Source organism: Mesorhizobium sp. WSM3224 (assembly GCF_000427725.1).
Lineage (GTDB): Bacteria > Pseudomonadota > Alphaproteobacteria > Rhizobiales > Rhizobiaceae > Mesorhizobium.
The window spans coordinates 1-57,671 of sequence record NZ_ATYO01000008.1; the positions used below are offsets into that span (position 1 = coordinate 1).

The window sequence follows — 57,671 nt, forward strand, 5'->3', positions numbered from 1 at the left end:
TCCAGAGCGCGCCGTCAGTCCCGCCAAGGCAGGTCCCGGGCCAGGAGACGCAAAGCTACATCCCGCCACGTCCAGTGTGGCGCCGTGCTCAATCAGCGCAAGACCAAGCCGCTGCGCGGCGGCTGGACAGCCGGCCTTGCGCCGATCTGCGCGCGACGCTTTCGAGCGCCCTATGGTCGGGACGAACAGCTGCCCCACGATCAAACCAACAGCTAGCAGATCAACCTCTTGACCCAATGGCCCTCATGTGAGGGGAGAAGGGGAAACCGCACTACATCTTAACCCGTTCCGCCTTCGGATCGTACATCGGCTTCAGCGAGGCTTCCGCCGCAAAACGCTCGCCGGCGATCTCCACCTCGTAGGATGAAGCCAGCATATCCGCCTCGCTCTCGCCCTTGCAGGGCACATAGCCGAGGCCGATCGCGCCACCGAGATGGTGGCCGTAATTGCCTGATGTGACCGGACCGACAATCCTGCCGTCGCGCAGGATCGCTTCGTTGTGGAAGAGCAGCTGCTGTGGGTCCTTCAGGCGGAACTGCACCAGGCGGCGGCTCAAGCCCGCTTCCTTTTTTCTCAGCACCGCCTCGCGGCCGATGAAGTCGGCTTTGCTCGTCTTCACCGCAAAGCCAAGGCCCGCTTCCAGCACATTGTCCTCATCGGTGATGTCGTGGCCGAAATGACGGAAAGCCTTTTCGATGCGGCAGGAATCCAGTGTGTGCAAGCCACAGAGTTTCAATCCGACATTCGCGCCGGCATCGGTGATCGCCTCGAAGACATGGGCGGCCTGCTCGGTCGAGACATAGAGCTCCCAGCCAAGCTCGCCGACATAGGTGACGCGGTGGGCGCGGGCGAGGCCCATGCCGATCTCGATCTCCTGGAACGTACCGAACGGGTTGGCTTCGTTGGAGAAGTCGTTCGGGCTGATCTTCTGTATGAGCTTGCGCGAGTCAGGCCCCATCAGGCAGATGACCGCTTCGGCCGCCGTCACGTCGGTGATGACGACGAACTCGTCCGCGACATGGCGCCTTAGCCAGGCAAGGTCGCGCTGCAAGGTGGCACCGGGCACGACGAGGAAATAGGCCGTCTCCGAAAGCCGGGTCACGGTGAGATCGCTCTCGATACCGCCTTTTGCGTTGAGCATCTGCGTGTAGACGATCCTGCCCGGCGCGACGTCCATGTCGTTCGCGCAGAGCCGTTGCAGGAAGGCACAGGCATCGCGGCCTTCGACGCGGATCTTGCCGAAGGAGGTCATGTCGAACAGGCCAACGCCGTTGCGCACGGCGAGATGTTCTTCGCGCTGGTTGTCGAACCAATTCTGCCGCTTCCAGGAATAGCGGTATTCGCGCTCCTGGCCTTCGCGGGCAAACCAGTTGGCGCGCTCCCAGCCGGCGACCTCGCCGAAGACTGCGCCTCGCGCCTTCAGGTGCTCGTGCAAGGGCGAGCGGCGCACACCGCGCGAGGTCGCCATCTGGCGGTAAGGGAAATGGTCGGCATAGAGCAGGCCGAGCGTTTCGGACACGCGCTCCTTGAGGTAGCGGCGGTTCTTCTGGAAGGGCTGGGCACGGCGGATATCGACCTCCCAGAGGTCGAAGGGCGCCTCGCCGTCGTTGATCCACTGCGCCAGCGCCATGCCGGCGCCGCCGGAGGAGACGATGCCGATCGAATTGTAGCCGGTCGCCATCCAGTAGCCGGAAAGCTCCGGCGCCTCGCCGAGATAATAGCGGTCGTCCGGCGTGAAACTCTCAGGGCCGTTGAAGAAGGTATGGATGCCTGCGGTGCCCAGCATCGGCATGCGGTTGACGCCCATTTCGAGGATCGGCTCGAAATGGTCCATGTCCTCGGGCAGTTGGTCGAAGCAGAAATCCTCGCGGATGCCGTCCATGCCCCAGGGTTTCGCCACCGGCTCGAAGGCACCGAGCATCATCTTGCCCGCGTCCTCCTTGTAGTAAGCGCACTCGTCCGGAACGCGCAGCACCGGCAAGCGAGAGAGGCCGGGGATCGGTTCGGTGACGAGATAGAAATGCTCGCAGGCATGCAGGGGGATGGTCACGCCGTTCTGTCGCCCAAGCTCGCGCGCCCACATGCCGGCGCAGTTGACGACGATATCGGTCTCGATGGTGCCCTGATCCTCGCCCTGCGCCCAGGAGACACCGGAGACGCGGCCGTTCTTCGTGTCGACCTTGGTGACCTTGACGTTCTCGATGATTGTCGCACCGCGCTGCCGCGCGCCCTTGGCCAGCGCCATGGCGATGTTGGCCGGGTCGCACTGGCCGTCGAGCGGCAGATGCACCGCGCCGACCACGTCGGATACATTGAGATGCGGGTACATGTCCTTGACTTCGCTCGGCGAAATCTCGCGCACGTCGACATCGAAGGCGCGGGCCAAGGAGGCCTGCCGATAGATCTCGTGCTTGCGCTCCTCGGTCAGCGCCACGGTGATCGAGCCGACCTGGCGCATGCCGGTGCCGACATCGGTCTCGGCTTCGAGCTTGACGTAGAGGTCCGCGGAATATTTCGCCAGTCGCGTCATGTTCTGCGAGCCGCGCAACTGGCCGATCAGACCCGCCGCGTGCCAGGTCGTGCCGCAGGTGAGCTGCTTGCGCTCGAGAAGAACGATGTCGGTCCAGCCGAGCTTGGCCAGGTGATAGGCGACCGAGCAGCCGGAGACGCCGCCGCCGATGATCACCGCGCGGGCCTTGGTCGGGATGGTCTTGGTCATGCGGCCTCGCGGCGATAGTTCGAAGCGAAGCGGCGCACGCGAAGTGCCGCTTCCTTGAGGATAGGCTCGGACTGGCAGAGGCTGATGCGGATGTGGCCGGCGGCGGCCTCGCCGAAGCTCGAGCCGGGCATGACGCCGACCTTTTCCTTGTCGAGCAGCGCCCAGGCGAATTTCTCGTCGTCGGGCTCGATGGCGGAGATATCGAGCATGATGTACATGCCGCCCTCGGAGCCGCGCACGGTCACCTCATTGGCGCCGCGTATGGCATCGAGGAAGACGGTGCGGCGGCCAGCATAGCGTTCGGCGATGTCCTTCACGCCGTAGTGGTTCTCCAGGGCTTCGGCGCAGGCGATCGAGATGAAGGCGGGCAGCCCGTAGGTCGTCACCAGGTTGAGATCGGTCATCAGCGCGATCATCGCTTTCGGGCCGGTCAGCCAGCCCATGCGCCAGCCGGTCATGCCATGGCTCTTCGACATCGAATTGATGACCAGCGTGCGCTCGGCCATGCCGGGCAGCGAACGCGGCGAGATGTGCTCGCCGCCGCCGAGCGTCCAATAGACCTCGTCCGACAGCAGCCAGAGATCGCGCTCCTTGCAGATTTCGGCCAGTTGCTCGAGCCGTTCGCGCGAATAGACGGCGCCCGTCGGGTTGTTCGGCGTGTTGATCAGGATGGCGCGGGTGTTGGGCTTGAGCGCGGCGCGGATCATGTCGGCGCGTGGCTGAAAACCGTCCTCGGCCGGCGTCTCGACTACGGTGAAACTGGTGCCTGCGGCGCTGAATGTGTTGGGGTAAGTGGCGTAGTAGGGCGCGACGACGATGGCGTGATCGCCCGGGTCGAGCACGCCTTGCACGGCGGCAAAGAGCGCAGCCTGGCCGCCCGACGTGGCGATGACCTCGTCGGGTTCAGTCGGGACGCCGGTGCAGGCGGTCGCGGCGGCGGCCATCGCCTTGCGCAGGCGCGGCAGGCCGGGCAGCGGCGTATAGTGGTGGTTGCTGCCGCGTACCGCGTTGACGCAGGCTTCGATCGTTTGCGACGGCGTGTCGAAGTCGTGGTCGCCGACCGAGAGCACGATGATGTCGTCGCCGGCCTGCTTGCGGGTCCAGGCGGCGAAGTGAACTTCCCAGCCATCCTTGCCCGAAGGCACGATACCGGTAATGCGCTTTGATGGTTTCGGCATCAGGAGACTCCTGTAATCTGGTGGCCGGCCCGCGTGAGCTTGTCGCGCAGGGCGGCGATATGGGCGGGGCCGACCTCGCAACAGCCGCCGACAATGCCGGCGCCGACATCGACCCAGCCGGCGGCCTGGTCCGCATAGGCTTGCGGATCGAGATCATGGCGGGCGTGCAGCACATCCACCGTCCCGCCATGCTTCAATGCCTCCACCGAAGTGAAGCCATTGGCATAGGCACCCACCGGTCCGCCCAGGGCGACGAGTTCGGGCAAGGCGGCGGCGATGGCTTCGGGCCGGCAGCAGTTGAGCAGCCGAGCCGCGACCGGCAGGTCGCCGAGGGCGTTGGCCGCGGCAGCAATGGTTTCGCCGCCGCGCAGGCGCGGCGCGCCATGATCGGCGAGTGTCCAGGACACCCATACGGGCTTGCCGCTTTCCGAAGCCGCGGTGACCGCCGCGCGCGCCTCCTCGGCGGAAGCCATCGTTTCGCAGAGGAACAGATCGACGCCGTCGGTCTGCTCGGCGACGATGCGGCGATAGATATCGAGCGTGTCCTCGAAGGAGATGGTCAGCGCGGGCGCGTAGCTGCCGAATAGAGGCGACAGGCAACCGGCGATGGCAGCGTCGCCCGCCTCGTCGCGAGCCTGGCGCGCCAGTTCGATGCCGCGCTTCTGCAAGGGCTTGAACAGATCTTCTGCGCCCTCGCGCGCCAGGCGCTCCGGCGTTGCCGAATAGGTGTTGATGGTGATGACACGCGCGCCGGCACGGATGAATTCCGCATGCAGGTCGCGCACCAGTTCCGGCTCATCGATCAGCACCCTGGCCGACCACAACGGCGTCGGCTCGGACCTGCTGCGACGGACCAGTTCCTGGCCCATGCCGCCGTCAGTGAGGATGACGGAGGTCATGCTCGCAACCTCTCATTCTTCGGATCCCATAGCGGCTCGTCGTTCTGAACGACGGCTTTGAAACGATCGCCAAAAATCTCGACCTCGACGGCGATTCCGGGTTCAGCGAGATCGGTGCGCAGCATGCCGAGCGCGATCGACTTGCCGACGCGGTGGCCCCAGCCGCCCGACGTCGTCTCGCCGACGATCCCGCCGTCATGCCAGAGCGTCGACATGTAGGGCGCATCGCAGTCGCCGGGGTTCTCGATGACCAGCGTAACGAAGCGCTTCGTCACGCCCTGCTGCTTTTCGTTGAGCAAAGCCGCCTTGCCGCGGAAGTCGGGCTTGTCCCATTTGACGAAGCGCTCCAACCCGCCCTGCAGGATCGAATAATCGGTCGACAGGTCGCCCTTCCAGGTCCGGTAGCCTTTTTCGAGCCTGAGCGAATCCAGCGCATACATGCCGAAGGGCCTCAGGCCGTGCTTCTGGCCGGCGGCCCAGACTGAGTCGAAGACCGTCGCGGTGTCGGAGACTTTTGTGTGGATTTCCCAACCGAGCTCGCCGGCGAAGGAGACGCGCACCAGCTTTGCCCAGCGTCCGGCGATCGTGGTCTCCTGATGCGTCAGCCAGGGCAGCGTCAGGTCAGCGTCGCAGACCCCGGCCAGGATTTTTCGCGACTTCGGGCCGGCGAGGATCTGGGTCGAGTACTCCTCCGTCCGGTCGGTGAGCGTGAAGGCCGCGTCGGCGGGCATGCGCGATTTCAGCCATTCGAAATCGTGCCACTGCGCCACCGCCGCGGTGATCAGCGTCATCTGCTCCTCGCCATGGCGCACGATCGACATTTCAGTGACGATGCGGCCCTTGTCGTCGGCGAAATAGACGAGGCCGATGCGGCCGGGCTTGGGTACCAGACCGGTGACCTGCGGCGACAGCCAGTCGGCCGCGCCCGGACCTTCGAGATTGAAGCGCGAGAAGCCGGGCAGGTCGAGGATGCCGGCCGCGTCGCGCACGGCCAGGCATTCCTCGCGCACGCGCTTCTGCCACGGTCCGTCGCGGCGGAAGGTCAGCGTCGCTTGCTCGGACGTATCGTCGCCCGGCCCGGCATACCAGGTGGCGCGCTCCCAGCCATTATAGGCGTCGAACTGGCCGCCTAGCGCCGTGATGCGATCATGCAGCGGCGAAAGCTTGCGGTTGCGCCCCTCCGGCCAGGCATGACGCGGGAACTGGATGGCATATTCATTGCCATAGATTTCCATGCCCTTGGCGACGCAATAGTCGGGTGCCGAGGCAAAGGATGTAAAGCGGCGCGGATCGCAGGACCACATGTCCCATTCGGTCTGGCCTTCGGTCACCCATTCGGCCAACACCTTGCCGGCGCCGCCGCCTTGGGCGATTCCGAAGGTGAAGACGCAGGCCTCGAAGGCGTTCGGCACGCCCGGCATCGGCCCGATCAGCGGGTTGCCGTCCGGCGCGTAAGGGATCGGTCCGTTGATCACCTTGGACAGGCCGGCGGTGCCCAGGATCGGCACGCGGGCGACAGCGTCGGCGAGGTAGTGCTCGAGACGGTCGAGATCGTCGGGGAACAGCTGGAAGGAGAAATCCTCCGGCATCGGATCGTTGTGGGTCGCCCAATGCGCGCGGCAATTGCGCTCATAGGGGCCGAGATTCATGCCACTCTTTTCCTGGCGCAGGTAATAGGACGTGTCGACGTCGCGCAGCAGCGGCAGTTTGTGGCCCTGCTCCTTCGTCCAGGCGGCGAGCTCGGGGATTTCCTCGAACAGGATGTATTGATGGCTCATCACCATCATCGGCACTTGTCGGCCGAACATCTTGCCGACTTCGGCGGCGCGATAGCCGGCCGCGTTGACGACGATCTCGCAGCGGATCTCGCCTTGCGGCGTCGTGACTACCCATTCGCCGTTCTCGCGGCGCACCCCGGTGACCGGGCAGAAGCGGATGATCTTCGCCCCCATGTCGCGAGCGCCCTTGGCCAGCGCCTGCGTCAGCTGCGCCGGATCGATATCGCCATCGCTCGGATCGTAAAGCGCGCCCTTCAACTCATGCGTCTCGATGAAGGGATAGCAGCGCTTGATCTCGTCGAGGCCGACGATATCGATGTCCATGCCCTGATAGCGGCCCATGCCCTTGGCACGCTGGAATTCCTGCATGCGCTCCTTGGTGTGGGCAAGCCGGAGCGAGCCGGTGACATGGTAGTTCATCGGATAGTCGACGGCTTCCGCCAGGCCCCGGTAAAGCTCGGTCGAATAGCGCTGCATGTTCATCAGCGACCACGACGAGGAGAAGGTCGGCACGTTGCCGGCGGCATGCCAGGTCGAGCCGGAGGTCAGCTCATTCTTTTCCAGAAGCACGCAGTCGGTCCAGCCCGCCTTGCAAAGGTGGTAGAGCGAGGAGCAGCCGACGACACCGCCTCCGATGATCACCACGCGCGCCGTGGTCGGCAAACCGGCCATGTTTTTCCTCCCGAACTTCAAAGCGCGTCAGGATGCACTTTGATTCTTTGTTTCATGCATGCCGTCGTCCCAAAACCGCTGCACACTTTTGGGCGGCATGCACTGGCTCAATATACCGGCGGCGAAACCACCCAGATGACGACCGCCGGCTCGACGCCAGGATTGCGCCAGCGGAACGGCTTGCCTTCGAAGCGGAACGAGTCGCCTTCGCCGAGACGATGCCAGACGCCGCCGATCTCGATCTCGAAAGTGCCCGACGCGACATAGCCCGCTTCTTCCGTCGGACGGCGCGCTTCGGGTTTCAGTTCCGCGCCCGGCGCGAAGACCGAGCGCAGCATCTCGAAGCTACCGCCGAGATCGGGTGACAGAAGCTCTTCCACCAGACCGGATTCACTTGTGCCAAGCGAACGGCGGCTGCCGGCGCGCACGACCACGCCGCGCTCCTCTTCGACAGGCACATCATGGCTGAAGAACAGGCTGATCGGAACATCGAAGAGGCTGGCGAATGCCCTGAGGTCACCGAGCGAGGGGATAGAAAGACCGCGCTCGACCTGGCTGACCCAACCGACCGAACGGCCCAACTTGAGCGCAATTTCTGCGAGCGTGAGGCCGCGCGCCTTGCGGAGCGCACGGATGTCGCCGGCCAGCAGCCGGTCGCCATTGTCCTGCTCCGATTTGGTCGCGGTCGGGGTCAAAGGGTTGCTCGTGAAAAAATCTGGTTAAATTTCATGAGACGGTAAAATCATGAAAAAATCAAGAGGATTTTCATAGGCCACAAGATTTGCTTGCGCGTTTTCGGCGGTTGATGCAAAGGCTCGCGCACGAGCGGCGAGTGGGGCGCCCGGTCGGGGACCAGTTTAGCTTAGAGTCTGCGGATGGTCGTCAGGAAAACCGTGTTTGCGGTTTCCGGCCATGCGCAAAGGGACGGCCCATGCTTGAGAAGAACATCCGGATCGCATCGGAAGCGGCGATCGTCGACGAGGCGATCACGTCGCGCCGGTCGGTGCGCGCCTTCCTGCCCGATATGGTCGACGAGGATACGATCCGCGCCATACTGGCGGTCGCCGCGAGGGCGCCGTCCGGCACCAACATGCAGCCCTGGCGTGTCTATGTGACCAAGGGCGAGGTCAAGCAGCGCATCAGCGATGCCATCCTCAACTCAGGCATTCGCGCCGAAAAGGCCGAGTGGGACGAGTACCGCTATTATCCCGACCAGTTCTTCGAACCTTACCTCACGCGCCGCCGCGCCAACGGCTTCGGTCTTTATGGCGTGCTGGGCATCGGCCGGCGCGAGGTCGACAAGATGCGCGCGCAGCACGACCGCAACTTCGTCTTCTTCGACGCGCCGGTCGGCATGATCTTCACGATCGACCGGAGGCTGAACCAGGGTTCGTGGATCGACTACGGCATGTTCCTGCAGAACATCATGGTGGCGGCGCGGGGCAGGGGGCTGCATACCTGTCCGCAGGCGGCGTTCGCGCCCTATCACCGCCAGATCAGGCCGGTGCTCGATATTCCCGACGAGGAGATCGTCGTCTGCGGCATGGCGCTCGGCTACGAGGACACGTCGAAGCCCGAAAACGAGTTCCGCACTGACCGCGCGCCGCTCGAGGACTGGGTGACGTTCGCGGAATAATGGCGATGTGAGCTCTGTCGATATTCAGGTTAGACCGGCATCACCTGAATATCGACCTCAGTCGGTGCTCATATGCGCGCCGTGGCCGCTGACATGGGCGCCGTCCCGCGGCGTCAGCCTCAGATAGGCCGACAGCGCGCAAAGCGTGATCAACCCTTCGATGACGAACAGGATGCGGTAGTCGCTGACGCTGGCCTTGCCGCCGCCGGCAAGCAGCGACAGCAGCGCGGCCGCAAGGCCGACGCTGATCGCCACCGCAAGCTGCCACAGGATGTAATAGAGTGCACTGAAGCGCGCGAGCTGCTCGGGCGCGATGTCCGAATAGGAAAGATTGCCGGTCGAAGCCCACTGAACCGAGCGGAAGACGCCGAAGGCGAAGATATAGGCAAGCACGATCCAGGCCGGCAGGCTATCGTGCATCAGGCCAAAGCCCGCGACCAGCAAAGCGACGATCGGCGTGTTGGTGACCAGCACGCGCTTGAAGCCGAAGCGGTTCAGAAGCCGCGGCATGAAGAAGCGCATCATCAACGACCCGATCGCGGCGACGAAGGTCAGCGAGCCGGCCTGCACGGCGCTCATGCCGAAGCCGAGCTGGAACATCAGCGGCAGGAGGAAGACCACCGAGCTCAGGCCGATCGTATCGAGGGCGCCGCCGGTGAGGAAGGAGATGCGGAAGGTCCGAATGCGCAGCAGATTAAGGTCGAGCAGCGGGTTGCGCGCGCGCAGGCAGTAGAAGGCGGCAACCGCCAGGATGGCGATCGCCAGGCCAAGCTCGATGCCGATGAGGCTGCTCGCGGCATCCCTGGCGGCAAGCGAGTCCATGCCGAAGACCAAGAGGCCCATGCCGCTGCCGACGAGCAGGAAGCCAGGGAAATCGAACGGTGCGCGTACCGGCTTGGTCGTCGATGGAAACAGCGAGGCGGCAAGCAGCGCGGCCGTCAGCGCGATCGGAATGTTGATGTAGAAGATCCAGCGCCACGAGACATAAGTGGTCAGCGCGCCGCCCACCAGCGGTCCGACCAGCGGTCCGGATTGGCCGGCGAGCGAGATGTACATGTTGATCTTGAGCGTGCGGTCGCGCGGGAAGCTCGACAGGACGACGACCTGGCCGAGCGTGCCCATCAGCGCGCCGCCGCAACCCTGCAGGGCGCGCGAGCCGACCAGCATCCAGATGTTTTCCGAAAGGCCGCACAATGCCGAGGCGCCGGCGAAGACGAGCAGCGCGAAGCAATAGACGTTGCGCAAGCCGAAGCGGTCGGCCAGCCAGCCGCCGAGCGGCATGGTGACGATCAGGCTCGCGACATAAACGGTGATCAGCAGGCCAAGCTGGCTTGGTGGACGATCGAGGCTCTCGCCGATGCCGGGCAGCGCCGTGACCACGACGTTCTGGTCGAGGCTGGTCATGAACACGCCGCAAGCGACGGTTGCCGGCAGCAGCATCGACGGACCGTCCGCCGGAGCAAAGCGGGTCGTGGCCGTCGCCGAAGTCTCAACAGTCATGGAAGGGTATGGTCGAACTGGTTGCCTGAGCGGACGTTTGCCGGGCAAACGCCGATGATTCCTTATCTATCATCGCTGTTGGTCCAGCGCTCAAGCAGCAGTTGCAGCCGTCCATAGTGCCAGATGCCGGCGGGCTATTGCACCTCGTAGCCGACTTCTTCGCTGGCGTGGCACAAAGCTTTCCAGAACGAGCGCGCGAAGGAGCGGAAGACGTAGATATCGAACTGATCGGCGCCGCTGCGCTGGATCTGCGCGAAGATGTCGTGATGGTTGGTCGAGCGGCCGGCGCCGAGCGGGAAGGCCGGCAAGGCGAAGTCGATGGCGAAGAATTTCGCCATCACCCATTCGGCCTTCGGGCCGGCGATGCGGATCGCGGTACGGCCATGCGAAAGATCCGTCAGCGTGCCGATGGCCGGCGTGATGGCGCCGGCAAAGGCTTGAGCCAGCCCCTCGGCTTCGTCGACCACGGTGAATTTGCCCGGCGCGAAGCCGAAGGCGGCACGGGCACCGTTGCCCACACCGCCGCCGGCGCCGTCGGGCAAGGCAAGACCGGTGACCTTGCGGACAACCTCGATCAGCCGTTTCTCTTCACCCGCCCATGCGGCAAGCTGCAGGATCGAGCCCGGCCGCGTCTCGGACAGGATGACGTCGACGCCGTGCTCGAAATTGCCATGCGAGCCCGGATGATACTCCGGCTCGAGCGGCGATTGGCGTTCGGGCAATTGGTGCTCAGCCATGCATGCGGCTCCCGTCCGGATCGTAGAAATGGTTGGAGACGATCTCGATCGGCCCAAACCGGTTGCGCAGCGGATCCGAGACGAACGCGCGGGTCCCATGCCTTGCCTTGCCGTCCTTGACCAGCGCCAGGGCGATATATTTGCTGAGCGCCGGCGAATAGCAGCAGGCGGTGATGTGGCCGATCGAATCGTGGGGATTGGCCTCGTCCAATTCCTCGACGATATGCGCGCCGCCGTTGAACGGCCGGTTGTCGAGCGAGATGAGCCCGACCAGTTGCAGCCGGTCCGGTGAGATCAGGCCTTCCCGGTCCATCATGGCCGAGCCGATGAAGGGCTTCTTCTTCGACAGCATCCAGTCGAGATGGAGGTCGCGCGCTGTGGTGCGGCCGTCGATCTCGGCGCCGGTGACATGGCCCTTCTCGATGCGCATCGTGCCCAGGGCCTCGAGGCCGTAGGTGACCAGGCCGAAAGGCTTGCCGGCCTCGATCAAGGCTTCCCAGACGCGGGTGCCGTAGCCGGCGCCGGAATAAACCTCGAAAGCCATCTCGCCGGAGAAGGACAGCCGGCAGATCATCACCGGGACGCCGGCGATCCGGCCATGGACAATGCCCATGAAGGGCAGGGTGGCGTTGTCGACGGCGGTGCCGGTGACGCAGGAAAAAAGGATTGCTCGCGCCTTCGGTCCGCCGATCGCCGCGCCCGCCCATTCGTCGGTGACGGAGGTTACCGTTACTTTCAGCTCCGGCCAGATGACGTCGAGGAAATATTCCAGATTCTGCATCACCTTGCCGGCATTGGCGGTGGTGGTTGTCATCAGGAAGTCCTGTTCGCCGAGCCGCCAGGTGGTGCCGTCGTCGAAGGCAAGCCCATCCTCGCGCAGCATCAGGCCGTAACGGGCCTTGCCGACGGCCAGAGTCGAAAACATGTTGGTGTAGACGCGATCGAGGAACTCGGCCGCGTCCGGTCCCTGCACCGCGATCTTGCCCAGCGTCGAGACGTCGACGATGCCGGCGCTTTCGCGTGTCGCCCTGGCTTCGCGGACATAGGCCTGCTCGACCGTCTCGCCGGCAAGGCCGTAGATCATCGGGCGGTACCAGAGGCCGGCCGAATACATGGTCGCGCCATTGGCGATGTGCCAATCATGCATCGGCGTCAGCCGTTCCGGCTTGAGGTCGCCGAAGCGTTCGGCGGCGAGCGAGCCGATCGATACCGCCGTGTAAGGCGGGCGGAAACGTGTCGTGCCGACTTCGGGGATCGGCTTGCCGAGCGCCTCGGCCATGATGGCGAGACCTGGTACATTGGAGTTCTTGCCCTGGTCGGTCGCCATGCCGAGCGTGGTGTAGCGCTTCAGATGCTCGACCGAGACGAAGCCCTCGCGATGCGCCAGCCGCACGTCCTCGGCGGTCACATCGTGCTGGAAGTCGACAAAACTCTTGCCCTTGGCCTTGATCTCGAAGACCGGCGCCGGATCGGGATCGCCCGGGGTTGCTTCGACGATAGGCAGCGGAGCCGAGGATGCACTTCCGCCGGCTGCCTGAAGACCGGCGGCGCGGCCCTCGGCGATTGCTTCCGCGGTCGAAAAGCTGCCGGTGAACGCGCCGGCGCCAATCCAGCGCTGCGTCGGCCGCGGCGGCAGGAAGGCCTGCCGGGCCGGGTCCCATTCAGCCCTTGCGCCGGCCTGGCTGGCGAGATGGATGGTCGGCGACCAGCCGCCCGACATCAAAAGGCTGTCGGCATGGATGCTGCGATCGTCGCCGCTCAGCGCACCGTTCGTAGCATCGAAGCGCTGCACCTTGAGGCCGGTGAGCGCCCTGCCGCCCTCGGTCGCAACCACGGCATGGCCGGCAAGCAGCTCGGCTTCCGCTTCGCTCGCCAGCCTGCGCATCTCGTTCGAGACGTCGCCACGGACGTCGACGATGGCAACGACCGCGGCGCCGGCCTTCTTCAAGGCGACGGCCGAGCGGTAGGCGCTGTCATTGTTGGTGAAGAGCGCGATGCGCTGTCCCGGCAGCACGCCATATTCAACTGCGTAGCGCTCGGCCGCATGCGCCAGCATGACGCCGGGCCGGTCGTTGCCGGGGAATATCAGCGGCCGCTCGAAGGAGCCGGTGGCGAGTACCACCGTTCCGGCGCGGATCGCCCAGTAGCGCTGACGCGGTTCACCCTTGGCGGGCGTTTCCTTGTGGTCGGTCACCCGTTCCAGCGCGGCAAGCGTGTTGCCATCGTAATAGCCCCACACCGTCGTGCGCGGCAAAAGGCGGACATTGTCGTTGCCTTCGAGCTGGCCAACCGTGCGTTGAGCCCAGTCGGCGGCAGGCACGCCGTCGATGGTTTCGCCCGACCAGTGGGCGGAGCCGCCGAAGTGGGCTTCGAGATCGGCAAGGATCACGCGGGCGCCCTGGTCGGCGGCGGCCTTTGCCGCCATCAGGCCGGCCGGACCGGAGCCGACGACCAGCACGTCGCAAAAAGCGTTCATGCGCTCATAGCGGGCCGGGTCGGGCGCGGTGCCCGCTTTGCCGAGACCGGCGGCGCGGCGGATGAAATGCTCGCAGAACATCCAGAAGCGCGTGCCCTTCAGCGGGCCGATCACCGGGCCCATGAAGGTCTTGTAGTAGAAGCCGGCCGACAGGACCTTGCCGCCGAGCTGGTTGAGGGCGCCGATGTCCCAGGCGAGCGAAGGCGCGCGGTTCTGGCTGACCGCTACCAGCCCGTCATAGATCTCGACCATGGTGGCCGCGATGTTCGGTTCGCGCACTTCGCCGCGCAGCACCGTGACCAGTGCGTTCGGTTCCTCGACGCCAGCGGCGAGCAGGCCGCGCGGGCGATGGTATTTGAACGAGCGGCCGAACAGCGTGACGCCGTTGGCGAGCAGCGCCGAGGCCAGCGTGTCGCCGGCATGGCCGGTGTAGGGCGCGCCGTCGAAGGTGAAGCGGATGGTGCGCAGCCGGTCGATCCGGCCGCCGGTTTCGGTACGGCGGGGGCTCAAGACCGGCTCTCCGTCTTGTGTCCGCCGCGAGCGAAGGCAGTGCTCAGGACTTCATGCGTAAGCGTGTTGCGCACGACCCGCAGATGCGCGCGGCAACCGCCGGAATGCTGCCAGATCTCATTGTGGTCGCCGGCCGGGTTCAGCCGGTCGTAGACATAGGCGTTCCAGGCGTCGAGATTTTGCGAGGCTGGCTGCGGCCGCTCGCGGTTGCCGTCGCCCTGGTAGGTGAATTCGATGACGTCGCGCGGGCCGCAATAGGGACAGGTGATCAGCATTTTCAATCCAAACCCTAATGCAATCTGGGCGTCGCGCCCTGGCCTTTGTCGTCGATGACGAGGCCTCGATAGAAACGGTCGAGCGTGAAGGGCGCGTTGAACTCGTGCGGCTCGTCCTTGGCAATGGTGTGCGCAAAGCACCAGCCCGAGGCGGGCGTTGCCTTGAAGCCGCCGTAGCACCAGCCGCAATTGAGATACATGCCCGGCAGCGGCCCGGTGGTGATGATCGGCGAGCCGTCCATCGTCATGTCGCAAACTCCGCCCCAGGAGCGCAGCATGCGCACCCGTGCCAGGCCAGGGAACAGCGCGACCATCTCGCTCATCACCTCGTCGACGATCGGCAGGCTGCCGCGCTGGGCGTAGCTGTTGTAGCCGTCGAGGTCGCCGCCATAGACGAGGCCGCCCTTGTCGGACTGCGAAATGTAGAAATGGCCCATGCCGAAGGTCAGGATCGTGTCGATGATCGGCTTCAGCGATTCCGAGACGAAGGCCTGCAGCACGTGGCTTTCGATCGGCATATGCGAAATGCCGGCAAGCTGCATGACGCGACCGGTGCTGCCGGCTACGGCAAGCGCGACCTTCTTGGCGCGGATTTCGCCGCGTGTCGTCGATACCCCCGTGATGCGCCCGCCGTCGCGCAGGAAGCCGGTGACCTCGCAATTCTCGACGATGTCGACGCCGCGGCGGTCGGCGCCGCGCGCATAGCCCCAGGCGACGGCATCGTGACGGGCGCTGCCGGCGCGCCGCTGCATCAGCCCGCCAAGAACCGGGAAGCGCGCCGATCCCGACACGTCCAGCGCCGGCACGAGCCGCTTGATCTGATCGACGCTCATCAGGTCGGCATCGACGCCGAGATGGCGCATGGCGTTGCCGCGCCGTGCATAATCGTCAAGCTGGGCGGGCGTGTGCGCGAGGTTCAGGCAGCCGCGCTGCGAGAACATGACGTTGTAGTTGAGGTCGTGTGAAAGGTTCTCCCACAGCTTCATCGAATGTTCGTAGAAGCGGGTATTCTGCGGCAAGAGATAGTTGGAGCGCACCGCTGTGGTGTTGCGGCCGACATTGCCTGAGCCGAGCCAGCCTTTTTCCAGCACCGCGACATTGGTGATGCCGTGCTCCTTGGCAAGATAATAGGCGGTCGAAAGGCCGTGGCCGCCGCCGCCGATGACGATCACGTCATAGGAAGCCTTTGGGTCCGGCTTGCGCCAGGCGGGCTTCCAATCCTTGTTGCCGGTCAGCGCGTTCTTGAGCAGCGAAAAGGCTGAATATTCCGCCATTCTTCCTGTCGTCCTTATGATGCGAGGCGGCAGACTATAGAGCAGGCTGGAGGCGCAAAGCCAAGATTGCGCCATCGCTTTTCGACAGGCCGACGCCGCGACACGACCGGGACGGCTTGCCGCCCGATAGGGCGGTCTTTATCAAGGGCGGGAATTTCGGGGATTTTTCGACCGCGAGTCGCCAATAACGTCATGCTCCTCCGACTGCTACGCCTGGTTCTGGTCGTCATCGTTGCTGTCTTCGGGCAGCCGGCGCTCGACGCGTCGGCGCAGGCGATCGGCCACGGTTCGTCGCAGCTCATCGCCGACCAGACAAAGGTCATCCGGGACCTGACGGCCAGGACCGACGGCCTGGAGAAGAAACTGAGCGACCCTGACCAGGACGATGCGGGGCTCGTCGACATCCGGCTGCAGCTCGAGGATATTTCGCGGGCGGCGCTGAACGGCGCGCTGGCGTTCCGTTCACGCCTCAACGACATCAACAACCGCATCGAGGTGCTCGGCGCGCCGCCGGGACAGGGCCAGCCTCCCGAGCCGGTGATCGTCAGCAACGAGCGGAGCGCGCTCGCCTCGGAGAAGGCTGAGATCAACGCGGTCGTCGCCAGCGCGCAGAACCTGTCGATCCGCGTCAACGGACTGGTCGACGAGATCGCCGTCAAGCGCAGCGAACTTTTCCGCAGCGTCATCACCAAACACTATGATCTGACCGACGCGCTGAGTCCGCAGGCCCTTTCCGACGCGCATGACCAGATCACCGGTCTCTACAAGGCGGTGTCGTCCTGGCTGAGCTTCGCCGTCAAGTTCAAGTTCCAGGCAATCCTTGCCGCGACGCTTATGGCGCTGGCGCTGGCGGCCGTGCTGTTGATCGGCGGCAGGCGCCTGTTCGGCCGCATATTCGAGGCCGATCCGACCGTAGAGGATCCATCCTATCTCAGCCGCCTGTCGGTGGCCTTCTGGTCGACGCTGCTGCCGACTTTGGCGCTCGGCGTCTTTTTTGCCTCGGCCGTGTTCTTCTTCAATTACTACAATGTGCTGCGGGGCGATATCGGCACGTTCCTCAACGCCTTGCTGACCGTGATCGGCATGGTGTTCTGCGTCAACCGGCTGACCAATGCGGCGCTCGAACCGCGCCTGCCCAACTGGCGCCTGATCCCGGTCGCAACCGGTCCGGCGCGCTGGCTCGTCGGGCTGACGACCGCCATGGCGATCGTGCTCGGCTTCAATTACTTCCTGTCGGTCGTCAACGAGAAGATGGGTTCGCCGCTTTCGCTGACGATTGCCAGGAGCTTTGTCGCCACCATCATCATCGGCGTCATCCTCATCCTGATGAGCTTGCTGCGGCCGTTCAGGGCAACCGACGGCGCATGGCGTCCCTGGCCGGCCTGGCTTCGCTTCATTGCCATCGGGCTCGGCCTGTTCACCATCGCCGCGACACTGCTCGGCTATATCGGCCTGGCGCTTTTCGTCTCGTTCCAGGTGGTGGTGACCGGCACGGTCCTCGTGACTGCCTATATCGGCTTCCTGTCGGCACGCGCGATCGGGGAGGAAGGCGGCTTCGCCGATACGTCCGTAGGGCGGTGGCTCTCGACAAATTCCAGCTACGAGGACACAGCCCTCGATCAGCTCGGCCTTGTGGTCAGCATCGCCATCAACGTGATGATCGTGCTGGTGTTCCTGCCGCTCATCCTCTTGATGTGGGGCTTCCAGCCGGGCGATATCGAGGCCTGGGCCTATAAGCTGGCGACCGGCGTGACGATCGGTTCGGTGACCATCTCTTTCCTCGGCATTCTCAGCGGCATCGTCGTCTTCGCCATCGGCTATTTTCTGACGCGCTGGTTCCAGGGCTGGCTGGACGGCTCGGTGATGGCGCGCGGCAAGGTCGATGCGGGCGTGCGCAACTCGATCCGCCTGGGCGTCGGCTATGCCGGCGTGGCGGTTGCGGGCCTTGTCGGTATCTCGGCGGCCGGCATCGATCTTTCCAACCTGGCGCTGGTCGCCGGCGCGCTTTCACTGGGTATCGGCTTCGGCCTGCAGAATGTAGTCTCAAACTTCGTTTCGGGGCTCATCCTGCTTGCCGAGCGGCCGTTCAAGGTCGGCGACTGGATCGTCGCCGGCGACGTCAGCGGCACGGTGCGGAAGATCAGCGTGCGCGCCACCGAGATCGAGACCTTCCAGCGGCAGTCGGTGATCCTGCCCAACTCGAACCTCATCAACAATGCGGTGGGCAACTGGACACATCGCAACAAGCTCGGGCGCGTCGATATCAAAATCGGCGTCGCCTATGGCAGCGACGTCAAGCGCGTCCACGCCGTATTGACGGACATTGCGCGCGCCCACCCGATGGTGCTGAAGAATCCCGAGCCGTTTGTTCTCTTCGCCAATTTCGGGCCTGCCGCGCTCGAATTCGAAATCCGCGTGTTCGTGGCCGACATCATGAATGGCAGCGTCGTGCAGAACGATATCCGCTTCGCCATCTTCGATATCTTCGAGCAGGAGCACATCGAGATCCCTTCGACGCCGCGCGCCGTGGTCGAGACCAAGAAGCACGAAGCCTGGCCGATCGATGACGACAAGATCGAGGCCGAGTTCGCCGAGCGCCAGAAGCTTGAGGCGGAAGCCGCTGCCGAGCGGGAGCGGCTGGCCAAGATGAAGCGCAAGGGCCGCAAGCCCGACCCGGGTTAAGGCGCATCGATATTCGGGTGAGGCCGGTCTGCAAAAGGCGGTTTCCGGCGCCGAAACCGATTGTGGCATGAATGCGGCATTCAGTTGCGGTTCAGGTAACATCTCATATAAGCTTCGATGCAAAGGGCGAGAATGCCTTGCAAATTTGAACAGAGGCGGTGTTTGAAACACCGGAATTGCAATGTGGAAGTCTGTCGTTGCCGCCATCGCTTTGCTGGCCCTGGGCGGTTCGGCTTTCGCCGCCAGCGCGATCAACAGGGACGCTCAGACGCGGACCCTGGTCGTGACCGAAGGCGGAGCCAAGAGCGAACTGACGCTTGCCGCCGGTGAGACGGTGGAATTCTGCTCGAACGGCTGCTTCGTCACCCTGCCCAATGGTGACCTCGAAGCCCTGACCGGCTCGGAAACGGTCGAGATTTCGGGCGGCGCGGCCCGAATCAAGTAACCGCCGCCAAGGATTGGCGCGCAAGATTGGCAAAGGCCGGACCGTTGTCCGGCCTTTTATCGTTTCCGGTAGCCGGCGCTTAACGATGACGCCGAAAAACCGGTATGACTACGCGTTGCAACCGGGCGTTTTAACGTTCGCTGCGTCATCCCCGGCTATATCCGACCCGAGGACGCCGGCACACGGCGTGGGTTGAATTACGCGCGGTCCTTTCCGAGATCGGAGTTTCGGGATCTTGCGCTCGATCGGGGCAGGACAATGGACGCGAGGTCGGACAGGAACGCAATTCCGCTTGCGGTCGATCTCGACGGCACGCTGATTGCAACGGACCTTCTGTGGGAAGGCCTGTTCATCCTGCTCAAGAAAAATCCGCTCTATCTCTTTCTCCTGCCGCTCTGGCTGACCGGCGGGCCGGCCCGTGTGAAGCAGGAAATCGCCGGACGCGCCGACATAGATCCGGCCTCGCTGCCCTACCGGCAGGACTTGCTCGAGCGCTTGCGCACCGAGCATCGGGAGGGCCGCAAGATCGTGATGGCGACGGGAACGCCGCGCAAATTCGCGGAAGCGATCGCGGCGTATCTCGGCATTTTCGATCACGTGCTGGCGACCGACGGCCCGCACAACATGACTTCCGGCAGGAAGCGCGCGGCGCTGGTCGCCGCCTATGGCGATGCAGGCTTCGACTATGCCGGCAACAGCCGCCACGACCTCAAGGTTTTCGACGCCGCACGCAACGCGCTCGTGGTGGCGCCCGATCGCAGCGCCCGGGGCTGGCAGGCAGCGCACGGCGCCGAGGCCATGCCGGCGCCGAAGCCGACGCTGAGGACCTACGTCAAGATGCTGCGTATGCATCAGTGGCTGAAGAACTCGTTGATCACCATCCCGATGGTGCTGTCGCACGAATATTTCAACGCGAACATGATCTGGCAGTGCCTGCTGGCGTTCGTTTCGTTCAGCGCCGTGGCGTCCGCCATCTACATCCTCAACGATTTCTTCGATCTCGCGCTCGACCGCAAGCATCCGACAAAGCGCAACCGGCCTTTCGCCAGCGGCGCATTGTCCATTCCGTTCGGGCTGGGCGCGATTGTCGCGCTGCTCGCGATCGGCGTCGCCACCGGCCTGTTCCTTCCGATCGAATTCCTTGGCGTGCTTGCCGGCTATTTGGTGGTCACCACTGCCTATTCGCTGTCTTTCAAGCGCATGCTGCTCGTCGATGTGCTGACGCTTGCGGGTCTCTACACGATCCGCGTGCTGGCGGGTGCAGCCGCCACCGGCGTCGACGTCTCCTTCTGGCTGCTCGCCTTCTCGATCTTCTTCTTCCTGTCGCTGGCGCTGGTGAAGCGCTTCGTCGAGTTGCGCACCACGGCCATTCCACCGGGCGAGCGCATCGCCGGACGCGGCTATCGCACCGAGGACCAGGAAATCGTCGCCCAGGCCGGCATGGCGTCGGCTTTCTCCTCGGCTCTGGTCCTGGCGCTCTATATGGACAGCCCCGCCGTGCGCGAGCTCTATCCGCATCCATGGCTGATATGGCCGCTGGCGCCGATCGTGCTTTACCTGACGATGCGCGTCTGGATTCTCGCCCGGCGCGACGAGATGCATGACGATCCGGTCGTCTTCATCATCCGCGACTGGCGCAGCCAGATCGTCGTCGCCATCGGCGCGGTCTTCCTCGTCGCCGGAGGCTGGTGATGGGTATCGAGCGCTTCGGCAGCTTCGGACTGGCGACGCGGCCGGCGCGCAAGGCGATTCCGGCGGATGAGGCGATCGCGCTTTTGAACAGCCGCGCGGCCGGGCCGGGCTCGCTGATAGGCTATGGCAATGGCCGCTCCTACGGCGACAGTTGCCAGAACGATGCCGGCATGGTGGTCGACATGCGGCCGCTCGACCGCATCCGATCCTTCAACGTCGAGACCGGCGTGCTCGAAGCGGATGCCGGCGCGCTGCTTTGCGACATCATCGCTTATGCCGCACCCTGCGGCTTCTTTCCGGCCGCCGTCCCAGGCACGCAGTTCGTGACGCTCGGCGGCGCGATCGCCAACGACGTCCACGGCAAGAACCATCATCGGCGCGGCACCTTCGGCTGCCACGTCGAGGCCTTCACGCTGCTCAGGTCCGACGGCCGGACCTATCGCTGCTCGGCGACCAACAATGTCCGGCTGTTCAGGGCAACGATCGGCGGCATGGGGCTGACCGGGCTGATCCTTTCGGCATCGATCAAGCTGATGCGCGTGCCGTCGCTCGACATCATGGAGAGGACCACGCGGTTTCGCGACCTCGGCGAATTCTTCGATCTTGCCGAGGCCGCCGACCAGGCCAACGAATATGCCGTCGCCTGGATCGATCAGCTTGCCGACGGCCACGGGCGCGGGCGTGGCCTCTTGTTCACCGGCAATCATGCCGAGCACGGCTCGCACGCCGCCACCCGCGCCGGCAGCCGGCTTGCCGTGCCGGTGCAGCCGCCCTTCAATGTCCTCAACCGGCCTTTCCTCACTGTCTTCAACGCGGCCTACCGCTGGAAAAAGGGCAACTCTCCGGCCCCGCGCCAGGCGGGCTATCAGAGCTTCTTCTTTCCGCTCGACGGCGTCCGCGACTGGAACCGGCTCTACGGGCCGCGTGGACTTTTCCAGCACCAGAGCGTGGTGCCGGAGGCAAATGCGCGCTGCGTCGTGCCGACGCTGCTCGAGACCGCGCGGCGAGCGGGGCAGGGATCGTTCCTGACGGTGCTCAAGCGCTTCGGCGATGTCCGCTCGCCGGCGCTGCTGTCGTTCCCGCGGCCGGGCTACACGCTGACGCTGGATTTCCCCAACCAGGGCGAAAGGACGCTCAGCCTGCTCGCCGAGCTTGACCGCATCACGATCGAGGCGGGCGGGGCGGTCAACCCTTACAAGGACGCCCGGATGGGTCCTGAGGTTTTCGCCGCGTCGTTCCCGCAATGGCAGCGGCTGGAGGCGCTTCGCGACCCGGCTTTCATGTCGAGCTTCTGGATGCGAACGGCCAAAAGACTGGATGCGAGAAGAGGAGTCGCGGAAGCCGCAGAATAGGTAAGGTTTGAATAAATCATGGTAAATGAAGCGTTAAACCGTGATTTACTCAAAACACTCTTGTGACTTCACGAAATTTTTGCAGGTTTGTAATAGGACCGCTCAAGGGCGGGGTGGCAACAATGAAATACATAATCTTCATTCTCTTCACAGTCATGACCAATGCGGCAGCGCAACTGATGCTGAAGCAAGGCATGATGTCGATCGGGCCGATCTCCTTCGAAGGCGTCAATCCGCTCGTCAGGCTCTTGCAGATCGTGTTCAGCCCCTGGGTGTTCCTGGGCCTGTGCACCTTCGTCATCTCGATGGCGTCGCATCTTTATGTGCTGTCCAAGGTCGAGCTCAGCTTCGCCTATCCCTTCCTCAGCCTCGCCTATGTCGCCGTGGCGATCTTTGCCTATTTCGTCTTCCGCGAGGATCTCAACGGCTGGCGGATCGCCGGCATCGCCTGCATCTGCGTCGGCACGGTGCTGATTGCGCAAAGTGGGCGCGGGCACGAGGAGCAGACGGCATCCATCACTCCCGACAAGATCGGCACAAGCGAGATCGTTCGATGAGACATGTGATTTTTGGAGGCGACGGTTTCGTCGGCCGTCACCTTGCGCCCAAGCTCGTTGCGGACGGCGAGCAAGTCGTCGTCGCCGACATCGTCAAGAGCGACCTGCCGCATTACCGGTCGGTGCGCTTCATCACATGCGACGTCACCGATCCGGCCTCAGTGGCTACGGTCGGGCTCAAGGCCGACGACATGGTCTACAACCTCTCGGCCAAGATGCTGTCGCCGATCCAGGTACGCGCCAAGCGGCACGATTTCTTCTTCCCGGTGAATTTCCACGGCACCGAGAACATCATTCAGGCAATGGACAAGGCAGGGGCCTCGAAGCTCGTCCACTACACGACCGACATGATCTACGGCCACACGGTGGTGTTGCCGATGACCGAGGATCATCCGGTATCGCCGCTCGGCGAGTACGGCCTGTCGAAGCTCAAGACCGAGGAGCTCGCCGCCGAATGGCGCAAGCGCGGCATGTCGATCTCGCTGTTTCGGCCGCGCCTGATCATCGGGCCTGGACGCCTCGGCATCCTGGAAAAACTGTTCAAGCTGATCGACTGGAATTTTCCGGTGCCGATGATCGGCTCGGGCAAGAACCCCTATCAGTTCATCTCGGTGTTCGATTGCGCGGAAGCCGCCCGCGCCGCCTGGAAGGCCGGCGTGCCGAACGAGGCCTATAATCTCGGCTCGCTCAATCCGCCGCCGGTGCGCAGGTTGCTGGGCGACCTCATCCGCCATGCCGGTTCGAAGTCGATCCTGCTGCCGACGCCCGGCTGGGCGGTCAAGCGCACGCTCGACCTGCTCGACCTGATGAACATGCCGATCATGGATCCGGAACAGTATCTGATCGCCGACGAGGAATGCGTGCTCGACGTGTCCAAGGCCGAGCGCCAGCTCGGCTGGGTGCCGCAATATCGCGACGAGGACATGCTGATCGCCGCCTACAGCGAGTACCGCGCCAAGAAGGACGGCCACGCCGTCGCCACCAAACACGTGCCTGCCGAATAAGGCGGTGAAGGGGAGATTTTTCAGATGACCGTCATGGCCAAGCCTGAACACACGGGCGCGCGCACGCTGGTCGATGCGCCGACGCTTTCACCCACGGCAATAGCCAAGCCCGACCTGATCAGCGTCGAGCAGGCCAAGGCGATGGACGTGGCCCGGATCACCGACCTGTTCAAGGCGCATCTCAACCCTGGACAGCTGCATTTCATGAAGCTGCTCGGCTTCCACAAGGTCAAGATCGAACGCGCCGAGGGCATGTTCTACATCGACCAGAACGGCCGTAAGATCCTCGACTTCTTCGGCGGTTTCGGTTCGCTGGCCTTCGGCCACAACCATCCGCGCATCCTTGAAGCTCGCCGCAAGTTTCAGGAGGAAAAGCGCCAGGAGATAGCCATCGCCTTCATGTCGCAATATGCGGCCGCACTTGCCCACAACATCGCCAAATGCTCGCCCGGCGAGCTCGACATGGTGTTCCTGGGCTCGTCCGGTTCGGAGGCCATGGAAGCGGCGGTGAAGCTTGCCGAGCGCGCCGCCGGTCCAAAGCGGCCGAAGGTCGTCTATGCCGAGAATTCCTTCCACGGCAAAACCAAGGGCGTGCTGGCGATCACCGACGGCCAGCTCTACCGCGCCGAGTTCAAGGTGGCCGACAATGTCGTGCGCGTGCCGTTCGCCGACATCGATGCCGTCGAGCGCCTGTTCCGCAACGATCCCGAGATCGGCGTCATCGTGCTCGAAACCATCCAGGGCGGCGGCGGCATCATCCAGGCGCCGGCGGAATACTGGCAGAAGCTGCGCGCGCTTTGCGATCGGCATGGCGTGCTGTGGGTGGCCGACGAAGTGCAGTGCGGCTATGGCCGCTCCGGCCGCTTCTATGCCTTCGAGCATTACGGTGTGGTGCCGGACGTGACGGCGCTGGCGAAATCGCTCGGCGCTGGCAAGGCGGCGGTCGGCGCGATGATCGCCAAGCGCAATGTCTATATGAAGGCCTATGGCACGCCGAAGACGGCGATGATCCACGCCATGGCGACCTTCGGCGGCATGGGCGAGGCCTGCGTCACCGCGATCGAGGGCATCAACGTGCTCTATGACGACGGGCTGATCGACAACGCCGCCTCGACCGGCGAGTACCTGCTGCAGCGGCTGCGGGCGATCAAGGAAAAATATCCGAAGATCATCAAGGACGTGCGCGGCAAGGGTTTTATGATCGGGCTCGAGTTCCACGATTTCTCGCAGACCCTGCCGATGGTGATGCGTCCGGTTGTCAGCATCCTCGACGACAAGCTGAAGGGCTCGCTGTCGGGCTTCGTCGGCTCGCTGCTGCTGCGCGACTACGACGTGCTAGTCGCCTTCACCGAATACAACCGCAACGTCATCCGGCTCGAGCCGCCGCTGATCTGCCAGCCCGAGCATGTCGACCGCTTCGTCGATGCCTTCGACAGCCTGCTGTCGCGCGGCATCGTGGCGATCGTGAAGGATTTCGTGAAAAGCCAGGTCGGTAAATAGAGGCTGCGGAGGCGAACGATGCTGACCCGCCCGCCAACAACCCGGACGCTCGACCGACTGACCGGCGCCGGTCTGGCTTGGGGCGAGGGGACCTATGCGCGATGGGCCGCGCCGATCGGCGCGATTGCCTTCTCGCTCTATATACTGCTCACTGCGGCGACCGCGTGGTTCATGCCCGACGCCAACTGGGACATGCTGCCTTACCTGGCGATCGCCGAGGAAGGCACCTATCCCGATCCGCAGGCCTTGCATGATTATGCCTACAGCACGGTCGAGGCGGGCGTATCGACCGCCGACTACAAGACGCTGACGGACGATGGCGGCGGCTTTCGCAGCCACATGGCGCAGAATGCCGCCGACTTCCATTCGCTGCTCGGCATGTACCGGATCAAGTTCCTCTACGCGGAAATCCTGTCAGGCCTTAGCCAAGTCGTCTCGCCGGTCGAGGCGATGCGGCTGGTGCAGGTGCTTTCCGTGCTTCTGTTCGGCGCCATCACGCTCGCCTGGCTGCGCGCGGAAGGCGCGCTGGCGCTGGCGCCGATCGTTGGCGCGATCCTGATCATGGCCGATTTCGGTGATGCGGCCCGTGCTTCGACACCCGATCTCTTGTGTTCGGCGTTGTTCATGGGTGGATTGTTCGCCTATATGCGCAAGCGTGAGGCGGCGACGGCCATCCTGCTTTTCCTCGCCTTCATGGCCAGACCTGACAACATCGTCTTCCTCGCCATCTTCGCCGTCCTGCTCGTCGCTTACCGCCAAAAGGCATGGGGCGCGCTGGCCGGCTTTGCGGCGTCCTTCGTCGCCTATTTCGCCATCTCGCACTGGGCGCAGCATCCGGGCTGGTGGCCGCATCTGTGGTTTTCCAGCATCGAGCAGCATTACAATATGGACGGGTTCGAACCGCCGTTTTCGGTGGCGGCCTATCTGAAGGCCTTTGCGGCATCGGTGGTACGCGCCATCAGCATCAACAGCTGGGTCGGTGTTTCGGTGTTGGCGCTGGCCGGCTGGTACGGGCTCGATCGCGCCGGCTTCCGGCTCGACCGCCGCGCCGGCATCCTGCTTGCGGCGCTCGTGCTTGGCGTGCTGGCAAAGTTTACGGTCTTCCCGATCCACGATACCCGCATCTATTTCCCCAACCTTCTGCCGCCTTTCCTGCTGCTCGTTGCGCCGCTGATGGCGTTGTGGGCAGCGGCGAGCCATGGCGGCCGCCGCGCCGCGCCGCAGGTCATTCCCGGAGACAAATCATGAGCTCGCTTTCCAGCCTCGCGCGCGTGCTTTTGTCGCTCGGCTTACCTGTCGGCGTGCTCGATCGCGGGCCGGCGCTGCACGGCACGAAGTTCCTCGCCAAGGCGGCGCTGAAGGCGCGCTTCGGCAACAGCCGGCCGTTCCAGATGGTCAATGTCGGCGCCTGCGACGGCGCGCTGTTCGACGACGTGACGCCCTGGCTGCATCGCATCCCGGGAGCAAAGGCAATGCTGGTCGAGCCGATCCCCTATAATCAGAAGCGGCTTCGCGCCAACTATCCCGATGCGGAGCGCTTCGTCATCGAGCCGGTGGCGGTGACCAGGACCAAAGGAACCATCACCGTCCATACCTTCGACGCCGCAGCACTCGAGGCGGGCACGCTGCCCATCGAGTTCATCGGCTGCTCGTCGGTCACGGACACCAATCTGATGTCGGGCAAGAACGCCTGGGGCGAGGCGGACGCCAACTTCAACAACTTCGCGCCGCATCTGAAGGACATCGAGGTGCCGTCGGAGACCTTGCAGGCGCTGCTCGACCGCAACGGCGTCACCGATATCGACGCGTTCCTGGTCGACTGCGAAGGTGCCGACTGGATGGTGTTCGAGCAGCTCGATCTCCAGCGCTACCGTCCGGGCATGATCAAGGTCGAGGTCGGCGCGCTGCCGGCTGCCGAGATCGGCCAGGTTGTGGTTAAGCTGAAGACCGCCGGCTACCAGGTCGGCTTCCAGGCAGAGGACATCTGGGCCTTCGCCTGATCGATATGATCTCGATGCACGGTCGGCGTGCGGGGTCGCGACGCATCTGCGGCGTGTCGCAAACAGGCGGTAGCTCTATCCGTGTCCTCTGCATATTGTGCGCCATTCGAACGGGCGCCAGCAAGCCCGCTTTACTACTTTGGAGTCGCGGGCCATGGCAGAGTTTCCGAAAAAGGCGAAGGTCGTCATCGTCGGCCTGGGCGGTATCGTCGGCGCATCGGTCGCCCATCACCTGATCGAGCGCGGCTGGGACGACATTGTCGGCATCGACAAGTCGGGCATCCCGACCGATATCGGTTCGACGGCGCACGCTTCGGACTTCTGCTACACGACCAGCCACGATTTTCTGTCCTGCTGGACGACGCTCTATTCCATCGATTTCTATGAGAAGATGGGCCACTACGCGCGCGTCGGCGGCATCGAGGTCGCCCGTGTCGGCGACGACGCCCGCATGGAAGAGATCAAGCGCAAGATCGCCTCGGCCAAGTCTTTCGGCACCCGCGCGCGCCTGATCGAGCCGGCAGAGATCAAGCAGAAGTTCCCGCTGATCGAGGAGCACCTTGTGCAGGGCGGCCTGTGGGATCCCGACGCCGGCCTCGTCATTCCGCGCTCGCAGACGGTCGCCGGCAAGCTGGTCGACCAGGGTGTCGCCGCCGGCAAGCTCCAGGCTTTTGCCAACACCTCGGCCAAGGATCTGGTCGTCGAGAACGGCCGCATCAAGGGCGTGGTGACCGAGCGCGGCACGATCGAGGCCGACTATGTGGTTGTCTGCACCGGCATCTGGGGCCGGCTCACAGCGGCGCTGGTCGGCGAAGACCTGCCGGTCATGCCGATCGATCACCCGCTCACCTTCTTCGGCCCCTATAACGAGTTCGCCGGCACCGGCAAGGAGATCGGCTGGCCGCTGCTGCGCGACCAGGGCAACTCGGCCTATATGCGCGACACCGGCGATCCCAAGACCGCCGAAGGCGGGCAGATCGAGTGGGGTTATTACGAAGAGACCAACCCGCGACTCTGCCACCCCCGCGATCTCCTGGAGAAGGACCAGGCGCGGCTGTCGCCGTCGCAGCGCGATCTCGATATGGAGCAGATCATGGCGCCGCTGGAGCGTGCCATGGAGCTGGCGCCGATCCTTGGCGAACTCGGCTACAATGAAGGCCATTCCTTCAACGGCCTACTGCAGGTGACCGCCGATGGCGGACCGTCGATGGGCGAGAGCCAGAAGGTGAGGGGCCTGTGGTACGCCGTCGCCATCTGGGTCAAGGACGGCCCCGGCATGGGCAAGCTCATCGCCGACTGGATGACGGATGGCCGCACGGCGATCGACCACCATGCCATCGACTATTCGCGCTTCTACCCGCACCAGACGCAGGAACAGTTCATCTGGGATCGCTGCACCGAGACGGCGATGAAGGTCTACAATCCGGCGGTCCATCCGCGCGAGCCCTTCTCCAAGGGCCGCAACATCCGCCGCTCACCGTTCTGGGAACGCGAAAAGGAGCTCGGCGGCTATTTCATGGAACTGGGCGGCTGGGAGCGCGCCCATGGCTATGCCGCCAACGAGCATCTGCTGGAGAAATACGGCAACCGCGTGCCAGTGCGCGAGAACGAATGGGACAACCGCCATTTCTGGCGCGTCTCCAATGCCGAGCATCTGGCGATGAGCGAGGATTGCGGCATCGTCAACCTGTCGCATTTCTCGATGTATGACGTCGAAGGGCCCGACCATGTCGCGCTGCTGGAATGGCTGTGCGCGGCCAAGATCGGCGGCGACAACAATATCGGCAAGGGCATCTACACCCACTTCCTCGACGAGGAAGGCATGGTGCGCGCCGATTTCACCGTCATCCGCATGGCCGATCGCTGCCGCGTGATCGACGGCGCCGATGCCGGCCCGCGCGACTTCCGCTATATGCAGCGCACCGCGCAGGACAAGGGTTTTGACGCTACCATCACCGACGTGACCGAGAAATACGTCACCATCGGCATCTGGGGTCCGAATGCCCGCACCACCCTGCAGAAGGTGGTCGAGGACCCGAACGGGCTGACGCCGGAGAATTTCCCGTTCGCGGCGATCAAGCCGGTCAAGATCGGCGGCAAGGACGTCACCGCCTTCCGCATCTCCTATGTCGGCGAGCAGGGCTGGGAACTGCATATGCGCTACGAGGACGGCCTCGCCGTCTGGGACGCATTGCGCTCCACCGGCGTCATGCCGTTCGGCGTCGAGACCTATGCCAACACGCGCCGGATGGAAAAGAGCCTGCGGCTGCAGAACGCCGATCTCTTGACCGAGTATAATCTGCTGGAGGCCGACCTTGCCCGCCCGAAGGTCAAGGAGAACGACTTCTGCGGCAAGGCCAAGCATCTGGAATATCGCGCTCGCGAGCACCAGCCGGCAATGCTGTGCACGCTGGTCATGACCGACAACAAGGATGCCAAGGGCGTCGCCCGCTATCCGGTCGGCATCATGCCAGTGATGGATCCAGCCACCGGCGCGACGCTGGTCGACGAGCTTGGCCGCCGTTCCTTCACCACCTCGGTCGCCTACGGTCCGACGATCGGCAAGAACATCGCGCTTGCCTATCTGCCATGGGCCTATGCCCAGGAGGGCCGCAAGCTCAACGTGGAGTATTTCGGCGAGACCTATCCGGTCGAGGTCGCGGGCGTCGGCTACAAGCCGCTCTACGATCCGGAGAACCTCAAGCCGAGGAGCTGAGATCGCGGACGCAGAAAGATGCAAGGCCCGGCTTAGGCCGGGCTTTTGCTTTTGTGCGGGCCGAGATTCTCGCGTAGCGTTGCGACAGGCGGAGTGGGTAGCTTGCAACGGTTCGGCTGGGACAGGAAGAACGACGCGTTCGTCTTCAGGATGAAAGGGAACATCCCCGTTCATGTCAGCTGGACCTTTGCCGTCCCCGCCATGCTGCCGTTCGTGCATGAATGGTCGCGGCATCCCAGGAGCGCCCTGACCCATACGGTCATCCTTGCCGCGCTTTTGTTCTTGTCGGTGTTCCTGCATGAGCTTGCCCATGTGTGGGCGGCGCGCCGGCAGGGCATCGGTACTGAAAGGATAGAACTCTATCTCTTCGGTGGAATTGCGTGGTTCAAGCGCGGCGCGGCCTCGCCGTATGGCTGGGCATGGATCGCCTTCGCCGGACCTTTGGTAAACATCGTCCTGGCGGCGGGCTTTGCCGCTTCCTTTTGCCTTTTGGCCCGGCCCTTATTGGCTGTCGGGCCGAGGCCGGACGCATTTCTGGAGTGGACGCTTTGGCTCGGCGCCTTGGTGAATGCGGTTTTGGCCATTCTCAACCTCCTTCCGGCCTATCCGCTCGATGGCGGAGCGATCGCCAGGCATCTGCTTGCGCCGCGCTTCGGCGCGGACACCGCCGCACGGATCGTCGGCTTCTGCGGCGTCGTGCTATCGATCTTGCGCTTCGCGGTCATTGTGCCTGCGGCAACAGCCGGAATTCTGTTGTGGATCCCGCCGTCCTTCAAACCGAACTGGCGGGCGTTTCGCGCTACCGGCAGTAAGAAGCCCGTCCCGCAGCATCCGGCTTGATGTGCGCGAGGCCAACAGCTTATGTGGCCCCATCAGAAGCCCCGCAAGAGCAAACACGCCTTATGCGCATCCTGTCCGACGCCTTCATTCCCGAACTCCCCAATCGCTACAATGGCAAGGTGCGCGAAAATTACGACCTGCCGGACGGGCGGCGCATCATCATCGCCACCGATCGTCTAAGCGCATTCGACACCATCCTGGCCTCGATACCTTTCAAGGGACAGGTCCTCACCCAGACTGCTCGTTACTGGTTCGAGGAGACCGCCGACATCTGTACCAACCATGTGCTGGAATATCCCGACCCCAATGTTGTCGTCGGCACGCGGCTCGACATGTTGCCGGTCGAGATCGTGGTGCGCGGCTATCTGGCGGGGACCACCAGCACCTCGATCCTGACCAAGTACAGGAAAGGCGAACGGAGCTTTTACGGACACACCTTTCCGGATGGATTGCGCGACAATGAAAAGCTGCCCTCGGCGATCATCACTCCAACCAGCAAGGCCGCCAGCGGCGGCCATGACGAGCCGCTGTCGGAGGCGGAGATCATCGACCAGCGGCTGCTCACGCAGGCGCAGTGGGACACCGTATCGCGCTATGCGCTGCAACTGTTCGCCCGCGGCCAGCAGCGCGCAGCCGAGCGCGGCCTGATCCTTGCCGACACCAAATATGAATTCGGCACCGCGCCGGACGGCGCCATCGTGCTGGCGGATGAAATCCACACACCCGACAGCAGCCGCTACTGGATCGCGCAGAGCTACGACGAGGCGTTCCAAAGCGGCGGGCGGCCGCAGAGTTTCGACAAGGATTTCGTCCGCTCATGGGTGTCGGCGCGGTGCGATCCCTACAAGGATCCGATCCCAAAGATACCCGACGAGATCATCAACCAGGCCTCGGCGGTTTATATCCAGGCCTACGAGGCGATCACCGGCGCGAAGTTCGTTCCTGACGTCTCCGGAGAGACCGTGCTGGAACGCATCCGTTCGAATCTCGCGCGATATTTTTAAGAAGGTTCCCGCGCCGGCGGAAATCCGACGCTCAGGAAATTCCCGGCTTTTGCGCGGGACGATTTTCGCTTAACCTTCCTCCATGTCCGCTTATGCCCGTGCAAGGCATATTGTCTGCGGCAGTGCCGCCCTGGCGCTGGCGTTTTGGCTGACGTCGGCAGCGTCTCCCGCCGAACCCGTCGATGTCGAATTGGTGCTGGCGGTCGATGTTTCGCTCTCGATGTCGCCGGCCGAGCTGGAGATCCAGCGTCATGGTTACGCGGCGGCGCTCACGCATGACAATGTGCTGAAGGCGATCGCCGACGGCGCCTATGGCAAGATCGCCGTCACCTATGTCGAATGGGCGGGCACGACCTGGCAGCGCGTCATCGTGCCGTGGACGGTGATCGCCAACCGCGCCGATGCCGAGAAGGTTGTGGCGCAGCTCAACGCCCGCCCGCCGGACAGCGCCCGGCGGACCTCGATCTCCGGCGCGCTGAGCTTCGGCAGCGACCTGTTCGCCGAGAGCGGTTTCCAAGGCACCAAGCGCGTCATCGACGTTTCGGGCGACGGGCCCAACAACCAGGGGGCGCCGGTCAATCTCACCCGCGACGAGGTGGTCAAGCAAGGCATCACCATCAACGGGTTGCCATTGATGACGCGCGGCGGTTTCAGCAGCGCCTTCGATGTCGCCAATCTCGACCGCTACTACAGCGACTGCGTCATCGGCGGACCGGGCGCCTTCATGATCCCGGTCAATGACTGGACGCAGTTTCCGGAAGCGATCCGCCGCAAGCTGGTGCTCGAACTTGCCGGTCCCGCTTCGCCGCGCTGGGCGGCGGAAGAGGCCGCGCATCTGCCGGTCGTACTCGCCGACGACAAGCAGGCCACCGACTGCCTGGCCGGCGAGAAGATGTGGCGCAGCCGCGGCTGGGGTCTGGACAGCCGCTGAAACGCGAAGCCGGCTTGGACCATCGTCCAGTGCGGCGCCTGCTTCATTGACAAGCCTTTTGGCGTCTGTGAGACAATTTGCGCTCACCACATAAAAAAGGGGAACTACAATGAACAGGACCACCATTTTCGCGGCGGCGCTGACGGCGGCCGCTGTGCTCGGCGCGCCGGCGATGGCCGCCACGTCGCTGACCATCGGCATCAGCGGCTGGACCGGTTTTGCGCCGCTGACTTTAGCCAAGCAGGCCGGGCTCTTCGAAAAGCACGGGCTCGACGTCACGCTGAAGAAGGTGCCGCAGGCGAGCCGCCCGCTGGCCATCGCCAGCGGCGACCTGCAATGCGCGGCGACCACGGTCGAGACCTGGATGGTGTGGAATGCCAGCGGCGTCACCACCAAGCAGATTTTCCAGCTCGACAAATCCTATGGCGCCGACGGCATCGTCGTGCGCAACGACATCAAGACCGTCGCCGACCTCAAGGGCAAGAATGTCGCCTCGTCCGCGCCCGGGACCTCGCCCTATTTCCTGCTCGCCTGGGTGCTCAACAAGAACGGTATGTCGACCAAGGACGTCACCGTCGTCAATCTGGAGCCGGATGCAGCGGCGCAAGCCTTTCTGGCCGGCCAGAACGATGCCGCCGTCACCTACGAACCCTTTATTTCTGCCGTCCGCGACAAGTCCGACCAGGGCCATATCCTGGCCACCACGCTCGATTATCCGATGGTGCTGGATACCGTCGGCTGCACGCCGGACTTCCTCAAGGCCAATCCCGATGCCGCCAAGGCGCTCGCCGACAGCTATTTCGACGCGCTCGACATGATCAAGAAGGACCCGCAGAAATCCTATGAGATCATGGGCGCCGACGTGAAGCAGTCGGCCAAGGAGTTCGAGGACTCGGCCAAATACCTGAAATGGGCCGACAAGGCGGAGAACCAGCAGTTCTTCACCAAGGACTTCCAGGATTTTTCCAAGACCGCGGCCGAGTTGCTGCTGCAGATGGGGCTGATCAAGGAAGTGCCCGATGTGACGACGCTCGCCGACACCAGCGCGGTCGCCAACTGATCGCGTATCCGTCTATGGGCGGCGGCGATCAGCCGCCGTCATCTCACTTGGCGCGGTTCTTCGCAATTCTGGACGGAAAACCGCGTCACACTTTTCCTGGAATTGCTCTAAAGGACAGGGCCTGATGCTGCGTCCCTTGTATCCCGTTCGCCCGGGTACGCGAACCGTGCTCGGTGTCGCCTTCTTCGTGCTGTTCGTGGCGTTCTGGGCGTGGATCACGCTCGGCGGCCATGTGAACCGGATCTTTCTCGCCGACCCGCTGTCGATGCTCAAGGATGGCTGGCGGCTGCTGGTCGAAGATCGTTTCTGGCTCGATATCCTGATCACCATCTGGCGCGTCTTCGGCGGCTTCATGCTGGCTTCGGTCGTCGCGGTGCCGATCGGCATCGCCATGGGCGCCTGGAAGCCGGTCGAAGCCTTCCTCGAGCCGTTCGTGTCCTTCGCGCGCTACTTGCCGGCGTCCGCCTTCATCCCTCTGCTCATCCTGTGGGCCGGCATCGGCGAGCTGGAAAAGCTGCTGGTGATCTTCGTCGGCTCCGTGTTCCAAATCATCTTGATCATCGCGGTCAAGGTCGGCAGCACGCGGCGCGACCTGGTCGAGGCCGCCTATACGCTCGGCGCCACCGACAACGGCATCGTCAAGCGCGTCATCATGCCGGCCAACGCGCCGGAAATAGCAGAAACGCTGCGGCTGGTTCTGGGCTGGGCGTGGACCTATGTGATCGTCGCCGAGCTGATCGGCTCGTCCTCCGGCATCGGCTACATGATCATCAACAGCCAGTCGCGGCTGGCGACCGGGCAGATCATCTTCGGCATCATCGTCATCGGGCTGATCGGGCTTTTGTCCGACTTCGCCTTCAAGGCGCTCAACCGCTGGCTCTATCCATGGAGCCTGGCATGAGCAAGCTTCTCATCGAAGGCGTTTCGCGGACCTTTGCCGGGGTCGGGGGCGGACAGCCGGTGCAGGCGCTGCAGCCGGTTGACCTCGCCGTCGCGGCGAATGACTTCATCACCATCCTTGGACCGTCCGGCTGCGGCAAGTCGACATTGCTGAGAATCGTCGCCGGACTGGAGGCGCCGAGCACCGGCCGTGTGCTGCTCGACGGCAAGGCGGTTGCCCGGCCGGGACCGGACCGCGGCATGGTGTTCCAGTCCTACACGCTGTTTCCCTGGCTGACGGTCGCGCAAAACATCGGCTTCGGCCTGCGTGAACGCGGCATGCCGGAGCGCGAGCGCAGCGACATCGTCGCTTCTTACGTCGATCTGGTCGGGCTCAACGGGTTCGAGAACCATTGGCCGAAGCAGCTGTCGGGCGGCATGCAGCAGCGCACGGCGATCGCGCGGGCGCTTGCCAACGATCCCGAAATCCTGCTGCTCGACGAGCCGTTCGGGGCGCTGGACAACCAGACGCGCGGGCTGATGCAGGAATTGCTGCTCGGCATCTGGGAGCGGCGCAAGAAGACGGTGCTGTTCGTCACCCACGACATCGAGGAAGCGATCTTCATGGCTTCGCGGGTAATCGTGATGAGTGCGCGGCCTGGCCGCATCAAGTCGGACGTGCCGGTCGACCTGCCGCATCCGCGCCACTACACGCTGAAGACCAGCCCGGAATTTTCCACCTTGAAAGCGCAGCTCACCGAGGACATCCGCATCGAGGCGATGCGGACGGCACAAACCCAATCGGCGTAAAGGTTTCTGCCTGCTCAGGCCGCCAGCAACTGCTTGCGGTCGACGCGTTCCTGCTGCGGCGAGCGGGCATAAAGCTCGCGGTAGCATTTGGAGAAGTGCGAGGCGGAGACGAAGCCGCAGGCCACGGCCACTTCGACCACGGGCATCGACGACTGGATCAGCAGGTGTCTGGCGCGGTCGAGGCGGATCTCCAGATAGTAGCGGGCAGGGGAGCGGCCCATCTCGGTGCGGAACAGGCGTTCGATCTGCCGGCGGGAAAGATCGACATGATCGGCGATCTCGATCAGCGACAGCGGCTCGGAAAGGTTTGCCTCCATCAATTCGATGATGGTGAGCACCTTGGAGTTCTGCACGCCGAGGCGGGCGCGCAGCGGCAGGCGCTGGCGATCGGTCGGACTGCGCACGCGGTCGGTCAGCACCTGCTCGCAGACGCGGTTGACGAGGCTGTCGTCGAAATCGTCGCCGATCAGCTTCAGCATCATGTCAAGCGCGGCGGTGCCGCCAGCGCAGGTGTAGACGTTCTGATCGACCTCGAAGAGATCGGCAAAGACATTGGCTTTCGGGAAGGCCTCGGAGAAGCCCGGCAGGTTCTCCCAATGGATGGCGCAGCGCTTGTTGGAGAGGAGGCCGGCGGCGGCCAGGACATGCGCGCCGGTGCAAAGGCCACCCACCGCGACGCCGCGATTATACTCCTCGCGCAGCCATGCGAAGGCCGATTTGTTGTGGTAGCGCTCGACGTTGATGCCGCTGCAGACGATCGCCATGTTCGGCCTGTCCGGCCCGGCCATCTTCTTGCGCTCTTCCTCGAGCGAGGTGTTGACGGCGCATTCGACGCCGTTCGAGGCGCGCACCGGCTTGCCGTCGATGCTAGCCAGACGCCAGCGATAAGCCTCGTAGCCGAGCATCCGGTTCGCGGAGCGCAGCGGATCGAGCGCCGTCGCAAAGGCGATCATGGTAAAATCGGGAATGAGGAAGAATACAAACGATCTTTTGATCGGATGCTTTACGGCATTCACGGGGAAACCTCACGCAGCCATGACGCGAACAGGATGTCGCGAACAGCATAGCGACATCAGGAAAAACCATTCCTGTCAATCGGGTAGGCGGCTAAGTGAAGATTAAATTTGCGACACGGGTCGCAAATGGGCAATCAGCGCCAGCTCAAGGCGTCGCCCGGCTGGCCGATGAATGTCGGCGCAAACGAAAACGCCGCCTCGGTGAAACCGGGCGGCGTTGAATTCAGCTTTGGATGCCGATTGCCTCAGGCGACGAAGCCGAGGCGGGCGGCATTCATGGCGCCGGTCTGGCCGGGCATGGTGTTGGCAAGGCGCTGACGTTCGAGGGCAGTCGTCAGGTTCATTTCGCGGCGGGCGAAGAGGCGGGCAAAAAGCTTCATGATCATCTCCAATCGGTTGCTCAGACGGGTCGCCTTCGCTTGATGGAGTGGGGCAGCTCGTTTGCTGGCGTGGATATAGGCTCACTTCAGCAGAAACTAAATCGCAAATGCGAAGCACTTGATATGAAAAGCGACATGATTTGCGACATTGTTGGGCGACGTGCCCAAAATTTTCTCTTATTTACAATGGCTTAATTTGAAAATTAACCCGCTATGCGAGTGGTTCATATGCGTCATGCAGCCGCCGCATGGCTTGAAAAGTCGTTTGAGTGCAAACGAAAGGCCTAAAACAAACAAAAAGGCCTGCCGAGCTGACGCGGCAGGCCTTCAGAACTCCATACACACTTGATTACTTTGCTCCGGCCCAGCTTCCCACGCCGAAGCGCGAACTGGTCCTAGCATCGGCGGCTTCCGGCCAGCCGATATCCTTCTGCAGTTCGATCGGCAGCGCATGGATGGCGCGTTCGGTCTGGTAGCGGGCACGGGCCGCGCTGAATTCGGTCGCAAGCCGACCGATGGACGACAGGATAGACATTTCTTTCTCCTCTATGCGGGCAGGGAGGGCGCCCGTCACTGCGTTAAGTCAGGTCTGTTTCAGCTTCATTTCATGTCGATTGCAGGATTGTGTCATGGTCGTTTGATGGCTGCTTTTGGCAGCATCCTGCATCGATCAAGTTGACTATGCGCCTGGAGTGATGTTCAATCAAACGAAATGGAATGATCGATTGCATCAGAAAAATTGAAGGCAAGCTCCCATGAACGCCCCGCTCAATCATCCTTTGCCGCTGCTTGATCTCGATGTGCTGCGCACCTTCGTGGCGATTGCCGAGACGGGCAGCTTCACCACCGCCGCCAATGCGGTGTACCGCACGCCGTCGGCCGTCTCCATGCAGATCAAGAAGTTGGAGGACATCCTCGGCCGTTCCGTCTTCGCGCGCGATGCGCGTTCGGTGACGCTGACCACGGACGGCGAGATGCTGCTCGGCTATGCCCGCCGGCTTCTGTCGATCAATCGCGAGGTGGTGTCGAAGTTCATCATCCCCGACATCGTCGGCGTGGTACGCCTGGGTTCCCCTGACGACTATGGCGAGCGCGTGCTGCCGCATGTGCTGAAGCGTTTTGCGCAGTCGCATCCCTCGATCGCCGTCGACGTCACCATCGACCAGAGCATCAATTTGCGCCGCCGCATGGACGACCGCGCGCTCGACATCACGCTGCTCACCAATTCCTACAAGACCAGCGCGATCGGCGCCGAGGTGCTTTTGACCGAACCGATCGTGTGGGCCGGCGCCAAGGGCGGCTGCGCGCATTTGCGCGAGCCGCTTCCGGTGTCGCTATGGGAAGAGGGCTGCGCGTGGCGGGCAGGGGCGCTGGAAGCGCTTGGCCGCGAGGGCCGCAATTACCGCATCGCCTACATGAGCGCCCACACGGCCGGCCAGCGCGCCGCGATCATGGCCGATCTTGCGGTGGCGCCGCTGCCGAAGTCGTTCCTTGGCGACGAGATGGTGTCCTTGGGCGCCAAGGACGGCATGCCGGACATCGGCACCTACAATCTCGCCATGGTGGTGGCACCCGATGCGAGCGCGCCGGTGAAGGCCGTCGCAGACCATATCCGGGCGACGTTCGAACTGTTCCGCGAAACCGGCAAGTTCTGAGCTATTCGGCCGCAGGTGCCGAGCGGGCTGCGAAAGCTGCCTTTGTCCTGCGTCGGGCGCGAACTCGGGCCGGCGCCGGAACGCTGAGGAAATCGACGATGGAGTCGCGAGCGCGGCGCGCTTCCGGCATCTCGATCAGCGGCCAGGCGTGGAACATGCCTTCCTCGTAGACCACCTCCACCTCCACGCCGGCGGCGCGCGCCCTTTCGGCGAAGATAAGATTATCCGGTGTCAGCATATCACGCGAACCGGTCAGCAGCAGCGTCTTAGGCAGCACCGAGAGGTCGCCATAAAGCGGGCTGATGTGCCAGTCGTTGCGGTCGAAGCCGGCGCTATAGAGCCGCACCGCTTCCAGCCCGCCCGGGATACCCAGCCACGGGTCCTGCCGCTCTGCCTCGAAGACTTCGGGATTGGCAAGCGAAACGTCGAGGCCGGGCGAGATCAGCACATGGCGTGATGGCAAGGGCAGGCCCTCCTCGGCCGCCATCATGGTCAGCACGACGGCCATGTTGCCGCCGGCGGAATCGCCCATGAAGACGATGTCCTCGGCGTCGGTCTCTTCGAGCATGCGCCGGTAGAGGTTGCCAACCATGCCGAACATGTCATGGAAATCGTGCTCCGGCGCGATGGGGTAGATCGGCACGGTAACGCCGAAGCCGAGACGCTCGGCCATCTCGGCGATCAGTCCCCAATGGTAGGACGTGATCTGAAAGACATAGGCGCCGCCATGCATGTAAAGGATGCGCCGGCGTTCGCCCGCTTTCGGGGCTACCTCGTAGACCGGAAAGCCGTCGATTTCGGTCTCGGTGATGTCCAGCCGTGCCTTGAGCAAGGCCGGCGGACGATAGTCCTCGGTCTTGCGGGCGTAGGCAATCCATCGCTGCAGGTTCTCGGGACTGGAAAACGCCTTCTTGCGGCTGTGCCTGAGAACGAACGAAACGAGATGGCTTTTCAAACTGGGCATGCGGGTACACGGATTTCGGCAGAGCCGACTAAGAGAATTCCCCCTCGCTCTGAAAATTGTACCTCAGTTAAAAATGTCAAGGATTCACGCTGGCACATCGGCGTGATCGGATGGTGCCAGTGTCAACGCCGCTTCGGTAGCAGGGCTACGCGCAATTTGTTGTCGGCCGTCGCCGAGGCCGTGTTCGGGCCCCGGCGCTTGCCGAGCAGCTTGCATTTGTCGGCGAAAGTCATCAGCGCGGCGTGCCAAGGAGCAGCGCATGAAGGGCTGCCTGCGGGTCGCTCGGCGGCGAAGCCGGCCAACCGATATCCTTCTGGACATGCGCCGGCAGATCGTTGAGCGCGCGGATCGCCTTGTTCCTGGCATGAGCCTGCCTGATGGTCACACCGAAGCGGCCGAGATTTCCGAACATCGACATTTTTCGTCTCCCTTGAAGAGCGGCCAAGGACCATTGCGTGCATGTGGCTCCCCCAAAACCGCGAAGCAGTTTGGGCGACATGCACCGTTCTTCGGCCGCCGTTGCGATGTCCGTTAAATGCGTCACGTATGTATCGGATCGATTTCACGAAAACAGCGTTTCGGTTTCCGGATCGCGCCAATTAGGAAACATTTGCATACAAACGAATTGAGCAGACCGGCGTGCTGGTTTTTATCCGGAGAGCCATCATCAGCGGTTGACAGCGGTGGCCGGCTGCATTGTTATTGTGCAATGCGATGTCGAATGTGTGCGCCGCAGCATGGCGCGATCTGGACTGGAGCATCGTGACGAGCATCCACAGCATCCAATATCTGCGGGGCCTCGCCGCGTGCGCGGTGATTTGCTTTCACGTCAGCGAGCAGTTCGGTGGCCCGTTCGACGTCGGAGCAGCCGGCGTAGACATCTTTTTTGTCATCAGCGGCTTCATCATGTGGGTGACGACGGCTGGCAGGCCGGCCGATCCCTGGCGCTTCATGGGGCGCCGCATCACCCGCATCGTGCCTCTGTACTGGATCGTCACGCTGCTGACCGCGGCGGGCATCCTGATCAAGCCGCAGTTCTTCTACGGCCATTTCTTCAGTGTCCAGAATTTCGTGGGTTCACTGTTCTTCCTGCCGGTACTGCAGGAGAACGCGCTGCATCCCATCGTCATACAGGGTTGGACGCTTTGCTATGAAATGATGTTCTATCTCGTTTTCACCCTGGTCCTGTTCCTTGGTGAGCGCTGGCGGTTCGGCGTTCTTACCGGCGCCCTCGTGGCCATCGTGGCGCTGCATTTCGTCTTCCCCGCAGGATACGCACGTGCCTTCACCGATCCTGTCGTGCTCGAATTCGCTGCCGGCGTGGTCGTGGCGCGCTTGTGGCTCCGGGGCGCCAGGCTCCCGCTCGGAACGGCTGTGGCGACGGTTGGCGTAGGATTTCTTCTCCTCGCGGCCAGCCCGCTGTTCGATGCCGACATGCCTCGCGCCTTGCGCTGGGGACTTCCGGCAGCACTGATCGTGGCGGGCGCGGTTTTTGCCGAGCGGGCCCGGCCGTTCAAGCCCGCTGTCCTGCCCAGCTTTCTCGGCGATGCGTCCTATTCGATCTATCTATGGCATGTCGTGGTCGGCGTCCTGGCGACCGGCGTCGTCTTGAGGATCGGAATCCCGGCGGCGTTACAGCCGGCAACGATCCTTGTCGTCACGCTTGCGTTCTCGGCATTGCTCTATCTGATCGTCGAAAAGCCATTGATCGGGCTGCTGCACCCGCAGCGTGTCAAAGGCGTCGTGAAGGCACCCGGCGCCGCGACGGCAGGCGCCGCGGAGTGAGGCCGAAAATCTGGAGTTGCTCCAGCTAGTCGCGGCCGCGCCGCGCCGCACGCTCCTCGCGCGAGCGCCGGCGCGGGGTGGCGTCGCCAGCGATGCCGTCCGCGCTCACCGTCTTGCGCGGCGGCAGCTTTACCGCGGCCGCCAGCTTCGGGAAGGGGTCGACCTTGTTCGGCAGCGCCATGGCGTAGACGAAGTGCTCCTGGAATTTCGGCTCGAGCGCCGTCTCGATCTTCTCGATCCTGCTCACCGTCTCTTCGATCTCGCGACGATAGCCGCGATTGAGCAGCGCCATGCGCGCGCCGGCACCGGCGGCATTGCCGACAGCCGAGACCTTGTCGAGGTCACAGTCGGGGATCAGGCCCAGCACCATGGCGTATTTCGGATCGATGAAAGAGCCGAAAGCGCCGGCGAAATGGATGCGGTCGACATGGTCGGTGTGCTGCTTTTCCATCAACAGCTTGGTGCCGGCATAAAGCGCTGCCTTGGCAAGCTGGATGGCGCGCACGTCGGTCTGGGTGATGGTGATCTTCGGCTCGCCTTCCTTCAGCACATAGGAGAAGGTGCGGCCATTGGCGACGACGCGCGGCGAGCGCGCAGCAAGTGAACCGTCGACGACGCCATCCTCTGAAATGATGCCGGCGAGATACATCTCGGCCACGATCTCGATGATGCCGGAACCGCAGATGCCGGTGACGCCGGTCGCCTGCACGCTGTCGAGGAAACCCGGGTCGTCGGACCACAGTTCCGAGCCGATGACGCGGTATTTCGGCTCCAGCGTGTCGGGATCGATGCGCACGCGCTCGATGGCGCCGGGCGCCGCACGCTGGCCGCCGGAGATTTCGGCGCCCTCGAAGGCCGGGCCGGTGGGCGAGGAAGCCGCGACCACGCGCGTCGAGTTGCCGAGCACGATCTCGGCATTGGTGCCGACATCGACGATCAGCATCATCTCGTCCTGGCGATGCGGGCCTTCCGACAAGGTGACGGCGGCGGCATCGGCGCCGACATGGCCGGCGATGCAAGGCAGCATGTAAAGCCGCGCGCCCTGGTTGAGCTTCAGCCCGATATCGGAGGCCTTGATGCGCACGGCACCGGAGACCGCAAGCGCAAACGGCGCGCCGCCGAGCTCGGTCGGATCGATGCCGAGGAAGAGGTGATGCATGATCGGATTGCCGACGAAGACGGAATCCAGGATGTCGTTGCGCTGGACGTTGCCTTCCGCGCAGACCTTATCGACGAGGCCGGATATGGCCTCGCGCACGGCAACCGTCATGCCTTCGCGGCCGTCCGGATTCATCATCACGTAGGAGACGCGGCTCATCAGATCCTCGCCGAAGCGGATCTGCGGGTTGGAGGTGCCTGAGGAGGCAGCGACGCGCCCCGAGAGCAGCGACACCAGATGCATGGCAATCGTGGTCGAGCCGATGTCGCAGGCGAGACCGTAGGCTTCGTTCTTCAGGCCAGGCCATAGCGCGATGACGCGCGCGATGTCGCTGTCGGCATCCTTGTGGATGGCGGCGGTGGCGGTCCAGTTGCCCTTGCGCAGGATGCCCTGCACCTGTGGCATAAGGTAGAAGTCGAATTCGAGGTTCTTGAAGCCCCAGTCCTTCATCAAGGCGATCTTGAGCCGGTCGAGATCGCCGAGCGGCTTGTGCATGTCGGGCTCTTCGATCTCGACATAGCACATGCGGATCGCCGTATCGCGGGCGATGACCCTGGTGTCGGCATCCTTGCGGATGGTCTGGGCGTTGATGACCGTATCCTGCGGCACGTCGATGACGAGGTCGCCGAGGATCTGCGCCGAGCAGGACAGGCGGCGGCGCTCGGGCAGGCCGCGCACGCGCTCGTAGCGCTCTTCCTTGGCGCCCTTGGGCGAGATGTGGTCGTTGGACGAGATGATCTTGTGCTTGGCGAAATTGCCTTCCTGCACTTCGATCTGGCAGCGCCCGCACGTGGCGCGGCCGCCGCACACGCTTTCGACATAGACGCCAAGCTGGCGCGCCGCATCGAGCACCGGCGTTCCAACGGGAAACCGGCCGCGCTTGCCTGACGGCATGAACAGGACGAGCGGATCGGTGATGTTGGGGGGAGGATTCATGCTGGCACGCGTCTCGATGGCAATTGCCGATGCCGTTTAACGGATCGTTCTACTATTGGGCGGAGTGTCCGTTGGTCCAGGGGCGAACCATGTCGGATCTGCTGCTCTCCGCGGTCTTCACCGCTTTCACTATGGTGCGCGTGATCAAGGGCTCTTGGCTGCGCAATCCACAGTACCTTGCCACCGGGATTCTCGGCGCGATCGTCGGTGCGCTGCTGCTCCACGCGTTCTGGCCCGCCTATGACGATGATTTCATCGTAGGCGGCGTCACCGGCATCTTCGGATCGTGGGCGGGAATGGCGTTGTTCGACGCCATATTGGGCATGGCTTGACCGCAAAGCAGACCTGTCCGACGGCACCCGGGGTGCGATCGGACGAGCATTGTTTGCGGCGCGGATCACGATTGCACGCTTATCCCCTGGCCATGCGGGCTTCACGGCCGCCGCGACGACGGCCGCCATTGGCCCCGCCTTCGCCCGGCGCATTGACCGCCGTGGGAGCCGCGACCGCCTGGCCGCCTTCGGCGGGCTTATAGTCCTTGTAGGTGCGGATCCAGTTGGTGCAGTTCTCATCGGTGCCGTTGAGCACATTGGCGCCGCGCACGGCTTCCATTTCCTGCGGGCGCACCGGGTTCATGATGGCGCTGGTCATACCGGCGCCGATCACCATCGGGATGAAGGCGGCGTTGATGCCGTGGCGGTGCGGCAGGCCGAAGGAGATGTTAGAGAGGCCGCAGGTGGTGTTGACCTTGAGCTCCTCGCGCAGCCTGCGCAGCAGCGCGAATACCTGGCGGCCGGCGTCGCCCAGCGCGCCGATCGGCATGACCAGCGGATCGACGACGACGTCATGGGCGGGAATGCCGAAATCGGCGCAGCGCTGCACGATCTTCTTGGCGACGGCGAAGCGCACGTCCGGATCCATCGAAATGCCGGTCTCGTCGTTGGAGATGGCGACGACCGGGACGTTGTATTTCTTGACCAGCGGCAGGATGGCTTCGAGCTTTTCTTCCTCGCCGGTCACGGAGTTGACGAGCGGCCGGCCCTTGGCGACTTTCAGCGCCGCTTCGATCGCGGCGGTGACGGAGCTGTCGATCGACAGCGGCAGATCGACCAGTCCCTGCACGATCTCCAGCGTCTGAACCAGCAGGCCCGGCTCCGTCTCATTCGGGTTGACCGAGGTGACGCCGGCATTGACGTCGAGCATGGTGGCGCCGCAGGCCGCCTGTTCCAGCGCATCCTTGATGACGGTCTCGAAATTGCCGGCAATCATCTCGGCGGCGAGCTTCTTGCGGCCGGTCGGGTTGATGCGTTCGCCGATCACGCAGAAGGGCTGATCGAAGCCGATGACTATTTCTCGGGTCGCCGAGGCGACGATGGTGCGGGTCATGAAATCTCTCCGTCGGGATATAAAGAGTTCTTTATATCGTTATCTGATTTCGATCAAGCGAATGGTGGTTCTCCGCGCTGGTCAATGCGCGGTCTTCACCATGTCCACCTGCGTTTCGGTAATCTCGTCATGCAATATGCGGTCGAGCCGGTCGGCGACCATCTGGTCGTCGTGACGGATTTCCCGTTTCCACGGCTGGCGGCCTTTCAGCACGCCCGATTCATCGACGATCTCAGCGACATATTCCTCCTGGCGATAGGCCATCACATGGACGCCGGAGACGCCCGGGATTTCCTTCACCTCGTTGATGATGTCGATGCAGAGCTGCTTGCCTTCCTTCTTCTGGTCCTGTGCGCCTTCCAGCCGCTTCACCACCGCATCGGGGATGTGGACGCCCGGCACGTTGGAGCGGATCCATTTCGCCGTCTTGGCGGAAGCGAGCGGTCCGACGCCGCAGAGCACGAAGACCTTTTCGGTATGGCCGAGATCGCGGGCCTTCTGCATGAAGGTTTTGAACATCGGCACGTCGAAGCAGTACTGCGTCTGCACGAATTGCGCGCCGGCGGCGATCTTCTTGCCGAGATGGATTGGGCGGAAGTCGTAGGGCGGCGCAAAAGGATTGACGGCAGCACCCAGGAAAACCTGCGGCGGCGTCGTCAGCTTGCGGCCGGACAGGAACTTGCCGTTGTCGCGCATGATGCGGATGGTTTCGAGCAGCGACATGGAATCGAGGTCGAACACCGGCTTGGCGCCCGGCTGGTCGCCGGCCTGCACGCCGTCGCCGGTGAGGCACAGCATATTGGCGACACCCATCGCGGCGCCGCCCAGAACATCGCCCTGGATGGCGATGCGGTTCTTGTCGCGGCAGGCGATCTGCATGATCGGCGCATAGCCCATACGGGTGAGCAGCGCACAGATGCCGACCGACGACATGTGACAGTTGGCGCCCGAGGCATCGACCGCGTTGATGGCGTCGACCCAGCCATCGAAGATCCTGGCGCGGTTGTAGACATCTTCCGGATCGGCGCTGTCGGGCGGGTTGAGCTCGGTCGTCACCGCGAACTCGCCGCGACGCAGCACGCGCTCCAGCCGGCCACGCGACGTGTGGCCAGGCAGGGGATCGAGCGGCAGGTGGATGCCGGCCGGGTTCTCGTCGCGCTGGCGGCCGGTCATGCCGAAGCTCCGGGGTTCTTTGTCGTCTCACGCGTGGCGGCGGCCTGCGCGGTCACCCGGAGCCAGGCCGAGGTCTCGCGCAGCGACTGATCGACCGGTTTCTGCACGGTGAGGATCTTGTCGCCATGCACCATGTTGCGCGAGCCTTCCCAAGCCTTGACCCAGACGCAAGGCATGTCCGGCTCGACCTCGCAATTGCCGTTGGCGCGCACGCCGCCGCAGGGGCCGTTGCGCAACTGCTTGGGGCAATTCATCGGGCACGACATGCCGGTGGAGGAGAGCACGCACTGGCCGCACATGCGGCAGTCGAACATGAAGCCCTTGACGCGCTTTTCGACGAACTTCACCGGGGCTTCGACGCGGCCGTAGCCGATGCCCTTCCACAGAGGATGCAGGAGCAGGAAAACATCGGCGAACCTGCTGTAGAACCATTCGAGCAGTCGCGAATGCCGGACGGACCACAGTCTCACGGCGAAAGTGCGCTGGACGCGCCGCTGCGGCGACACATCGGCAGGCTTGTAGTCGGATTTCGGCGCTGCCTTCTTGACCAAAGTGGCCTGGGTAACCGCCGGCCCGTTTTTGGCAGGAGTCGTTTCAGACATTTTCTTTCCCACCTGCCTTGACGAGGGCGACCAGCCGCTCACGGTCATATTTCGTGTCGAGTTCCTGGTAGGCCTTTTCGACTTCCGCCTCGAGATCGTCGCTGACCGGGACCGGGTCGGCTTTGCGCCACTCGGCCAGATAATCGTCGGTGCCGCCGGCGCCGGTGCGCATAGCGCACATGTCGATCGCCTCGGTGAAGCGCAGCGGCAATTCGCGCTTGGCGTTTTGCCGGCCCTTCCTGACGATGACCTGGGCAGGGATGTCGCGCCAATAGACGACGATCAGATCGGCCATGAATTCTCACTCCTCGAAGTCATGGAGCATTGCCGCAAGCGCTGTTGGGCTGCTTGTTATGGGACGACGCGCGCGCCTTCAAAAGCGACGCTGTCGATGACGCAAAGCGAATGCTGGAATCCGCCGCCGCCTGATTACCAGACGCGCTTGGTCAAGCCGGTCCAGAGATAGAACCAGATCGTGGGATGAAACCACTGCTTCGACGGCAGGCCGGGATCGATCGTCGTAAGTTTGCCCGCCAGCGCATCTTTCACCGCCTGGACGCAGATATCGCGCGAGAATGCCGCCTGGCGCAGCGCATAGCTGGCGATGGTGTCGCCCGCCTTAGGTTTGCCTCGTGCCTGCTTGAGCACACCGCCGGTGTCGACACCGGCATCGACCAGATGCACGGTCGTGCCGAAGTTCTGCGCGTCACCGGACGCAAGCGCCCAGTAGCCGCCGTTCATGCCGCGATATTTTGGCGCGATGCCGGCATGGTAGTTGAGCACCGGGCAGGGCATCTTCGCCAGTGTGTCCTTCGACAGCAGCCGGCAACCGGCAAGCAGCACGACGCCGGGATTGATCTTCGTGACGGCCTCGAGACATTCCGGACCGTTGGCGGAAGGCACATGAATGATCGTCTGACCTTGCCGCGGCTCGGTGTCGAGCTTCTCCTCGGCGATCAGTCGCTCGGTATGACCAGCCAGGAACCGCTTGCCCAACCTGGTCAACACCATGGTGCCGAGCTGGCCGATGGCCGAGATCCAGCCCTGGCGCCGCGCGCGGCCGAGCAGCAAACGCTTTTTGGATTCAGGGGCTTCGAGGACTACGCTAACAGGGCCGATGCGGTCGGCGATCGCGTTGACGATGGCCCAGATATGCGGGCCACCTTCGGTGACGACCACGATCGGTGGCGTATTCGATTCCGACGCTGCCATGGCAAGCACCCGCTCTGTAGACCGGGCGCATGCTATGCGGGGCGGGTTAATCCTTGGTGTGCCGGAGGCCTTTCAGCGACGCGTCAAAGGCTTCAAATCAAGGAGACAGAGCATGATGTCGTCCGAAAACCGCTGCACACTTTTCGGCATCGTGCTCTAAAGCGTGTCGCGCTGAAACGGATTCAGGCGACACGCTTTAAGTCTTTGTTTTTATGCATGTCGTTGTCCCAGAACCGCTGCACACTTCTAGGCGACATGCACTAGGCTCAACGCTTGAATTCCATGATGTCGAGCTTCGATTCATAATAGGGCGCGGGGAATTCGATGCGCCATTCGGCGGCACTGTTGCGGAAGGCGTAGCCGACCTGGTCGCTTTCGGGGCCGCTGCCGTAGGGCTTGGCCTTGTCGTCGTTGACCGTGAACGAGCCGAGATAGATGGCGCGCTTCTCGCCGTCGTCGAAGAAGCGGCCGGCGGTGCGCTGCGAGCCGCTGATCTTCGCAAGCCTCCAGCCCGAGCCGTCGTCGGTGACCTTGCACTTGAACCAGCCATAGATGACGAGCGGGCTTAAGCCGCCCGCCTTGATGGTGCGGCACTTCCAGTTGCCGGTCAGGTCCTTGTCGGAGAAGGCGACGAGAGGTTTGGCGAGCAGTTCGTCCAGTTGCTTGACCTCGGACGGATCGCCGGCCTTGGCCTCGTCGAGGGCTGCCTTGCGCGTTTCGCCATACTTATCCAGTCGCGCCTTGTCGGCGGCCGTGATCAGCTTCTGTACTTCGCCGTCGGCTCGGACCGGCAAAGTGAGGGCGACAAGGCCGAAGGCGGCAAGGAGCAGGCGACGGATCATGAAATGTGTTTCCTCAAATCAGTGGCTGGAACAGTTTCTTTCTATCGCTGGCGCACAACTTACCGGTTCGCGATCGTCTGTCATCCGTGCTTAACAGCGGCGGCTCGGAAAAAAGGTGGTTGGGTCTATGCGGATCTTGCTCACAGGATCGTCCGGTTGGCTGGGCAGCGCGCTTGCGCCAAGGCTCGAAGCGCTCGGCCATGGGGTCATCGGACTTGATCCGGTCGCTTCGGCGCGCACGCAAATCGTCGGCTCGATCGCGGATCGCGATCTTGTGCTGAAGACTGTCCGGGAGAATCGCGTCGAGGCCATCATTCACAGCGGCGCATTGCACAAGCCGAACATCGAGCAATATGAGAACACGGCCTTCGTCACGACAAATGTGCAAGGGACGCTCAACCTGCTCGATGCGGCCGTGGCCTGCGGCGTCCAGCGCTTCGTCTTCACCTCGACGACGTCGCTGATGATCTCGCAGGCGATCCGCGCCGGCTTCCAGGGCGGCGCGCGCAAGGCGGCCTGGCTGACGGAAGAGATGTCGCCGGAGCCCCGCAACATCTATGGCGTGACGAAACTTTCAGCCGAGCATCTGTGCAGTCTCTATCATATCGACCATGGGCTGCCGGTGGTGGTGCTGCGCACGGCGCGCTTCTTTCCCGAAGCCGACGACATGGCGCATGCGATCGAACAGTCCGATGCCAACACCAAGGCAAACGAGTTGCTGTTCCGTCGGCTAACGGTGGAGGATGCGGCCGAGGCCCATGTCGCGGCCCTGGAGAAAGCCCCGCAGCTCGGTTTCGATACCTTTATCATTTCGGCGCCGACGCCATTCCGGCCGCAGGATTGCGCGGAATTGATCGCCGACGCGCCGGCCGTCGTCGCGCGCTATTTCCCGGATTATCCGAGGCTCTATGCCAGGAAGGGCTGGACGATGTTCTCCTCGATCGGCCGCGTCTACGATCCGTCGGGGGCGAGGGAGCGGCTCGGCTTTGTTTGCAAGACCAGCTTCGCCGATGTGCTTGCCGCGCTGGCGGTCGAGTAGGAGCGCGGCTATCGTCATGAAGGTTTCCGCGGGAGGCGCGTATGGGGGTCACGATTCATTTTGAGGGACAGCTGCCCGGCGAGGAGGAATATGTCGCGCTGTTGCGGGAAGTCGAAGCGTTCGCCGTCACCCGAGGATGGCCGGTTCGCAAAATAGAAGAGGCTGAAATAGCTCTCAGTCGAGTCATCGACGAGCGCAGTGTGGATTATCTTGGCCCGGTCATAGGAATAAAAGTTCTGCCCCACCCCAGGTCGGACCCGCTACCGTTCGAATTCGACCGGCATCTCTTTATGCAGCAGTATTGCAAGACCCAGTTTGCCGGGTCTGACGTGCATATCGAAGTTATCGAGTTGCTTCGCAAAGTTGCGCCCCTTTTCCGCGAGCTCGACGTTTTCGATGAAGGCGGGTACTGGGAATCCGGTGATCGTTCAGTTCTGCAGGGCAACCTCGACATTGTCGAAGCCATGATTGCCGATGCTATACGCAAGGATCCAACCGCAAGGGGGCCACTCCGGCTTGAAAGCGGCCGTGTTGTCGACCTCGTCTCGGATAGGCAGTCGGAGAGTCGGAACGACGGAGCCTAACGGACTTCCGCCGAATGTGCGGATGCCCGTGCCAGTTCCACAGTCAGGTCGCCATAGCCGGTCGGGCGGCGCTCATAGACGAGCCCGAGCATGGCCGCGGCTTTCTCGGCGACCTTGTCGAGCTCGGGATCGTCGGTCTGGGCGAGATAGATCAGCTTCTCGTAGTTCCCAAAATAATCCTTGATCAGCTCGGGATGCCTGTCGAGGCCAAGCGGCTTGATGAAGAAAGACTCGAACTGGCGGCAAAGGAAGTCGGTCATGTAGAACGACATCATGTCGTCCTCGGCGACCTTCGCGTAGGCGTCCATGCCCTGGTAGAAGGCAAAGCAATGCGGCCCTGCCATGCGCTCGACGCCATGCTTCTCGATCACGCCGTCGAGCAGGCCGCCGGTGCCACAATCGGCATAGCCGACGAAGATGTGCCGGTAGCCTTCCGACTTGGCCTTTTCGATCGCCTTATCCATGGCCGGCGCGATGCGGTCCGGATAGAAATGGAACTCGGCCGGCAGGCAGGTCAGCTCGAGATGGTCGAGCTTTAGCTGTTGCTTGACGGCCAAAACTTCGCGCGCAATCATCCCGCAGGCGATGACGAGCAGCCTGTCTGTTTGATTCGGTTCCGTTTTTTGCGTTTTGACCAAGTCGGGCCGGCTTTCGCTACGGGGCTTAATATCTGTCGAGGGAGACACCGTCCATGAAACTGCTACGCATCGCGCCGATGGCGATCCTTGCCTGCGCGCTTGCACTCACGGCCTGCGCCAATACCATTCGAGGCGTCGGCAAGGACGTCAAATCGACGGCAAGGGCGGTCAAAGACACTGTCAACTGATCGGCAGCCTAATCTACCATCTGGGAACAAAAAAGCCGCGCTGCAAGGCGCGGCTTTTCTTATCGATCCATCCTGATGCCTTGGATCAGGCGGAAGCGCGAACGTTGTGCTTGCGCTTCATATAGTCCTTGGCGGTCTCGACCGCCACCGCCGCATCGCGGCAATAGGCGTCGGCGCCGACGGCCTTGCCGAATTCCTCGTTGAGCGGTGCGCCGCCGACCAGCACGACATAGTCGTCGCGGATGCCCTTTTCCTTCATCGTGTCGATGACGACCTTCATATACGGCATGGTGGTGGTGAGCAGCGCCGACATGCCGATGATGTCGGGCTGGTGCTGCTCGATCGCATCGAGATATTTTTCGACCGCATTGTTGATGCCGAGGTCGATGACATCGAAGCCGGCGCCTTCCATCATCATGCCGACGAGGTTCTTGCCGATGTCGTGGATGTCGCCCTTGACGGTGCCGATGACCATCTTGCCCTGCTTCGGCGCGCCGGTGGCGGCAAGCAGCGGGCGCAGGATGAACATGCCTGCCTTCATCGCATTGGCGGACAGCAGCACTTCCGGCACGAACAGGATACCGTCGCGGAAATCCTCGCCGACGATGCGCATGCCTTCGACCAGCGCCTCGGTCAGCACCTTGTAGGGAGCCCAGTTGCGCTCGAGCAGGATTCGAGTGCCTTCCTCGATCTCTTCCTTCAGACCGTCATAGAGGTCATCATGCATCTGCTGCACGAGTTCGTCGTCGGAAAGCTCGGAAAGGATGATCTCGTCGTCGGACATTTTCTCGGGCTCCTTGCTGCTCGGAATGACTGCGGCAGCCTAAAAAACGATGCGCCAATACCTAACCCGCGAGGGCAACGTAGCCATAGCTGATTTGCGACTTCCCGCAAAAGGAAAGCGACTGAAAATCTATTGGTTTTCTTGTCGATTTTGCGACAGGCGTTGGCGCTGGCTGGCCGTTTCGAATAGGGTGCATGGCTACGATCCGGCGAGAAACCGCAGTGTGCGGCCGCAACCCATTCAGGCCAGAACAAAATTCAGGGAAGAACGATCATGAGCGAGAACGCGCCAGTCGACCAGGAAGCGTCAAACGCACGGCGCGGACGCGGCGCCAGCGGCGGCGCGGCTGCGCGCCGGGCGGCCCGTTCGGGCGGCGGTCCGGGCACGCAGCTCACCTACATCAAGCGCAGGATCAACGTCTATGAGGTCTTCAACGAGGAAGGCCTGGCGCTGATCGAGAAGAACACCGACACGGTGCTCGAGGAAATCGGCATCATTTTCCGAGACGACGCCGAAGCGCTGGCGCTGTGGAAGGAAGCGGGCGCCGATGTGAAAGGCGAGCGCGTGCATTTCCCGAAAGGGCTCTGCCGCTCACTGCTCAAGACCGCTCCCTCGATCTACACCCAGCATGCGCGCAATCCCGAACGTTCGGTGCAGATCGGGGGCAATGCTACGGTGTTCGCGCCGGTCTACGGCCCGCCCTTCGTGCGCGATCTCGACGGCAACCGCCGCTACGCGACGATCGAGGATTTTCAGAATTTCGTGAAGCTCGCCTATATGGCGCCGTCGATCCATCATTCGGGCGGCACGGTGTGCGAGCCGGTGGACGTGCCGGTCAACAAGCGCCATCTCGACATGGTCTACAGCCACATCAAATATTCCGACAAGCCGTTCATGGGCTCGGTCACCGCGCCGGAGCGGGCCGAGGACACGGTGGCGATGGCCAAGCTCGTTTTCGGCGACGACTTCGTCGAGAACAACACAGTGCTGACCAGCCTGATCAACGCCAACTCGCCGATGGTGTTCGACGAGACCATGCTCGGCGCGCTGAAGGTCTATTCTCGCCACAACCAGGCCTGCATCGTCACGCCGTTCATCCTGGCCGGCGCGATGAGCCCGGTGACCGTCGCCGGCACGCTGACGCAGGTGCTCGCCGAGGTGCTCGCCGGCGCTTCGTTCACGCAGCTGATCAAGCCCGGCGCGCCGGTGCTGTTCGGCACCTTCGCGTCGTCGATCTCGATGCAGTCGGGCGCGCCGACCTTCGGCACGCCGGAGCCGTCGCTGGTCTCCTATGGCGCCGCCCAGCTTGCCCGCCGGCTCGGCCTGCCGTTCCGCACCGGCGGCTCGCTCTGCGCCTCGAAGGTCCCCGATGCGCAGGCAGCCTATGAAAGCGCCAACACGCTGAACTCTACGATCCTTGCCGGCACCAACTTTGTCCTCCACTCGGCCGGTTGGCTCGAGGGCGGGCTGGCCTCCTGCTATGAAAAATTCATGATGGACATCGACCAGCTCGGCATGACGCAGAAGTTTTCCGAGGGCGTCGACCTGTCGGAGAACGGTCAGGCGATGGACGCCATCCGCCAAGTCGGTCCTGGCAGCCACTATCTCGGCTGCGACCACACCCAGGCCAATTTCCAGACGGCCTTCTACCGTTCCAACATCGCCGACAACAATTCCTACGAGCAGTGGCTGGCCGAAGGCCAAAAGACCGCGCCGCAACGCGCCAACGAGCTCGCCCGTCGCTGGCTGGAGAGCTACGAGGCGCCGGCTCTCGACCAGGGTATCGACGAAGCGCTGAAGGAGTTCATCGCCAAGAAGAAGGGCTCGATGCCCGACGCCTTCACGTGAAAGGAGCCCGAGTCAGGCGGGGCTAAAGTCGCCAACATCATCCACAAGGAAGTCTGGCGGAGCGCGTTCTCCGACCCGGACCGGAAGGAATGACTTTTTCCCGCGACCGGGTCGAGGAGATCGCGAGCACGCTCGCGGCCAACGGCCTGATCCTTCGCGGCGGTTTCAGCTTCGGCGCCGATGAGGTGGCGCCAGCGGCAGGTTCCGGCGCTCCGGCCAAATCGGTGCTGCTGGTCGGGCAGGCGGGCGCGGCGCCCTGGCCGTATTTCCAGCGCTGGCTTGGGCAACAGGTGGAGCCGACCGCCAATCCGCTCGACACTTGGTCGCGCGAGGTGATCGGCCAGGTCGCGCAGGCATTTGGCGCGCGCGCCGTATCGCCCTCCGACCGGCCCTATCTGCCATTCCAGCACTGGGCGATGCGGGCGGAGAGGCTGAAACCGTCGCCGCTCGGCATCCTCATGCATCCCACATATGGGCTCTGGCATGCCTATCGCGGCGCATTGCTGTTCGAGAACGAGATTTCTCCCCCCGAAGTTCATGAGGCGATTCATCTCTGCGACATATGTGTCGAAAAACCCTGCCTGAAATCCTGTCCGGTCGACGCCTATTCAGGGCAGGGCTTTGCCCATGAGGCCTGTCTCGGCCATGTCCGCGGCCCTCGCGGCGAGCCTTGCCGCAGCGGTGGCTGCCTCGACCGCAACGCTTGTCCCTTTGGCACCGACTATCGCTACCCGCCGGAGGTGCAGGCCTTTCATATGGCGGCGTTCGCCAAGCTGTGACGAGAGCGGCTGCCGTTCGCACGAAATCTTGAACATCAGGCTCCGGGAATGGCTTGCCGGAACGGCGCGTGCCGATATCTAACGCGCGACAGGCAACGGAGCGCATCATGACCGGAAAGCAGATCGAGATCGCAACCAGTGACGGCAAGGCAAGGGCGGGACTTTTCCGACCGTCCACCTTGGCCAAGGCCGGCGTGATCCTCTATATGGACGCCTTCGGGCCACGCCCGGTGCTGGACGAGATGGCCGAGCGGCTCGCCGGGCACGGCTATGCCGTGTTGGTGCCGGATCTCTTTTACCGCAACGCCCCCTACGGACCTTTCGACGCCAAGACCGCCTTCACAGTGGAGGAAACCAAAACCAAACTGATGGCGCTGATCACCGGCACGACGCAGGAGATGAGTATTCGCGACAGTGAAGCCTTTCTCGATGCGCTTACAGCCGAAGGCATTGACGGACCGATCGGCGTCGTCGGCTATTGCATGGGCGGGGCGCGGGCGCTCAATGCAGCCGCGACCTATCCCGACCGCATCGCTGCCGCGGCGAGCTTCCATGGCGGCAATCTCGCCAGCGATGCCGCCGACAGTCCGCTTCGCAAGGCTGCCTCGATCAAGGCGCGCGTCTATGTCGGCGTTGCCGGCGTCGACCGCAGTTTCCCGCCGGAACAGTCGGCGCGGCTGGCGGAGGCCCTGCGCGTTGCCGAGGTCGACCACACGATCGAGAACTATGTCGGCGTCGGCCATGGCTGGTGCATCAAGGACCACAGCGTCTATGACGAGACCGGCGCCGAGCGCCACTGGAAGCGGCTGACGGCGTTTTTTGGCGAAACACTCGGATAGGTCTTCGCTCGCCGATCGCTGGGGGTAGTACGGGCCTTCAGATGCCCGCGCTGCCCTGCCGTGAACGGGGAGAAGGAAATGTTTATAAAAAATCTTTGCATCGCCCCAAGGATTGGCCATTAGCCTTCGTCCAACAGGCAAATGATGGCGATGATGCTGGACGACAGCGAAGCCTCCGATGCGGAATTGATCGGGCGGGCGAGGGGCGGAGACGGGGGGGCTTTCGGCAAATTGCTCGAAAGGCACTATGGCTTCGTCTATCGCGCCGCCTATCGCTGGTGCGGCCGTAAGGCCGATGCCGAGGACATCGCCCAGGACGTCTGCGTGCGGCTTGGCCGGGCGATCCGCGACTATCAGGGCAACGGCGCGTTCACGACATGGCTCTACGCCATGACGCTGAACGCGGCGCGCGACATGATGCGCAAGCGCGCCCGCGACACCGCCAAGACCGATGCCTACGGCGCCTATGCGTCGATCGCGGGCGAGGCGCCGCCGGAGGCCGACGATCCGGCCGAAGCGATGTGGGCGGCGGTGCGGATGCTGCCCGACAAGCAGCGTGACGCGGTGTTGCTCGTCTATGGCGAAGGGCTCAACCACGCGGCTGCGGCGGAGGTGATGGCGATCTCGGAGACGACGGTTTCCTGGCACATCCATGAAGCGAAGAAACGGCTGAAGGTGCTGATGCGTTCAGCCGGGGAAGTGTGACCATGGTCGACGACAACGAACTCGAAAGGCTGCGCGACATCGCGGTACCGGCACCGGACGGCGAGGCGAAGGCGCGCGCGTTCGCCGCCGCGATGCAGGCCTTCGACCTCGATGAAAATATTTCGGCTGTCCCCCAAGGAACGTCTGCAGGCCTTCGTCTCACGGAGCGAGCAAGAAAGCTCTGGAGAGAAATCATGCAACGGAAACTCATTGCCACGCCGGCCATCACCGCGCTGGTTGCGCTGCCTATCGCCGGCTACGCCGCTTTCGAGATGTTGAAGGAGCAGCCGTCCGTCATCGGCGGCAACGGCAAGATCACCGAGACGGTGGCCGACAAGCCGGCGGCGCAAAAGCCTGCGCCGGAGCAACCGGCGATCAACGAGCCGCTGGCGCCGGCGCCCGCCAAGGAGAAGAAGACCGACGCCGACAGCGAAAGGCGGGTGGAAGATGAAGCGCAAGTCGCGCCGGCATCGCCGCCGAGTTCTAAATCGAGCTCCTCCGACAGCCAGGCGAAGCGCGAAAATGGAACGTTGAAAGACTATGCCAAGCAGGAGACGGTGCCCGAAGCGTTGCCGGCGCCGCCACCGGCACCCGCAGAGGTCGGCCAACTCGCTGCCGGCGGACGCGCGAATGTCCAGGCGCCGGCGAACGCCATGCAGTCTGCCCAGGTGCCGGCTGGCGCCGTCGCCGATTCCAAGCTGATGGCTTCGCCGATGCCGGCCGACCAGTTGCAGCCGCAAGAGGAAAACCGCGACCGCATCGAGACTTTCAAGACCAATCCGGTGCACGAAACCGCGCAGGATCCTGTCTCGACCTTTTCGATCGATGTCGACACGGCCTCCTATTCCTTCGTGCGCCGCTCGCTGAAGGAAGGCACTCTTCCTGAGGCCGACACGGTCCGCGTCGAGGAGATGATCAACTACTTCCCCTATGACTGGAAGGGGCCGGATTCGGCTGCGACGCCGTTCAACTCGACCGTCACCGTCATGCCGACGCCTTGGAACGAGCACACCAAGCTCATGCATGTCGCGATCAAGGGTTTCGACGTGAAACCGGCCGAGCAGCCCAAGGCCAATCTGGTCTTCCTGATCGACGTCTCGGGCTCGATGGACGAGCCGGACAAGCTGCCGCTGCTGAAATCCGCCTTCCGGCTGCTGGTCAGCAAGCTGAAGGCCGACGACACTGTCTCGATCGTCACCTATGCCGGCAATGCCGGCACGGTGCTGATGCCGACCAAGGCGGTGGAAAAGCAGAAGATCCTCGCCGCCATCGACAATTTGTCGCCGGGCGGCTCGACGGCAGGCGAGGAAGGTATCCGCGAAGCCTACAAGCTTGCGCAGCAGTCGTTCGTCAAGGACGGCGTCAACCGGGTGATGCTCGCAACCGACGGCGACTTCAATGTCGGTCAGACCGATGACGACGACCTCAAGCGGCTGATCGAAAGCGAGCGCAAGACCGGCGTCTTCCTGTCGGTGTTCGGCTTCGGCCGCGACAACCTGAACGACCAGATGATGCAGACCATCGCCCAGAACGGCAACGGCACGGCCGCCTATATCGACACGCTGGCCGAAGCCGAGAAGGTGCTGGTCGAGGATGCCTCCTCGACGCTGTTCACCATCGCCAAGGACGTCAAGATCCAGGTCGAATTCAACCCGGCCAAGGTTTCGGAGTACCGTCTCGTCGGTTATGAGACCCGGGCTCTGAAGCGCGAGGATTTCAACAACGACCGCGTCGATGCCGGCGATATCGGCTCGGGCCATTCGGTGACGGCGGTCTATGAGATCACGCCTAACGGCAGCGGCGGCGAACAGGTCGATTCGCTGCGCTACGGCCAGGCCAAGGTCGACAATGGCGGCGTTGCGAATGCGGGCGAATATGCCTTCGTCAAGATCCGCTACAAGCTGCCGAACGAGAATGTCTCGAAGCTGATCACCACGCCGGTGACCGCCGCCAACGAGGTTCCGTCCTTCGACGCCGCCGGCGCCGACCAGCGTTTCTCGGTCGCGGTCGCGGCCTTCGGCCAGAAATTGC

52 protein-coding genes (1 of these 52 running past the window's edge) are annotated in these 57,671 nt (G+C 63.4%); 28 read left to right on the forward strand and 24 right to left on the reverse strand.

Annotated elements, in window-relative coordinates; all coding sequences use genetic code 11:
* Positions 1-271 precede the first annotated feature (271 nt).
* From YU3_RS0115450 to YU3_RS0115470, 5 genes are all read right to left on the reverse strand, one after another.
* Positions 272-2,719, reverse strand: coding sequence for an FAD-dependent oxidoreductase (locus YU3_RS0115450; RefSeq protein ID WP_027167107.1), 2,448 nt, complete (start codon positions 2,717-2,719; stop codon positions 272-274).
* On the reverse strand, positions 2,716-3,897 hold the full coding sequence (locus tag YU3_RS0115455; protein ID WP_027167108.1) for a pyridoxal phosphate-dependent aminotransferase: 1,182 nt from the start codon (positions 3,895-3,897) through the stop codon (positions 2,716-2,718). Before YU3_RS0115455 ends, YU3_RS0115450 begins: the two co-directional genes overlap by 4 nt.
* Entirely contained in the window at positions 3,897-4,796 is a 900-nt protein-coding gene (locus YU3_RS0115460; protein ID WP_027167109.1) for a homocysteine S-methyltransferase family protein, read from the reverse strand. The genes YU3_RS0115455 and YU3_RS0115460 overlap by 1 nt, the downstream gene beginning before the upstream one ends.
* On the reverse strand, positions 4,793-7,246 hold the full coding sequence (locus tag YU3_RS0115465) for an FAD-dependent oxidoreductase (protein WP_027167110.1): 2,454 nt from the start codon (positions 7,244-7,246) through the stop codon (positions 4,793-4,795). Before YU3_RS0115465 ends, YU3_RS0115460 begins: the two co-directional genes overlap by 4 nt.
* 107 nt (positions 7,247-7,353) lie before the next feature.
* Positions 7,354-7,941, reverse strand: a complete 588-nt coding sequence (locus tag YU3_RS0115470; RefSeq protein ID WP_156913482.1) for an XRE family transcriptional regulator — start codon at positions 7,939-7,941, stop codon at positions 7,354-7,356.
* A gap of 236 nt (positions 7,942-8,177) precedes the next feature.
* Here YU3_RS0115470 and YU3_RS0115475 point away from each other — a divergent pair, with 236 nt between their 5' ends.
* A complete protein-coding gene (locus YU3_RS0115475) occupies positions 8,178-8,882 on the forward strand; it encodes a nitroreductase (protein WP_027167112.1) in 705 nt (234 codons plus the stop codon).
* 57 nt (positions 8,883-8,939) lie between these two features.
* Here the strand turns inward: YU3_RS0115475 and YU3_RS0115480 are convergent, their stop codons facing one another.
* The 5 genes from YU3_RS0115480 to YU3_RS0115500 form a co-directional block, all read right to left on the reverse strand.
* The gene (locus YU3_RS0115480; protein ID WP_027167113.1) at positions 8,940-10,382 is read right to left on the reverse strand and encodes an MFS transporter; all 1,443 of its coding nucleotides are present in this window, start codon (positions 10,380-10,382) and stop codon (positions 8,940-8,942) included.
* Between the two features lie 134 nt (positions 10,383-10,516).
* Positions 10,517-11,104 carry a sarcosine oxidase subunit gamma gene (locus YU3_RS0115485; protein ID WP_027167114.1) on the reverse strand — a complete coding sequence of 196 codons (588 nt, stop codon included), beginning with the start codon at positions 11,102-11,104 and terminating at the stop codon, positions 10,517-10,519.
* 7 nt (positions 11,105-11,111) lie between these two features.
* A complete protein-coding gene (locus YU3_RS0115490; RefSeq protein ID WP_027167115.1) occupies positions 11,112-14,105 on the reverse strand; it encodes a sarcosine oxidase subunit alpha in 2,994 nt (997 codons plus the stop codon).
* Positions 14,102-14,380, reverse strand: a complete 279-nt coding sequence (locus YU3_RS0115495; RefSeq protein WP_027167116.1) for a sarcosine oxidase subunit delta — start codon at positions 14,378-14,380, stop codon at positions 14,102-14,104. The genes YU3_RS0115490 and YU3_RS0115495 overlap by 4 nt, the downstream gene beginning before the upstream one ends.
* 14 nt (positions 14,381-14,394) lie before the next feature.
* On the reverse strand, positions 14,395-15,654 hold the full coding sequence (locus tag YU3_RS0115500; RefSeq protein ID WP_027167117.1) for a sarcosine oxidase subunit beta: 1,260 nt from the start codon (positions 15,652-15,654) through the stop codon (positions 14,395-14,397).
* A 192-nt stretch (positions 15,655-15,846) separates the two neighbouring features.
* On the opposite strand from YU3_RS0115500, the gene YU3_RS0115505 reads away from it, so the two are divergent.
* The 16 genes from YU3_RS0115505 to YU3_RS0115580 all read left to right on the forward strand — a co-directional run bounded on the left by YU3_RS0115505 (position 15,847) and on the right by YU3_RS0115580 (position 35,126).
* Positions 15,847-18,336, forward strand: coding sequence for a mechanosensitive ion channel family protein (locus YU3_RS0115505; protein WP_027167118.1), 2,490 nt, complete (start codon positions 15,847-15,849; stop codon positions 18,334-18,336).
* 181 nt (positions 18,337-18,517) lie between these two features.
* A complete protein-coding gene (locus tag YU3_RS0115510; RefSeq protein ID WP_027167119.1) occupies positions 18,518-18,781 on the forward strand; it encodes a hypothetical protein in 264 nt (87 codons plus the stop codon).
* 258 nt (positions 18,782-19,039) lie between these two features.
* Positions 19,040-20,473: a UbiA family prenyltransferase gene (locus YU3_RS0115515; RefSeq protein ID WP_027167120.1), complete on the forward strand. Its 1,434-nt coding sequence runs from the start codon at positions 19,040-19,042 to the stop codon at positions 20,471-20,473.
* A complete protein-coding gene (locus YU3_RS0115520) occupies positions 20,473-21,825 on the forward strand; it encodes an FAD-binding oxidoreductase (RefSeq protein WP_027167121.1) in 1,353 nt (450 codons plus the stop codon). Before YU3_RS0115515 ends, YU3_RS0115520 begins: the two co-directional genes overlap by 1 nt.
* Before the next feature lie 122 nt (positions 21,826-21,947).
* Positions 21,948-22,382, forward strand: coding sequence for an EamA family transporter (locus YU3_RS0115525; protein WP_027167122.1), 435 nt, complete (start codon positions 21,948-21,950; stop codon positions 22,380-22,382).
* The gene (locus YU3_RS0115530; protein ID WP_027167123.1) at positions 22,379-23,386 is read left to right on the forward strand and encodes an NAD(P)-dependent oxidoreductase; all 1,008 of its coding nucleotides are present in this window, start codon (positions 22,379-22,381) and stop codon (positions 23,384-23,386) included. Before YU3_RS0115525 ends, YU3_RS0115530 begins: the two co-directional genes overlap by 4 nt.
* Before the next feature lie 24 nt (positions 23,387-23,410).
* Positions 23,411-24,886, forward strand: coding sequence for an aspartate aminotransferase family protein (locus tag YU3_RS0115535; protein ID WP_027167124.1), 1,476 nt, complete (start codon positions 23,411-23,413; stop codon positions 24,884-24,886).
* Between the two features lie 18 nt (positions 24,887-24,904).
* Entirely contained in the window at positions 24,905-26,134 is a 1,230-nt protein-coding gene (locus YU3_RS0115540; protein WP_027167125.1) for a hypothetical protein, read from the forward strand.
* On the forward strand, positions 26,131-26,886 hold the full coding sequence (locus YU3_RS0115545; protein ID WP_027167126.1) for an FkbM family methyltransferase: 756 nt from the start codon (positions 26,131-26,133) through the stop codon (positions 26,884-26,886). Before YU3_RS0115540 ends, YU3_RS0115545 begins: the two co-directional genes overlap by 4 nt.
* Before the next feature lie 154 nt (positions 26,887-27,040).
* Entirely contained in the window at positions 27,041-29,602 is a 2,562-nt protein-coding gene (locus YU3_RS0115550; protein WP_027167127.1) for an FAD-dependent oxidoreductase, read from the forward strand.
* Between the two features lie 102 nt (positions 29,603-29,704).
* Entirely contained in the window at positions 29,705-30,442 is a 738-nt protein-coding gene (locus tag YU3_RS38650; RefSeq protein WP_051333957.1) for a site-2 protease family protein, read from the forward strand.
* A 62-nt stretch (positions 30,443-30,504) separates the two neighbouring features.
* A complete protein-coding gene (locus tag YU3_RS0115560; RefSeq protein WP_027167128.1) occupies positions 30,505-31,446 on the forward strand; it encodes a phosphoribosylaminoimidazolesuccinocarboxamide synthase in 942 nt (313 codons plus the stop codon).
* 82 nt (positions 31,447-31,528) lie between these two features.
* The gene (locus YU3_RS0115565) at positions 31,529-32,377 is read left to right on the forward strand and encodes a DUF1194 domain-containing protein (RefSeq protein ID WP_027167129.1); all 849 of its coding nucleotides are present in this window, start codon (positions 31,529-31,531) and stop codon (positions 32,375-32,377) included.
* Between the two features lie 109 nt (positions 32,378-32,486).
* Positions 32,487-33,437 carry an ABC transporter substrate-binding protein gene (locus YU3_RS0115570; protein ID WP_027167130.1) on the forward strand — a complete coding sequence of 317 codons (951 nt, stop codon included), beginning with the start codon at positions 32,487-32,489 and terminating at the stop codon, positions 33,435-33,437.
* A 124-nt stretch (positions 33,438-33,561) separates the two neighbouring features.
* Entirely contained in the window at positions 33,562-34,338 is a 777-nt protein-coding gene (locus tag YU3_RS0115575) for an ABC transporter permease (RefSeq protein WP_036258633.1), read from the forward strand.
* Positions 34,335-35,126, forward strand: a complete 792-nt coding sequence (locus tag YU3_RS0115580; protein WP_027167132.1) for an ABC transporter ATP-binding protein — start codon at positions 34,335-34,337, stop codon at positions 35,124-35,126. Before YU3_RS0115575 ends, YU3_RS0115580 begins: the two co-directional genes overlap by 4 nt.
* 14 nt (positions 35,127-35,140) lie before the next feature.
* Here the strand turns inward: YU3_RS0115580 and YU3_RS0115585 are convergent, their stop codons facing one another.
* The 3 genes from YU3_RS0115585 to YU3_RS0115595 form a co-directional block, all read right to left on the reverse strand.
* A complete protein-coding gene (locus YU3_RS0115585; protein ID WP_348631174.1) occupies positions 35,141-36,079 on the reverse strand; it encodes a GlxA family transcriptional regulator in 939 nt (312 codons plus the stop codon).
* A gap of 308 nt (positions 36,080-36,387) precedes the next feature.
* Positions 36,388-36,522 carry a hypothetical protein gene (locus tag YU3_RS42115; RefSeq protein ID WP_013531161.1) on the reverse strand — a complete coding sequence of 45 codons (135 nt, stop codon included), beginning with the start codon at positions 36,520-36,522 and terminating at the stop codon, positions 36,388-36,390.
* A gap of 349 nt (positions 36,523-36,871) precedes the next feature.
* Positions 36,872-37,057, reverse strand: a complete 186-nt coding sequence (locus YU3_RS0115595) for a hypothetical protein (protein ID WP_027167134.1) — start codon at positions 37,055-37,057, stop codon at positions 36,872-36,874.
* Positions 37,058-37,277: 220 nt separating this feature from the next.
* On the opposite strand from YU3_RS0115595, the gene YU3_RS0115600 reads away from it, so the two are divergent.
* Positions 37,278-38,177, forward strand: coding sequence for a LysR substrate-binding domain-containing protein (locus tag YU3_RS0115600; RefSeq protein ID WP_027167135.1), 900 nt, complete (start codon positions 37,278-37,280; stop codon positions 38,175-38,177).
* A gap of 1 nt (position 38,178) precedes the next feature.
* On the opposite strand, the gene YU3_RS0115605 is transcribed toward YU3_RS0115600, so the two are convergent.
* The gene (locus YU3_RS0115605; protein WP_027167136.1) at positions 38,179-39,141 is read right to left on the reverse strand and encodes an alpha/beta hydrolase; all 963 of its coding nucleotides are present in this window, start codon (positions 39,139-39,141) and stop codon (positions 38,179-38,181) included.
* 232 nt (positions 39,142-39,373) lie between these two features.
* A complete protein-coding gene (locus YU3_RS0115615) occupies positions 39,374-39,559 on the reverse strand; it encodes a hypothetical protein (protein ID WP_027167137.1) in 186 nt (61 codons plus the stop codon).
* Positions 39,560-39,903: 344 nt separating this feature from the next.
* Here YU3_RS0115615 and YU3_RS36595 point away from each other — a divergent pair, with 344 nt between their 5' ends.
* Positions 39,904-40,926, forward strand: coding sequence for an acyltransferase (locus tag YU3_RS36595; RefSeq protein WP_245273518.1), 1,023 nt, complete (start codon positions 39,904-39,906; stop codon positions 40,924-40,926).
* 25 nt (positions 40,927-40,951) lie between these two features.
* Here YU3_RS36595 and YU3_RS0115625 read toward each other — a convergent pair whose 3' ends face one another.
* Positions 40,952-43,021: an ASKHA domain-containing protein gene (locus tag YU3_RS0115625; protein WP_027167138.1), complete on the reverse strand. Its 2,070-nt coding sequence runs from the start codon at positions 43,019-43,021 to the stop codon at positions 40,952-40,954.
* Positions 43,022-43,110: 89 nt separating this feature from the next.
* Here YU3_RS0115625 and YU3_RS0115630 point away from each other — a divergent pair, with 89 nt between their 5' ends.
* Complete coding sequence (locus YU3_RS0115630; protein WP_245273519.1) at positions 43,111-43,353, forward strand: hypothetical protein; 243 nt, start codon at positions 43,111-43,113, stop codon at positions 43,351-43,353.
* A gap of 79 nt (positions 43,354-43,432) precedes the next feature.
* Here YU3_RS0115630 and YU3_RS0115635 read toward each other — a convergent pair whose 3' ends face one another.
* The 6 genes from YU3_RS0115635 to YU3_RS0115665 all read right to left on the reverse strand — a co-directional run bounded on the left by YU3_RS0115635 (position 43,433) and on the right by YU3_RS0115665 (position 48,236).
* Positions 43,433-44,407 carry a methyltetrahydrofolate cobalamin methyltransferase gene (locus tag YU3_RS0115635; protein WP_027167140.1) on the reverse strand — a complete coding sequence of 325 codons (975 nt, stop codon included), beginning with the start codon at positions 44,405-44,407 and terminating at the stop codon, positions 43,433-43,435.
* 81 nt (positions 44,408-44,488) lie between these two features.
* Positions 44,489-45,580: a methylenetetrahydrofolate reductase gene (locus YU3_RS0115640; RefSeq protein ID WP_027167141.1), complete on the reverse strand. Its 1,092-nt coding sequence runs from the start codon at positions 45,578-45,580 to the stop codon at positions 44,489-44,491.
* A complete protein-coding gene (locus tag YU3_RS0115645) occupies positions 45,577-46,182 on the reverse strand; it encodes a methylenetetrahydrofolate reductase C-terminal domain-containing protein (protein WP_027167142.1) in 606 nt (201 codons plus the stop codon). Before YU3_RS0115645 ends, YU3_RS0115640 begins: the two co-directional genes overlap by 4 nt.
* Complete coding sequence (locus tag YU3_RS0115650) at positions 46,175-46,477, reverse strand: virulence factor (RefSeq protein WP_027167143.1); 303 nt, start codon at positions 46,475-46,477, stop codon at positions 46,175-46,177. The genes YU3_RS0115645 and YU3_RS0115650 overlap by 8 nt, the downstream gene beginning before the upstream one ends.
* Positions 46,478-46,611: 134 nt before the next feature.
* Positions 46,612-47,394, reverse strand: coding sequence for a formyl transferase (locus tag YU3_RS0115660; RefSeq protein WP_027167144.1), 783 nt, complete (start codon positions 47,392-47,394; stop codon positions 46,612-46,614).
* Positions 47,395-47,660: 266 nt separating this feature from the next.
* Complete coding sequence (locus YU3_RS0115665) at positions 47,661-48,236, reverse strand: DUF4893 domain-containing protein (protein WP_027167145.1); 576 nt, start codon at positions 48,234-48,236, stop codon at positions 47,661-47,663.
* A 127-nt stretch (positions 48,237-48,363) separates the two neighbouring features.
* Between YU3_RS0115665 and YU3_RS0115670 the strand changes: the two genes are divergently transcribed.
* Together YU3_RS0115670 and YU3_RS0115675 are read left to right on the forward strand one after the other, a co-directional pair.
* Positions 48,364-49,275, forward strand: a complete 912-nt coding sequence (locus tag YU3_RS0115670; protein ID WP_027167146.1) for an NAD(P)-dependent oxidoreductase — start codon at positions 48,364-48,366, stop codon at positions 49,273-49,275.
* A 41-nt stretch (positions 49,276-49,316) separates the two neighbouring features.
* Entirely contained in the window at positions 49,317-49,859 is a 543-nt protein-coding gene (locus YU3_RS0115675; protein WP_027167147.1) for a hypothetical protein, read from the forward strand.
* Here the strand turns inward: YU3_RS0115675 and YU3_RS0115680 are convergent.
* A complete protein-coding gene (locus YU3_RS0115680; protein ID WP_027167148.1) occupies positions 49,856-50,497 on the reverse strand; it encodes a DUF1638 domain-containing protein in 642 nt (213 codons plus the stop codon). The genes YU3_RS0115675 and YU3_RS0115680 overlap by 4 nt on opposite strands.
* 53 nt (positions 50,498-50,550) lie before the next feature.
* Here YU3_RS0115680 and YU3_RS36600 point away from each other — a divergent pair, with 53 nt between their 5' ends.
* The gene (locus YU3_RS36600) at positions 50,551-50,685 is read left to right on the forward strand and encodes an entericidin A/B family lipoprotein (protein ID WP_036258641.1); all 135 of its coding nucleotides are present in this window, start codon (positions 50,551-50,553) and stop codon (positions 50,683-50,685) included.
* A gap of 85 nt (positions 50,686-50,770) precedes the next feature.
* On the opposite strand, the gene YU3_RS0115690 is transcribed toward YU3_RS36600, so the two are convergent.
* Complete coding sequence (locus YU3_RS0115690) at positions 50,771-51,469, reverse strand: B12-binding domain-containing protein (protein WP_027167149.1); 699 nt, start codon at positions 51,467-51,469, stop codon at positions 50,771-50,773.
* A 273-nt stretch (positions 51,470-51,742) separates the two neighbouring features.
* Here YU3_RS0115690 and YU3_RS0115695 point away from each other — a divergent pair, with 273 nt between their 5' ends.
* The 5 genes from YU3_RS0115695 to YU3_RS0115715 all read left to right on the forward strand — a co-directional run.
* Positions 51,743-53,317, forward strand: coding sequence for a trimethylamine methyltransferase family protein (locus YU3_RS0115695; RefSeq protein ID WP_027167150.1), 1,575 nt, complete (start codon positions 51,743-51,745; stop codon positions 53,315-53,317).
* A gap of 89 nt (positions 53,318-53,406) precedes the next feature.
* Positions 53,407-54,096 (forward strand): 4Fe-4S dicluster domain-containing protein, encoded by a 690-nt coding sequence (locus YU3_RS0115700; RefSeq protein WP_027167151.1) that lies wholly within the window; start codon positions 53,407-53,409, stop codon positions 54,094-54,096.
* A gap of 107 nt (positions 54,097-54,203) precedes the next feature.
* The gene (locus tag YU3_RS0115705; RefSeq protein WP_027167152.1) at positions 54,204-54,935 is read left to right on the forward strand and encodes a dienelactone hydrolase family protein; all 732 of its coding nucleotides are present in this window, start codon (positions 54,204-54,206) and stop codon (positions 54,933-54,935) included.
* Between the two features lie 144 nt (positions 54,936-55,079).
* A complete protein-coding gene (locus YU3_RS0115710; protein ID WP_027167153.1) occupies positions 55,080-55,640 on the forward strand; it encodes an RNA polymerase sigma factor in 561 nt (186 codons plus the stop codon).
* A gap of 2 nt (positions 55,641-55,642) precedes the next feature.
* Positions 55,643-57,671: the 5' portion of a VWA domain-containing protein gene (locus YU3_RS0115715; RefSeq protein WP_027167154.1), read on the forward strand. It continues 143 nt past the right edge of the window; only the first 2,029 of its 2,172 coding nucleotides appear in the window; the start codon lies at positions 55,643-55,645; its stop codon lies off the right edge, out of view.

Coding starts and splice junctions, on each gene's coding strand:
- YU3_RS0115450 (WP_027167107.1), bottom strand. CDS start 2,719: ATGACCAAGACCATCCCGACCAAGGCCCGCGCGGTGATCATCGGCGGC.
- YU3_RS0115455 (WP_027167108.1), bottom strand. CDS start 3,897: ATGCCGAAACCATCAAAGCGCATTACCGGTATCGTGCCTTCGGGCAAG.
- YU3_RS0115460 (WP_027167109.1), bottom strand. CDS start 4,796: ATGACCTCCGTCATCCTCACTGACGGCGGCATGGGCCAGGAACTGGTC.
- YU3_RS0115465 (WP_027167110.1), bottom strand. CDS start 7,246: ATGGCCGGTTTGCCGACCACGGCGCGCGTGGTGATCATCGGAGGCGGT.
- YU3_RS0115475 (WP_027167112.1), top strand. CDS start 8,178: ATGCTTGAGAAGAACATCCGGATCGCATCGGAAGCGGCGATCGTCGAC.
- YU3_RS0115480 (WP_027167113.1), bottom strand. CDS start 10,382: ATGACTGTTGAGACTTCGGCGACGGCCACGACCCGCTTTGCTCCGGCG.
- YU3_RS0115495 (WP_027167116.1), bottom strand. CDS start 14,380: ATGCTGATCACCTGTCCCTATTGCGGCCCGCGCGACGTCATCGAATTC.
- YU3_RS0115500 (WP_027167117.1), bottom strand. CDS start 15,654: ATGGCGGAATATTCAGCCTTTTCGCTGCTCAAGAACGCGCTGACCGGC.
- YU3_RS0115505 (WP_027167118.1), top strand. CDS start 15,847: ATGCTCCTCCGACTGCTACGCCTGGTTCTGGTCGTCATCGTTGCTGTC.
- YU3_RS0115510 (WP_027167119.1), top strand. CDS start 18,518: ATGTGGAAGTCTGTCGTTGCCGCCATCGCTTTGCTGGCCCTGGGCGGT.
- YU3_RS0115515 (WP_027167120.1), top strand. CDS start 19,040: ATGGACGCGAGGTCGGACAGGAACGCAATTCCGCTTGCGGTCGATCTC.
- YU3_RS0115520 (WP_027167121.1), top strand. CDS start 20,473: ATGGGTATCGAGCGCTTCGGCAGCTTCGGACTGGCGACGCGGCCGGCG.
- YU3_RS0115525 (WP_027167122.1), top strand. CDS start 21,948: ATGAAATACATAATCTTCATTCTCTTCACAGTCATGACCAATGCGGCA.
- YU3_RS0115530 (WP_027167123.1), top strand. CDS start 22,379: ATGAGACATGTGATTTTTGGAGGCGACGGTTTCGTCGGCCGTCACCTT.
- YU3_RS0115535 (WP_027167124.1), top strand. CDS start 23,411: ATGACCGTCATGGCCAAGCCTGAACACACGGGCGCGCGCACGCTGGTC.
- YU3_RS0115540 (WP_027167125.1), top strand. CDS start 24,905: ATGCTGACCCGCCCGCCAACAACCCGGACGCTCGACCGACTGACCGGC.
- YU3_RS0115545 (WP_027167126.1), top strand. CDS start 26,131: ATGAGCTCGCTTTCCAGCCTCGCGCGCGTGCTTTTGTCGCTCGGCTTA.
- YU3_RS0115550 (WP_027167127.1), top strand. CDS start 27,041: ATGGCAGAGTTTCCGAAAAAGGCGAAGGTCGTCATCGTCGGCCTGGGC.
- YU3_RS0115560 (WP_027167128.1), top strand. CDS start 30,505: ATGCGCATCCTGTCCGACGCCTTCATTCCCGAACTCCCCAATCGCTAC.
- YU3_RS0115565 (WP_027167129.1), top strand. CDS start 31,529: ATGTCCGCTTATGCCCGTGCAAGGCATATTGTCTGCGGCAGTGCCGCC.
- YU3_RS0115570 (WP_027167130.1), top strand. CDS start 32,487: ATGAACAGGACCACCATTTTCGCGGCGGCGCTGACGGCGGCCGCTGTG.
- YU3_RS0115575 (WP_036258633.1), top strand. CDS start 33,562: ATGCTGCGTCCCTTGTATCCCGTTCGCCCGGGTACGCGAACCGTGCTC.
- YU3_RS0115580 (WP_027167132.1), top strand. CDS start 34,335: ATGAGCAAGCTTCTCATCGAAGGCGTTTCGCGGACCTTTGCCGGGGTC.
- YU3_RS0115585 (WP_348631174.1), bottom strand. CDS start 36,079: ATGATCGCCTTTGCGACGGCGCTCGATCCGCTGCGCTCCGCGAACCGG.
- YU3_RS42115 (WP_013531161.1), bottom strand. CDS start 36,522: ATGAAGCTTTTTGCCCGCCTCTTCGCCCGCCGCGAAATGAACCTGACG.
- YU3_RS0115595 (WP_027167134.1), bottom strand. CDS start 37,057: ATGTCTATCCTGTCGTCCATCGGTCGGCTTGCGACCGAATTCAGCGCG.
- YU3_RS0115600 (WP_027167135.1), top strand. CDS start 37,278: ATGAACGCCCCGCTCAATCATCCTTTGCCGCTGCTTGATCTCGATGTG.
- YU3_RS0115605 (WP_027167136.1), bottom strand. CDS start 39,141: ATGCCCAGTTTGAAAAGCCATCTCGTTTCGTTCGTTCTCAGGCACAGC.
- YU3_RS0115615 (WP_027167137.1), bottom strand. CDS start 39,559: ATGTCGATGTTCGGAAATCTCGGCCGCTTCGGTGTGACCATCAGGCAG.
- YU3_RS0115625 (WP_027167138.1), bottom strand. CDS start 43,021: ATGAATCCTCCCCCCAACATCACCGATCCGCTCGTCCTGTTCATGCCG.
- YU3_RS0115630 (WP_245273519.1), top strand. CDS start 43,111: ATGTCGGATCTGCTGCTCTCCGCGGTCTTCACCGCTTTCACTATGGTG.
- YU3_RS0115635 (WP_027167140.1), bottom strand. CDS start 44,407: ATGACCCGCACCATCGTCGCCTCGGCGACCCGAGAAATAGTCATCGGC.
- YU3_RS0115640 (WP_027167141.1), bottom strand. CDS start 45,580: ATGACCGGCCGCCAGCGCGACGAGAACCCGGCCGGCATCCACCTGCCG.
- YU3_RS0115645 (WP_027167142.1), bottom strand. CDS start 46,182: ATGTCTGAAACGACTCCTGCCAAAAACGGGCCGGCGGTTACCCAGGCC.
- YU3_RS0115650 (WP_027167143.1), bottom strand. CDS start 46,477: ATGGCCGATCTGATCGTCGTCTATTGGCGCGACATCCCTGCCCAGGTC.
- YU3_RS0115660 (WP_027167144.1), bottom strand. CDS start 47,394: ATGGCAGCGTCGGAATCGAATACGCCACCGATCGTGGTCGTCACCGAA.
- YU3_RS0115665 (WP_027167145.1), bottom strand. CDS start 48,236: ATGATCCGTCGCCTGCTCCTTGCCGCCTTCGGCCTTGTCGCCCTCACT.
- YU3_RS0115670 (WP_027167146.1), top strand. CDS start 48,364: ATGCGGATCTTGCTCACAGGATCGTCCGGTTGGCTGGGCAGCGCGCTT.
- YU3_RS0115675 (WP_027167147.1), top strand. CDS start 49,317: ATGGGGGTCACGATTCATTTTGAGGGACAGCTGCCCGGCGAGGAGGAA.
- YU3_RS36600 (WP_036258641.1), top strand. CDS start 50,551: ATGAAACTGCTACGCATCGCGCCGATGGCGATCCTTGCCTGCGCGCTT.
- YU3_RS0115690 (WP_027167149.1), bottom strand. CDS start 51,469: ATGTCCGACGACGAGATCATCCTTTCCGAGCTTTCCGACGACGAACTC.
- YU3_RS0115695 (WP_027167150.1), top strand. CDS start 51,743: ATGAGCGAGAACGCGCCAGTCGACCAGGAAGCGTCAAACGCACGGCGC.
- YU3_RS0115700 (WP_027167151.1), top strand. CDS start 53,407: ATGACTTTTTCCCGCGACCGGGTCGAGGAGATCGCGAGCACGCTCGCG.
- YU3_RS0115705 (WP_027167152.1), top strand. CDS start 54,204: ATGACCGGAAAGCAGATCGAGATCGCAACCAGTGACGGCAAGGCAAGG.
- YU3_RS0115710 (WP_027167153.1), top strand. CDS start 55,080: ATGGCGATGATGCTGGACGACAGCGAAGCCTCCGATGCGGAATTGATC.